Here is a 57,671-nt window from a genome sequence, read left to right as displayed (position 1 = left end):
GAATGATGTCGCCGGTTTCGGCTTGCGCCGACTGCTGTTCCGGCAGCTTGATCTTGAGGTTCTCGGTCATGAACTGCGTGCCGGCCGCGACGACGAGATCGCCAGTTTTCAGGCCGTCAGCGACATGGACGCCGCCGCCGGTGAACTCCGCAACCTTGACCTCGCGGGCATGGACGGTCGACGCATTGCGGTCGACGACCCATACAATCTTCTTGCCGTCCCTCTCGGCAAGTGCACTGAGCGGAATGGCAACGTTGGTCTCGGCATTGCCAATGGCGGCCTCGATCGTCGCCGTCATGCCGAGCAGCACGCGATCGTCGGTCGGAAGGCTGACGCGAACCGAGAAGGTCCGCGACTGTGCATCGGCGCTGCCGGAAACCTCACGCACCTTGCCGTCGAGCACCAGCTTACTGTCGGACCAGAAGCTGGCCTTGACCGTCTTGCCCGGCTTGAACTGCGCAACATCGTTTTCCGGAACGGCGATCTGCACTTCCTTCTCGCCATCGAGCGCGACGGTAACGACAGGCGTCCCCGCAGCAACAACGGCGCCGGTGTCGGCGCTGATCGACGTCACGATGCCGTTCCGGTCCGCCTTCAGTTCGGTGTAGGCGACCTGGTTCTTTGCCTGATCGAGGGACGAAGCCGCGGCATCCCGTGTCGAAACGGCTTGATCGTAGCTGAGGGCAGCCTGCTCCATCTGCGATTTTGCCGTAACGCTCTTGTCGAAGAGCTGCTGGGCGCGCTTGTTGGCAAGGTCGGCGGTTCCCACACCCTTTTCGGCAGCGGCAAGGTTTGCCTCGGCGGTCTTGACCGCCAACTCATAGTCGGTCGGATCGATTTCCGCGAGCAAGTCATCCGGCTTGACGCGATCGCCGATGTTGACGCGACGGTCGGTGATCTTCCCGGCAACGCGGAAGCCAAGGTTCATCTCGACGCGGGCCTTCACCGCACCGGAGTAATCGAGCGAGCGCGTATCGCCAGCCTCAGCGATCTCGACCACCTTGACGGGCCGGATGATCTCCTTCGTCTCTGCTTTCTTCTCCTCGCTGCAGCCGGATACGGCGAGCCCAACGGCGCCAAGAAGCGCGAGGCTGGCAAAGGACGGCAACTGTACTGTCTTCAGCGAAATCATCTTTCGCACTCCTGAAATAGCTTGTCGGTTGATCTGCGGCTTTGGCCGCCTGTTATTTTTTCAGCGCCTTGATCGAGAATTCGACCAGTTCATCGACGGTGGCGCGGTTGGTCTTGGCAAGGCACTGCGCCACCATCTGAGGATGACAGAGACTGATGGTTGCAGCCCCGAAACAGCGGGACGCGACATCCGCATCCTGCTTGGCAAACTCGCCGGCTGCGATCCCTTCGCGGATCACATCGGCGATCAATTCATGAATGCTGTCGACGTGTTTTTCGATGACGTGCCAATCGCGCTCAATGGCAACGATAACCATCTCATGCACTTTTTCCTGGTCGAGCATGGTCTCGACCGTCATCTGGTACTGGCCCTCGACGAAGCGGCGCAGCCGATCGGAAGCGCTGATTGGCAAATGGCAGGCGTCGTAGGCCATCTGGTAGCTAACATTCATCATCCGGCCGCAGATCGCCTGATGGATCTCCACCTTCGATGCAAAAAAGCGATAGACGTTGGCCGGCGACATACCGAGATCGCGGGCGATGTCGGCAACCGTTGTCTTTGAATATCCGTAGTGACGGAAAAGCCGCTCGGCAGCGTCGAGAATGCGCGTCACATTCTCCTGACGGGCTAGTTCGATCGTGTTTTCCGCAGCATCGCTGATCAATTCGGACACCTCGCTTACTACTGACGATTTTCGAATTTCGTCAGTCGTAAAATATCAATCGTAATCTGTCAACATTTTCTCGCTTGTGCCACGCGGTCCCGACGCTGCCTTAACTGCTGCGGTCAGTAAGTTGGGTCGGAATTCGGGATGATGTGGGAAGCGTCAAGGCGCAAGACATCGCTCCGCAAGCCTAAGCTGCAGGGCATAGCGCCGCGACAAAATGGAACTTAAAGGACCAGGCAGACGACAGGTGCCGGCATCAATACCCGGCACTCGGTCTTACCTGATCGCTCAGGCGAGCTTGACGTCCAACGAGATCGGAACAGCCGAGAGCGCTTTCGACACCGGGCATCCAGCCTTGGCCTTGTTGGCGAGTTCGATGAATGTCCTTTCATCGGTGTTCGGAACCGTGCCGGTCAGCGTAAGATGGATCGCCGTGATGGCGAAACCACTCTCCACGCTCTCAAGCGTCACCTTTGCCGTCGTTTCCATATCGGTTGCCCTGAGGCCCGCCTCTTCCAGGATAAGCGAGAGGGCCATCGTGAAGCAGCCGGCATGTGCCGCCCCGATCAGCTCCTCCGGATTCGTACCTGGGATACCTTCGAAGCGGCTCGAAAAACCATAGGGATAGTGTTTGAGCGCGCCACTCTGCGTGGAGATCTGTCCCTTGCCGTCCTTCAGTCCGCCGGACCACTGCGCTGAACCTGTACGATTGATCTGCATGCCGTTCTCCTATCTGGATTAGAGGAAGCTGAAAGAGGCATCGCCTCTTAAACGCGATATAATCCTCTATCGGCAGAAGGCGACAACGCCGTGAAATTTCTTCGAGGCGGGCACCCTGAAGACGATCAGGTCCCCATTCGCGCCGTTTCCAACGTATAGAGTTCCTGCGCGCGCTTGACGCCGCGAAGTGCATAGCGACCGATACAGGCCAGCGCGCCGCGCTCCTCTTCCGGAATCGTTGCCGCAAATTCCGATGACATCAGCACGTTGAGATCAACCGAGCGGCACATCGATGCAATCCGACTGACCTCATTCACGGCAGGCCCGATGACGGTGAAGTCCAGCCGCTCACGGCTGCCGATATTGCCATAGAAGACATCGCCGATGTGCAAGCCGATGTACACCTCGGTTGTCGGGCGGTCCTCAAGCGCACGCTCGTCGTTCAGTGTCTTGAGCTTCTGCCGCAGCAATCTCTCGGCCCGAAGCGTCGCGCAACAGGCATCGGCGGGCTCGTCTGCCTTGAAGATCGCCAGGACCCCGTCGCCGATCAGCTTCAACACGTCGCCGCCGGCTTCGTGGATCGCCGAAATGACAACATCGCTGTAGGCATTCAGCATCGGCAGGATTTCTTCCGGCGGCGCACTGTCGGATATCTTGGTGTAATTCAGAAGATCCGAAAACCAAAGGGCCGCCGAGATCCGCTCCGACTTACCACGCGTGATCTTGCCCTTGAGCACCTGCCGGGCGGCATCGCCGCCAAGGTAGACTTCAGCAATCGTCCTGGCGATACGCGCCAGTGCAATGCACTTGATCGCAAGTGCCAGTACCGGCACCAACTTTCGCAGGATGATGAGGTCGTGATCGGAAAAGCCCTCTGGATGGCGCGTCGCAAAGTGAGAGAAGAAGCAATCCATCTCGCCGATCGTGCCCGCCTTGGCGAAGCGGTGGACCATCGCCACGAAATCGGTATGACCCTGCTCGAGCATCGTGTCGAGCATGACGAAGTCAATCGGATCGCCGAAGCCGATACGCCGTCTAACCTCGTTCTCTTCTCCGGCCCAAAGATAGTAGAAGGCGGAGCGCTGCCAACTTTCCAGCGCAGTACCTTCACTGGAGGGACCATACTCGAATTCGGTTTCGACCTCTTCCCGGCTATCCCAGCGGAATGCCCGTCCCTCGTGGACGGGATGGAGCGTGTCCATCAGCGCCATGCCGCGATCGAGCGGCAGGCCGCGCTCGCGGCAGGTGTTGCAGAACCCGGTCAGCAATTCGGCCTCGGAGGCGCCCTTCAGCCCCTGCTCCGTCAGCCATGCCGCAACTGTCCCTATATCGCTGTATTCCATGCCGTTTCCCTCGCTGGTGCGAAAGCTGTATCGCGATTTTGCCGACAAGGGAAAGGCGAACCTCAACCCGCAGAAGGCATGTTGTAAGGTGTGACAATTTCCACCGACGACAATGCCGAAGGCGCAATTCCGCCTCTGACCGGGTGAGCCATAATGGCGCGAAAGGCCGATCGGGCGTCCGTGCGCAGATCATGATGAAGCACCAAGCCGATCTTGCGGGAGATCATGCGCGACGAACACGCGGACCAGCCGTTGCGCCGCCTCGAAGGCGGCGAGCACCGCCCGGTTTCCGCCGCCGATGGAGTAGACCGCGTTGATTGCCGGATCCGCTTCAATCGCCTGCATCGCCAGCGTTCCCGTCGCCGCGTTCGTGCCGTGCCCTTGCCATGGAGACGGTCAATCGCGAGCGCATGAGCGCCAAGCTGTTCCCGGCATTGAAGTCGCTGAAGGGGAAACTGTCCGAAGCCGAGATCGGCAACGCGGTTGCTGCCTGCGCCGAGGGCTACTCGTTTCCGACCAACCTCGACCGCGACCCGCTGATCGGTGGCCTTGCCCCGAAGACGCAGGCGCAACTGATGCACGAGGCGCTGCAGGAGACTTGGGACGATGCGAGGTTCTCGTCGGCCCTGGCGCAACAGAGCGAGCGGCGACTGAGTTGACGCATCCACATTGACGAATTTTGCTCCCGGCGCCTTGGCGCCGGTTGCAATCGGGCGGGGTCAATATACGTCCACAGATGGAGATTGGCTCGAGAACGGCAGAACGGCAACACTCTGTCCAGCGGAAGCAAAAGATTGAGCCGATCGGCGTCATTGCCGATCAAAACGAAACCGAACCCAAGGAAAAGCCGCCAGTTCAAGGCGTTTTGCCCCTTGTGTTCTTTCATTGGAGGAGTGCATGACCACAGACCACAGCCGCCTCGACGGCAAAATCGCTATCGTAACCGGCGGTACGCAGGGCCTTGGGGCAACGATTGCCCGCCTCTTTGCCGAGCGCGGCGCCAAGGGCCTCGTCATTTGCGGCCGCAACGAGCAGAAAGGGAAGGCGAAGGCCGAAGAGATCGCTGCCGCTACGGGGGCCAAGGTCGTTTATGTCAAGGCCGATCTCGGGCAGGTCGAGGATGCGAAAAACGTCGTTCATGTCTGCGACCAGACGTTTGGCCGCGTCGATACTCTCGTGAATGCGGCCGCCATCACCGACCGCGGAACCATCCTGGATACCAGTCAGGAACTCTTTGACTCCATGTTCGCCGTCAACGTCCGCGCGCCGTTCTTCCTGATGCAGGAAACGGTGAAGGTGATGCGTCGTGAGAAGATCGAGGGCACGATCGTCAATATCGGCTCCATGTCGGCCAAGGCAGGGCAGCCCTTCATTACCGCCTATTGCGCCTCGAAGGGTGCCCTGGAAACGTTGACGAAGAACACGGCCTACGCACTGCTGCGCAACCGCATCCGCGTCAACGGCCTCAACATCGGCTGGATGGCATCCGAGGGCGAGGATCGCATTCAGCGGGAATTTCACGGCGCACCTGCTGACTGGCTGGAAAAGGCGGCCGCCGGCCAGCCGTTCGGCCGCCTCGTGGATCCCGAGGAAGTGGCACGCGCCTGCGCCTATCTCTCCTCGGCGGAATCCGGCCTCATGACCGGGTCCATGATCTGCTTCGACCAGTCGATCTGGGGCGCCTATGACGGCTCTCCGCATCCGGACACAGCCCTCTGAAAAAATGCAGAGCCCGACGCTTTTGCCGGCGCCGGGCTCTGGAACACATCACCGTTTACGTTTACGAAGAGCGTCATATCGCTTTGGGAGGAGCTGACCTGTGTCGGAAGATGCGCTCTATGACATCCGTGACGACCGTTTCCGCGGCCTGATCGCCGGCAGCGCCCGGCTGGAGGAACTCTACAGCGGCTGCCGCTGGGCCGAAGGTCCCGTCTGGTTCTCCGACCTGAATTGCCTGCTCTGGAGCGACATTCCCAACGAGCGGATGATGCGCTGGGTGCCCGACGGCAGTGTTTCGGTTTTCCGCTCTCCCTCGCACTACGTCAACGGCAACACCCGCGACCGCCAGGGCCGGTTGATTTCCTGCGAGCACGGCGGCCGGCGCGTCACCCGCACCGAATTTGACGGCCGCATCACGGTGCTGGCCGACAGCTACAAGGGCAAGCGCCTGAACTCTCCGAACGACGTCGTCGTCAAATCGGACGGCTCGATCTGGTTCACCGATCCGAGCTACGGAATCATGTCCGACTACGAAGGCCACAAGGCGGAACCGGAGCAGGAAACCCGTAACGTCTACCGCATCGACGCTCCGACCGGCGAGATCGAGGCAGTCGCTACCGATTTCATCCAACCGAACGGGCTTGCCTTCTCGCCCGACGAAAAACAGCTCTACATCGCCGATTCCGCCTCTTCCAATCATGAGGTGCCGCGCCATATCCGCGTTTTCGACGTCGTCGACGGCAGGAAGCTGACGAACAGCCGGTATTTCTGCTCGATTGACAGCGGCGTGCCCGATGGTTTCCGTTTCGATGCCAGCGGCAATCTCTGGACCAGCGCAGCCGACGGCGTTCACTGCTTTGCGCCCGACGGCACGCTGCTTGGCAAGATCAAGGTGCCGCAGACGGTCTCCAACATCGCCTTTGGCGGCGTGAAAAAGAACCGGCTCTTCATCACGGCCACGCAATCCCTGTATTCGATCTACACCACGACCAACGGCGCCCAGTACCCATAGGCCCGCCTCAGCGCTGCCTGGGGCTGGGCATTGCATCCAGAAAGAACCACCGATGTTCGAGTTTTCACGCGCCCGCAACCGGCGCCAATCCATCCGCAACGCCTTTTTCATGGGAGCTTGAGATGCGTTCCGTCGTCTCTTTCAACGAAAGCTGGAGTTTTCACGAGGGTTTCGGCAGGCGTCTGCTCGAGGACTTCGATGGCACGGCGACCGTCAGCCTGCCTCATACGGCCGTTGAACTGCCGTTCAACTACTTCGATGAGAAAAGCTATCAGCGGGCATTCACCTATCAGAAGATCCTGCGCTGGATGCCGGAGTTTGAGGGCCGCGAGGTCTCGCTCGTCTTCGACGCAGCCATGGCCGATGCCGTCGTCTACCTGAACGGCGAAGAGGTCATCGCTCACAAGGATGGCTACACGCCGTTCGAAGCACGCCTCACCGACCGGTTGGCCGTGGGCGACAATCTGATCACCGTAAAAATCGACGGTAGCGAAAATCCAGCGATTCCGCCCTTCGGCGGCCGCATCGACTACCTGACCTATGCCGGCATCTACCGTGACGTCTGGCTGAAGGTCACAGACCCGATCTCGGTTGGCAACCTGAAGATCGAAACCCACAACGTGCTGGCAGAGGAAAAGTCGGCAAGTGTGCGCGTCGATCTTGCCAATCCGCAGCAGCTTGCGTTCCTGGGCTCGGTATCCGCGTCGCTGAAGGATGCCGACGGACGCCTGCTTGCCACGGCTTCCGCGGAGACGACCGGTGAAGACCTGACGCTCTCCTTCGGTAGCCTCACCGGAATTTCCCTCTGGGATATCGCCAATCCTGCGCTTTACGAATTGACCGTCGAATTGAAGACAAGCCATGGCTCCGACCGCGTCTCGTCGCATTTCGGCTTCCGCACCGCGGAATTCACGCCCGAAGGCTTTATGCTCAACGGCCGATCGTTGAAGCTGCGCGGCCTCAATCGTCACCAGGCATTCCCCTATGTCGGCTATGCCGCAGGGAGATCGGCCCAGGAGCGCGATGCCGACATCATGAAGTCGGTGCTGAAGTGCAATATCGTCCGCACGTCGCATTATCCGCAATCGAAGTGGTTCCTCGACCGGTGCGATCGCATCGGTCTTTTGGTTTTCGAGGAAATTCCAGGTTGGCAGCATATCGGCGACGAGGAGTGGCAGCAGGAATCGATCCGCAATGTCCGGCGGATGATCGAACGCGACTGGAACCACCCCTCGATCATCATCTGGGGCGTTCGCATCAACGAGTCGCAGGACAGCCATGACTTCTATGTCGAGACCAACCGGCTTGCCCGTGAACTCGATCCGACGCGCCAGACCGGCGGCGTCCGCTACATAACCGACAGCGAGCTGCTCGAAGACGTCTACACGATGAACGACTTCATCCTCGGCAACGAGGAACTGCCCGGCAACAACCGCCCGCGCACGGCGCTTCGCCCACAGCAGGAATCCACCGGCCTGTCGTACAAGGTGCCGTACATGATCACCGAGTTTGGTGGCCACATGTATCCCACCAAGATCTACGACCAGGAAGCCCGGCAGGCCGAGCATGTCCGCCGGCATCTCGAGGTGCTGAACGCCGCCTACGGCGATCCTGACATCGCGGGTGCGATCGGCTGGTGCATGTTCGACTACAACACCCACAAGGACTTCGGCTCCGGCGACCGGATCTGCTACCACGGCGTCATGGACATGTTCCGCGAGCCGAAGTTTGCGGCCTATGTCTATGCAAGCCAATGCGATCCCTCCGAAGAGATCGTCATGAAGCCGGTCACGTTCTGGGCCCGCGGCGAGCGCAACATCGGCGGTGTGCTGCCACTGATCGTCCTGACCAACTGCGACGAGGTCGAGCTGCGCTACGGCTCAGTGACCAAGCGGATCGGTCCCGACCGCGAGAACTACCCGCACCTGCCGCACTCGCCCGTCGTTCTCGACCACCGTCATTTCACGCCGGATGAGCTTGGCACTTGGGGCCTTGAATGGATCGACGGCGAATTCACCGGCTACATTGACGGCGAGCCTGTCGCCAAGTTGACGCTTGTCGCAGATCCGCTGCCGACGACGCTGCAGGTCGTTGCCGACAGCACGACGCTGAAGGCGCGCGAGCGCGACGCGACCCGCGTCGTCATTCGCGCGCTTGATCAACAGGGCCAGCGCTTGCCCTTCATAAATGACAGTGTGACCCTGCACGTCGACGGGCCCGCAAAGATTGTCGGTCCAGTATCGGTTCCGCTGCAGGGCGGCACGGCCGGTTTCTGGTTGGAAGCGATCGGACTGACGGGCGCAATCGGCGTGCAGGTAAGCAGCAGCCGCTTCCCTGACGTCAAGGTCGAACTGACGGCGGTTTGAGCATATTGCAGCCACGCCCAATCCTTCTGGCAGGGCGTGCCCTGTATCCGGACTATGCCGGTTGCACCGATCGCACCGTGCCGTTGTTGTCGACGATGCACGAGAACTTCTTGCCGCCGGCATCGAGGTCGACGCCAAAGGTGCCGTCAGGCAACTGGCGGGAAGCGGTCGGCAATACCTTGGCGTTCGGACCGGCAACTCCAGCCGCCGAATTGGCGCAAAGCAGCTGCAGATCCGCCGGGGCAGTCTGCAGCGTGGTGCGTGCCATGCTTTCAGGCGCTGGCGGCGTCGGCGGCGTGCAGGCGCCAAGGAGCGCCGCGCTTGTTATTGCCGTTATTGCGCGGCCGATTGAATTTCCCCTCACGATGTTCTGCCCCAAAATCCTGTCCCCCGACTAGCGTTATTTACTCCATCTGCGGCGCTGTGCCGGGCCCATTGTCAGACGCCCTTGTAGAGCGCTGCACCCTGCATCAGCACGATCACCTTGGCGCCGATCTTGATCCGCGACTCGAGATCCACGATGTCGTCATTGTTCATGCGGATGCAGCCGGAAGAGACGTCGAGACCGATGGTCCAAGGTTCTGCGGTCCCGTGGATACGATAGATCGTGTCCTGGTCGCCTTCGTAGAGATAGAGCGCCCTGGCACCCAGCGGATTTTCCGGTCCGCCCGGCATTCCGTCCTTCCACTTTGCCGCGTTCGGGTCGCGCGCCACCATCTCGGCCGGCGGCGTCCAGGTCGGCCACTGCGCGGTCCGGCCGACGCGCACGATCCCGGCCCATCCGAAGCCTTCGCGTCCGACGCCGATGCCGTAGCGGATAGCCTGGCCGCCAGGCTGGACGAGATAGAGGAAATGCTGGTTGCCATCGATGATGATTGTTCCCGGCGGCTCGGCCGTTCGGAAGGGAACGGGCTGTCTCCGGAATGCTTCCGGCGGCTGATTGTTGCGCGCGTAGTATTGGCGCGCCTTCTTCTTGTCGTAGTCGACCCAGGTGTGCGTCTTCGAATCGTAGATCTGGGTCTGCGCCCAGGCAGCAAGCGGGCCAACACACACGGCGACCGCGATCAAGGCCAAGGTCAGCTTACGTGCACGTCCGACCTCTCTCACCTTCGCCGGAAGTCTATTGCTTTCCGTCATTTGCTAGCCCACCCATCTACGCGCTTTGCGTTGTCGGCGACCCATTTTGTCGCGTATTCGAGTGGCGGTATACGCTCGACTTCGAGCGCATAGCTCATCGCCGTCGCTTCCTCTGGCGACAGATCGACCTTTTCCAGGAACGCGGCGATATCCGGGTGCTTCTTCTCGAAAGCCGCTGCATATCCGATGCGGAAATTGGCCGCGTCCCAGGCCGTCGATGCCGAGGACTTGGTGATCCAAAGCGGATCGTTGGGACCGACAAGCTTCCACTTGCTGGCATCATGCGCAGGCTCGGCAAGGCGGACGATCTTGTGCAGGTCGAAGATGAAATGTGGTGCGTAGCAGGCAAAGACCAGCGGCTGGTTCGTCGCAATGGCAATGTCCAGCCCGGCCATCGCGACTTCCTCTTCCGACTCGACCAGCGTCAGGTTTTTCGCATAGCCGTAGGTATTCGCCCGGACCCGCTCGATCCCTGTCGAAGACCATGTGGGCGCGCCGAGCCACATCTCGCCTTTACCGTCACCATCGGTATCGAGAATCTTCGTCTTTTCCGGATCGCTAAGATCCGCGATCGTCTTCAGGCCCTTCTCCGCGGCAGCCGGCGTCGTGCAGATGCCCTGCCAAGCCGGCACTCCATGCTTGGCGAGAACGACGACGCCCTTTTCCGTAACGAACCGCTTGATGACATCCTCGAGGTTGGGCTGCCAGACCTCCGGATGGATGTCGACTGTGCCTTTCTCCAGGCCGTTGAAAGCAAGCAGCGTTCCAAGCTCCTGCACATCGGCATTGAGCCCGAACTCCTTGGCGATGCCGACCTTGAGGATATTTGCCGTCGCCTGTCCGGAAGGCCAGTTCGGCATCGCGATTACGAGGTCGGCGGAAAAGGCAGCGCTGCTCATTGCAAGCGTCGCGGCGAAGACGGATGAAAAGAGCCCTGAATATGCTACGCGCTTCGCCATGCCTGTCCCCCAAACATGCGATATGGATCGTAGATATGCACGTCACACTTTGCACGCGAAGATGCATAAAGCTTTCACATCCGTCAAGTCGAGTTGACGTTCCCGGCTGCGCCTACGGGAGGCAGTTTTCGTCTGCCCAAGCCTTGGCGCGCGCAGCCATTGTGGCGAGATGATCAGCGACAGCGAAACCGGAAATCTTCTTCCGCGGCGCAAGATCGTGGTCGCCATCCTCGAGCCAAAAGACTGATATTGCGGAAGAAAGCGGATAGGTCGTCACCTCTTCACGCGTGCCGAATTCGTCGCGCGTCCCCTGGCAGATAAGCGTCGGCGTGCGCAGGTTCGCCAGATGCGCCGTGCGCAACTGTTGCGGCTTGCCGGGTGGATGGAAGGGGTAGCCAAGGCACAATAATCCACGGATCGTCCCCTGATCGTGGAGCTCGTCCGCCACCATGCTTGCCACTCGTCCACCCATGGATTTGCCACCGATAATGAACGGACCCGAACTCGCGAGTGCCTTTACCGCCTCCCTATATTCGGGGATTAGAGTCTCGGCCTTCGGTGGTGGCTTTCGCGCATCGGACGTCCGGCGTGCAGCCATGTAAGCGAACTCAAAACGCGCAACACGGAACCCGGCCGCCGCAAGCGCGTCTGCGGCAGCTGTCATGGATTTCGAGTCCATCGGCGCGCCGGCACCGTGGGCAAGCATGATGGTGGCTGATGGATTGTCCGGGCCGGTGATCAGGAACTTCTCGCTCATTACGATGTCATAGCGCAATGAGCGAATTCCGACCATATCGTACGGGCGGGGCAGATGCGATCAGTGGAACCTCGGCATGTCTGGAAGGGCCGAGAATTCTTCGCTGATCATTTCGCTCAGGGCGACCAATATTTCTTTGCGGGAGAATCCCGAACGCTCGAGCTCATCGATCATTTGCCCGAGATCCAATTCGAGCTGACCGCGACAGCACGCCACCCGATCGGCAGAAACGAGGAGAATTTCTTCAAGAATCAGCATCGCTTCGCTCCTATTTAGGGAAGCAACCTGCGACCTTGCTAAATGTTCCAACCACGCCCAACAACATTTCCCGCCTCACCAACCACGGGATTCATTACCAATACATCAGATATCGACTGAAACTCTGCACAAAAACCCCATAACGGCCAGTGGTTGTCCTTGGGCAGTTGAATCTTTACGCCGTCAGCGGATGCCACTCCCCGTGACGCACCGGCCGCTAGTGCTGCGCTTGCTCGGTGACCCGTGGCCCCACCGCGCAAATTTACTCATGGAAACCTTTGTGCCGCAAATCAAAAAGCCGGCCTCCTAGAGTAGACCAACGATTTATATTGCAACCACCTGAGTTAGGAGATTTAATATATAATTGAATACGCATACAAGACTGAGCAACGGAACAGTCTGAGGGGGCCTGCAATGCAAAGTTCCCGAGCAAGCAGGGATGGGGCTGCCAATCCCACGATCAATGAAATACGTGATCAAATCGAGCGCATCCTTTCTAGTGGCGAGTTTCACGCCCCCGACCGGGGCCGGCGATTTCTCGAATTCATTGTCGAGGAGACCCTTTCGGGTCGTGCAGACTACCTGAAGGCATACACAATTGCACAAGAGGTCTTCGCGCGAGACACATCCTTCGACGCTCAGAATGATCCGGTCGTCAGGATCGAGGCAGGCCGAATCCGTAGGGCGCTCGAACGCTACTATCTGGTCGCCGGTCACGCCGACAGCATCGTCGTTACGATACCCAAAGGCGGATATGTACCATCCTTCGACTACGCCGAAGGCGCCTGCGGGGCTGCTGTTCAAGCGGTATCGACCCCGAGCCCGCCTCTTGAACGGGATCCGACAAAACCAGCGCCGGCCCCTACGCGATCGTCTCCTGCACGCTACCGACGCTGGATCTGGTATGGCATAGCGGTGTCTGCGGCAATTATTGGGATCATAGGTTTCCTCGATGCGCCGCGGCTTTCCGTTACCTCTCCGCGGGCCCTGTCCTCATCTGCTGTTTCAAGCGACGGCAGTCAGCCCAGGATCATGGTCGAGCCGTTCCAGAACGTTCCTGGCAAGGCTGCCTCGGTAGACATCGCACAAGGCCTGACAGACGAAATTGTTGGGCAACTCACGAAGTTCAAGGAGATCGTCGTGATCGCCCCCCGAACACAGCAGGAACTTCAGGCGGCGGAAGGACCATGGTTTGCACTGCAGGGAAGCGTCCGGCTCGAAGCGGATAAAATGCGGCTGATCGCGCGGCTGATCCGCCACGCGGACGGTGCCGTCATCTGGGCGGACGACTATGATGCGGACCTCGGCGAGCGTAACCTGCTTGAGGTGGAGACCGACGTTGCGCGGCGCATTGCCACGACCATTGCCCAACCATACGGTATCGCCTTTCAGCCTTATGTCAGCAAAATCGCCAAGCCGGACAGCGGCGATTGGGAAGCTTATACATGTACGCTGTCTTACTACGCATATCGAGCCGAACTCGATCCGCAGATGCATACGGCGGTAAGAGATTGTCTGAAGGAAGCAATCAGACGGCTTCCAACCAATTCTACCTATTGGGCTTTGCTATCGCTGATCTATCTCGATGAGGTGAGGTTCCAATACCAGCTCAGAGCCCAGCCTTCGCCACGACCACTGGCGCTCGCGGCAGACGCAGCCAAACGGGCGGTGGATCTTGACCCCCAGAACGCACGTGCATTGCAGGCGCTGATGCTCGCCAGCTTCTTCAGCAACGACGTGGACGCTGCGCTGAGAGCGGGAGCTGCCGCCTATGCGATCAACCCCAATGATACGGAGGTTGCGGGCGAATATGGTTTCCATCTCGCGATGTCCGGAAAGTGGGACACAGGCTGCGAATTGATCTCCGGCGCCATCAGCAGAAATCCCGGCCCAAGAGGATACTATGAGGTCGGTATGGCGCTATGTGCCTATATGAGGGGAGACAATCAAGCAGCTGAGCTTTGGGCCCGCATGGCCGACTTGAAATACAATCCCATGCACCATCTCGTTCTGCTAGCCATCCTCGGCTCATCAGGCAAGCTTGATGAAGCGCGTAGCGAGCAGGACTGGCTCCAGACGAACGCCCCGGTGCTTATGGAGAACATCAGCAAGGAAGTAGCATTGCGTCTCCGCCGCGCGGTCGACCAGGAGCGCTTCCTAGACGGCCTGCGCGCCTCCGGCATCGCGATCCCTCCCGCCGATGGCATGATCGGCAGCCAATAGGTCGCGACGTAGCATACCGTATGCTACCCCATTCGACGCGTATTTTACTGCCTTAACGCCCGTACTCACCCTATCCTTTGGAAAACTTTGGAGAACATGGCGATGACTGCAAGCGAGACACCTCAGTCGATGACCAGCGCCGAAGATCTGCGCAAGCGTGCACTTGAACTTCAGCTCGCGGAAATGGAACGCGACGAAAAGATAAAGGCCCGCGAGGCGACGAAACATTCTGAGTTCATCGAGGATTTTTTTCAGAAGCACATTGGCGAGGCAGAACGCGCGGTCATCAAGCGCCTCGTGATGAAGGCCGCAGCAGACGGAAAATACGAGGCAATGGTCTACAGCTTCCCGTCCAGCCTCTGCTCGGACAGCGGTCGAGCCATCAACAACAACCTGCCCGGTTGGCAGAATACCCTGCAGGGCAAGGCGAAGGAACTCTACGATCTCTTCGAAACGCTCGCCAAACCCCAGGGCTACGGCCTGAAAGCGATGATCATCAATTTCCCCGGCGGTATTCCCGGCGACGTCGGCTTCTTCCTGACCTGGGAGCCACCCGTCGAATAAGGGTCGGAAAGGCACCTGATAGCGGATGGGGACACCCGACATGCCCGGGAGGTTTGTCATGAACGGTTCGAGGGACGGCGAGAGCCCTTACCCTCGTTAAGCTGGCAGGAAAATCATCGGCGCACAGCGATGCTCCAGGCTTATAAAGGCCGCGCGTTGACACGCGGCACGTCGGTTGCTGTGCGGGTTATTGAGCGCTAGTCGCGCACGATCGTCCAGTTATCGTCCGGATTAAATTCCTTGATTGTTGTCACCCGCTGCTGTGTTTCGGGTCCCAGATCTCGCTGATAAACGATATTCGCGCCGTTGATGATGAACGTCTGAACCCCCGTCACGCGATACGTCACCGGCCACGCGATCAAGGCAAATCCGCCCGTCATATTGCCATTGACGCTGTAGCTCTGCTTGCCGCCAATGACGTTGGACCCCTGGGCGGTCAGGATGCGGTAGCGATATCCGTAATACCCTTCACCGCGCTTGGCCCTGCCGAAAGCCGCAGTCTCTATCAGATGCCCGGCCGGGCTCTCCTCATCGAACAAACCGGGCTCCCAATACAAGCCATCCCGCTTGCCGGGACTGCTGATCAGCCGCTGAGCGAACTCGTAGACACCATCCTCGTCCTCGTCGATTTGAGCATACTGATACTGGGCATTCACGTAGTCATGCATGGTCTGGATCGTTGCAAGCTCGTTTTGACCGACCCTGCGGTTGACGATCTCCTGCAGCCCGACTTCCGTGTCGAATGCCCATTTTCCGTCCTTGCTTTTGGACAGGGGGAAAGGCAGCGGCCACAGGACATCTCCCACCAGGATCACCTTGCGATCGTCGAGGTCCTGCAATTGCAATTGCCGCCCGGCACCCTCGCGGATCAATCCGTAGCTTATCATCGCCTCGCTGCTGGACCGCAGCTTGACAGCGTTCAGACCGAGTAGGCTTGCCAAGCCATCAACATCATTGGCGCTCAGCACGGTCTTGAGCCGTTCGAGCGCCGCCGAAGGGTCATCAAATGACGGCGGCGTACCAGCCTGGAATTCCTGAAGATCCGTCTGGGTCTGCGACATCGATGGGGCTGCCCACGCCAGGGAGAGAGCCGTTCCGAGCAACAGCGGGATCAATTTCAACTGTGGTCTCATGGTTTATCTCCGGAAATCTGAATAGCTGGACACCCTATCGCCGACCGCCACCACGACCGCCGCCACCCCGACCACCACCGCGGCCACCGCCTCCCTGCGGCATTGGGCGCGAGCGTTGGACGGAGGGACGTGGGCCACCGCGTTGCCCGCCTCCCATACTCTGTCCGCCTCGCTTGGAAGCCACCGCCTCACGTCGCCCCGACTGCACATTGCCGAGGGCGCTGGGCTGGCGCGGACGGTTATCGGCACGCGCCGCCATCTTCGGTGCACTTGGCTTCTTCTTGGCTGCCGGCTTTGATGGACGGTCGGCAGCACTGCCCGGTCGGTTGGCTGCATTCCCTGGACGGGCATCCGCGCGATTGGCCACGTTGCCCGGGCGAGCGTCCGGACGCGATGCACCCGGCCGGTTAGCGGCAGCATCTCCTGCCCTCGATCTCGGATTTGCCTTCAAGCCCTCCATCGTGCCCTTGCGGATGTCGTCGGCGCGGGCGCTGACGTTTCTGGTTCCCTGTCCACGGTTTGCCTGCCGATCGCTGACCTTGTTCTTGAGTTGGTTGCGATTGTCGGACTGCAGGCTGGACTTGATCGCCGAGCGGTCGATATTGGCAAGCTGATCCTTTCCGATGCTCAGCTTGCTCCGGTCCACCTTGGTCCAGTCGATGTCGTTCCACTTGACCTTGCCGTTAAAGTTCCGGTCGTTGAAGCAGTTGTTGCAATCGATATCGAGGTCGCCGTCCCAGTTGCCGCCCCAAACGCCCCAATCGTCCCAGTTGACGATGGCCGCCCACGCGACGCCGGTCACCGCCGCCGCGAAGAACCCGGCCCCTGGATAATAGTAGTTGTCGTAATAGTCGGGATAGTAGGAGATCGGCTCGACCGCATAGCCCGGTTCGTACAGCATCTCAGGAGGGTACTGCGGAATATACACCTTCTCCGGATCGGTCGGTCGAATGACGACGTTCTCATTTTCCGTGACAACAGTGACCTTGTCGTCCGTCTTGATGATGTTCTTCGCCACAGCTTCGTCCCGAAGCTGCTGGATGGCGATCAGCACGTCCTTTTGCTGGTTGGTCAACGCGTCACCCAGCGACTGCGTCCAATCGAGATCCTCACTCATCATCTTGACGATGTCAGGATAATTCAGAAGCGATATGACGCTTCCATCCCAGTCATCCTTCGGCTTGAGATTGGCATCTTTTTTCTTGGCCTCCAGAAAGCGCGCTGCCTCGACGATTTGCAGGGGAAACAAGGACGCTGCCGAGATCGCGGCCACCAGTTCATCCGGATAGAGTGCGATGCGGGCGACAAGGACTTCGAGTTCATCCTCAGAAAGAAGATCCGTTTCCGGCCCAGTCGGCTCCGTCGTCTCTACCGACACAGGCTTCGGTGTGGGGGTCGCGGTCTGTGAATATGCGGGTGGTCCCGGATGCATGGAAATGATTGCCAAGGCAGAGAGCCCCGCCAGCAACCTGAGGGATCCTGCTTCCATCATGCGCCGACCTCCTTGCAAAAAATGGTACGGATGAATACTCACCGCGGCTTGGGCTTTGCCTCGCCCGACCGCCTGAGCATGACGACTTTCGATTGGGACAGCGCCTCGCCGATTTCAGCGACGAGCGCATCGACGAGGCTCGCATACTCCTGCCGCCGCGTTTCTCTGATATTGTCCGGAAGACGCTCCACATGCGCCAAAGTCTCGGCGGCGGCAGCGAGATCTTCGCACATGCTGCGGAACGTTTCGTTCATTTGGAAAAGCTGCCGTACCCTCGCGGCCTGGGCCGGAAACTGCGCCTCAGCAATCTCCAGGGCGGACAAGTGTGTCGAATTGCTTTCTCCCAACGTCATGCCGCCCCCCGCTGTTATACTCGCGTCAAGCAGATTGAAGTATTGTATTACAGCTACTTAGGATGGAGACGTAACATACGCGAACTTACGCGTGACGGCCCGGAAGGGACTAGACCTACGTCCGCGGTGGCCCTGCCTTTCCGCATTGCGCGTGCCGAAGGCAGCCGTATCCGGGAGGACCTAGCTGCCGCCGGCAAGCTGGTCAAACTACTCTCAATCGCGATGACGATGACTTCCCCGGCAGTTGGCACCCGAGGCAGGGAACGCACGCCGTCGCGGACGACCACCCTTAATCTCGAAAATCCGGACTGCCTGTCGAGCCGCGCGACGCTCGATAGATATTACGTGATGCTACGGGCGTTCGAGACCGCACCGGTCTACTATTTCTTCTCGACTACGGCCGGACGGTTCGGCGAGCGGCCGAAAAGGAGTGACCGTGTTTCTCGACTATTTTGCACTGGGAGTGTTGATCTTCGTCGTGGTCACTCTGTTCTACGCAGTGATCGCGATCCATGACATTCCTCATCTGATCGCCAAGGCCAGAAACCATCCGCACCAGGACGCCATCCACGTTGCCGGATGGGTGAGCCTGTTCACGCTGCACGCAATTTGGCCCTTCCTCTTCATCTGGGCCACGCTCTATCGCGAGGATCGCGGCTGGGGCATTCGGCCCGATGGCAAGCTGTCGGCCGAGGCTGAAGCCAATGCCGAAATCGCCCGCCTTCACGCTCGAATAGCAGAACTCGAGGCGCAGTCGCCGGAGAAGGAGAACGCCTGATGGATCTGCTCCTCATACTCACCTACGCCGCAATCTGCTGGGTGGTCTTCAAGATCTTCCGCATTCCGGTGAACCAGTGGACACTTGCAACGGCCGTCCTGGGCGGAATCTTTCTCATCTCCAGCCTTCTGCTGCTCATGAGCTACAACCATCCCTATACCAGCGATGGGCGCATTTACTTTACATCGGCTCCCGTCATCCCAGTCGTCAGTGGACAGGTCGTAGAGGTGCCGGTCACGCCGAACGCTCCGCTGAAAAAGGGCGATGTTCTCTTCCGGATTGATCCCCGCCCCTATCAATATACAGTCGATCAGAAGAAAGCGTCTCTTGCCGAAGCCGTGCAAACCGTCCTGCAATTGAAGGCTGCTCTCGATGCCGCCAACGCGGCCGTAACCGGTGCGGAAGCTTCAAGGGATCGCTCCCTGCAGGCCTTCGAAAAGTTTCAGCAATCGAACGAGAACTCAAAGTCCAGCGGTAGAGGAGCCGTGTACTCGGAACTCGAAGTCGAGAACCGCCGCGGGATCTATCTGACAGCCGAGGCCACCGTCGACACGGCCCGCGCTCAGGCGACGCAGGCAAAACTCGCCTATGAGTCCGAGATCAATGGCACGAATCCAACAGTGGCACGGCTGCAGGCCGAATTGCAAAGCGCCGAGTACGACCTGGAGCAGACGACGGTCCGTGCGCCGAGCGACGGCTACGTGACGCAGGTCTTTCTCCGCCCCGGCATGATGGCAAACCCCCTTCCCTTGCGGCCCGTGATGGTCTTCATGAACAGCGAGGACCGGATGCTGGGTGCAGCCTTCATTCAGAATTCGCTCCAGCGGGTGCGGGCCGGCGACGAAGCCGAGGTAGCCTTCAAAGCCGTGCCCGGCAAGATCTTCAAGGCGCGGGTCCAGGAAGTCATCGATGTCATGGCGCAGGGCCAACTGCAGCCGAGCGGCGCGCTGATCGACCCGCAATCCCCGGAACGGGCATCGCCGGGACAAACGTTGGCGCGCATCGAGTTGCTGGAAAGCACCGCGGAGTATCAGCTGCCCGGTGGTGTGGTGGCCGAGGTAGCCGTCTACACGCATCACTGGCACCACGTCGCAGTCCTGCGCAAGGTCCTGCTGCGCATGAGCAGCTGGATGAACTACGTCTTCCTCGAACACTAGAATGCATCAACCCTTCCGGTGGCCGCTGGAGTGCGGCGGCCGGGCAGACTCGGAGATCAGACAAGAAATAACAAGGGAACCCAAGGTGATAGGCAGCCTACCAATATTGCGGGGTCTGGCCGGCTTCAACAAAGACTGGCTTCGTAGCGATATCCCGGCCGGGCTGTCGATCGCTGCGGTGGGTTTGCCGAGCGCCATCGCCTATCCCGCGATTGCTGGGCTCCCGCCAGAGACAGGCATCTACGCCAGCATCGTTGCTCCGATCGCCTACGCGATCTTCGGTCCTTCAAGGCTCCTGATCGTCGGTCCCGATGCCGCAACAATGACGGTGCTCGCGGCTGCGATGACCGCTATCATCGCGGCCGAACCTGCCGCTGCCAATATCGACCGGGTTGCCATCGCCTCGGCGCTCGCCCTTGGCGTTGGCGTATTCTGCATCGCGGCAAAACTGCTGCGGCTTGGCGTCCTCGCGAGCTTTCTGTCGCGTCCGATCCTGGTGGGCTTCTTTGCCGGCGTGTCGCTTTCCATCCTCGTCGGGCAGATCAGCCGCTTCACAGGCGTGAAGATCGAGTCCGATGGGCTGCTCGCACCAGTCTTGGAAATTCTCGGCAAGGGCTCCTTGATCCATTGGCCGTCGCTTCTCTTCGGCCTTGCCATGTTCGCGTTGCTCTGGATCGTTAGGGCATTCAACGTCAAGGTTCCGGGTCCTGTTCTCGTCGTCGTTGTCTCCGTCATTCTCTCGGCGCTCTTCGATTTCCGGGGGCACGGCATCGCTGTTGTCGGCGATATCCCGAGTGGTTTCCCGAGCCTATCCCTACCGGCGCTCCATCGGATGCCGCTCGATAAGATCATACTCGGCTCGGCCGCCGTGTTTCTCGTCAGCTTCGGCGCCGGCATCGTCGCCGCGCGCAGCTTCGGCTCCCGCACCGGTGAAGAGGTCGATGCCAACCAGGAATTGATCGGTATCGGCGCCGCCAACATCGCACCCGGGCTCTTCGGCTCCTTTCCGATCAGCGTCTCGGATTCCAGAACGGCCATAAACCTGTCGACCGGTGGCGTCTCCCAGGCCGCAGGGCTGGTTTCGGCCGCCACGCTGATTGCCGCTCTTGTGTTCCTTCATAGCGCCCTGCGGATCCTTCCGATCCCCGCGCTCGCCGCGATCCTCGCAACCGCGGCCATCAGTCTCATAGACGTTCAGGAACTCAAGAAGATCTGGCACATCAGCCGCATGGAGTTCGTCTTTGCGCTGATCGCCATGTGGGGCGCAATCAGCTTCGGCGTTCTGAACGGCGTAGTCGTCGCCGTTGCCGCGACGTTCGTGTACCTGTTGCGCAAGACGATGTTTCCACGCGATGGCCTGCTTGGCCATATCGAAGGTCGGCACGGTTTCTTCGACCTCGCCCGCTTCCCGGAAGCTCGCCCTGTCGAAGGCGCTGCCGTCTTCGCGGTCCAGGGCAATATTCTGTTCTACAACGCCGACTATGTCCGCATGCGGCTGACAGCGATCGCTAAGGAACTCGCCCCCGGAACCAACTGTCTTGTGTTGGACGCCAGTGCCATCACGCACATGGACAGCACCGGCGCCGTCGCACTCGACGCCGCGGCGGATGCCTTGGCAAAGCGGGACATCGTCTTTGCCATCGCCGACCTCAGCGAGGAAAGCCGCGGCATCCTCGAGCGTGCCGGGGTCATCAACAAGATCGGCACGCACAATCTTTTCAATGGTCGGGAAGAGGCGTTGCGCGCGCTCATAGGCAATTCCGCAGGGCAATGAATGCGCCCAGCGCGGCGCGACATTAAACAATGGAGGGAGCGATGGACGAAGCATACGATCCGAAACGAGAGGTTCCAACGGAACGCAAAGGCAAGCAGAAGAAGGCCAAATCCTGGGACTACAATAAGGAGATCAAGCGACTGCAGATCGAATTGGCGCATCTGCAGGCCTGGGTAAAGAAATCGGGCGCTCGGATTGTCATCATCTTCGAAGGCCGTGACGCCGCCGGCAAGGGCGGCATGATCAAGAGAATAACGGAGAAGGTCAGTCCACGCGTGTTCCGCGTCGTCGCCTTGCCCGCGCCCACCGATCGCGAGAAATCCCAGATCTACATGCAGCGCTACATCGCCTATTTGCCAGCTGCGGGCGAGATCGTGATCTTCGACCGCAGCTGGTACAACCGAGCAGGCGTTGACCGCGTCATGGGCTTCGCCAGCGAGAAGAAGGCTCAGCGTTTCCTCGAGCTGGCGCCCCGCTTCGAGGCGGCAATCGTCGAAAGCGGCGTCATTTTGCTCAAGTATTTCCTGACTGTCAGCGAGGAAGAACAGGAACGCCGCTTCAAGCGCCGTATCGATGATCCGGTTCGGCAGTGGAAACTCAGCCCCATGGACGTCGAGTCGTACCAGCGCTGGTGGGACTATACACGGGCCTATGACGAGATGCTGCGGATGACGGACAGCAACCACGCACCGTGGTGGATCGTACCTTCCGACGACAAGGAGCGCGCCCGGATCAACTGCATTTCGCATATCCTGCAGTCGATCCCTTACGAGCGCGTGAAGTTTGCGGCCCCAGACCTTGGCAAACGGCAGAAGCGGCCATCGAATTACGTTGAGGATCAGAGCGCCAGAAACGTCGTGCCGGAGACGACGCGATGAGCCCTGATCCGTTCAGGCACGCCCTATGGAAACCCGTGGGATAGGCAATACCGCGATGGAGAAACCACAAAGCGGGACCGCGGCGGAAACCAGTCCCGCGCAGATCTCCGTGGAGGCACGGGTCAGCGACTTGGTGCGGATCGGCATCATTGGGCTGTTCGCCTATTGGAGCCTGCAGCTGGTTGCGCCATTCGCGCTGATCATCATCTGGTCCGCGATCCTTGCGGTGGCGCTCTTCCCGATGTTCGATGCCCTGTCCCGGCTGCTGGGAAGTCGACCAGCTCTTTCGGCTACCGTGATTGTCATAGCATGCCTTGTGCTCATCATCGCGCCGTTGGCGCTTGTCGCCGTCAATTTCGCCGATGCAGCCCAGGCACTCGTCGGGCAGTTGAAGTCCGACAACTTCACGCTGCCCGCAGCGCCCGAGGCAATACGCGGTTGGCCCGTGGTCGGCGAGCGCCTCTATGCCGGCTGGAACCAGGTCGCAAGCAATCTCGCTGCAACGATCATGAAATTCCAGGCGCCTCTTCGCGAAGTCATGGGCGTCATCATCGCCAAGCTTGCATCGATCGGAGGCGGGGTGTTGAGCTTCGTCGCCTCCATCATTCTCTCCGGCATCCTCCTCACTATGTCTCCTCGCCTTGCGGCAACCATCCAGGTATTGGCTGTCCGCATCGGCGGAGAGAGGGGTGTCGGTTTTGCGCGGCTGGCCGGGTCAACGGTTCGCAACGTCTCGCGCGGTGTCATCGGCGTGGCCCTCCTTCAGACGCTCCTTTCCGGCCTGTGTTTCGCCTTTTTCGATATTCCGGCCCGCGGGGCCCTGACCTTTCTCGTGTTCGTTCTTTGTTTGATGCAACTCGGCCCGGGCCTCGTTCTTGTCCCGGTCATCGTCTGGGCATGGTTCTCCTGGCCGACATTGATGGCATTTGCCTTTACTGTCGTGGCGATCCCGATCACCGTCGCGGACAATGTGTTGAAGCCGATCTTGATGTCCCGAGGGCTGTCGACCCCGATGCCGGTGATCCTCATCGGCGTCATCGGCGGAACCCTCTCGCACGGGTTGCTCGGCCTGTTTCTTGGGCCCATCGTCCTCAGCGTCTTTTACGAACTGCTGCGAGCCTGGGCGTGGCCCTCCGCGCCGGCGGCCGCGACCCTGCCGCTCGACGACAGGGACAGGAATGTCGAGGGCGCCGCGCCGGGTTGATTCTGAGGGGCCTCGGCCTCGTGCTCGCTAGCATTGCAATCGCTCTCGGGGGTCAAGTATGGAGCATCGCATCGAGCCATCACCCGCGACGGGAACCACGGAGGCAGCCGACTGGGCTTTTCCGCTGCGATTGCATCTCAGCGTGATCATTGTCGGGCTGCTGGCCTGCACGGCGCTGCCACTCGTGTGGATGGCATATACGCAGGGCAAGGTGACCGCCCTCTCTGCCGGCGAAGCACAGATGCGCCAGCTCGGTTTGCGTACGATCGAGGATTACCGCAATGTGTTCGCCGGCGGACATGCAGCGATCGAGACGACCTCTGCCGTCCCCCAAATGCTTACGCCACCTCCCCAAGACCTATTGGCGAAGCAGAACCTTCTGCTGCACGCGCTGAAGTCGTCCTTACGCATAGACGGAGTCTATGCCGGTTATGCAGACGGGACGTACATACAGGCCACCAACATTGCGACCAATCCGACCTGGCGCGACACCTTGAACGCCCCGGCCGACGCCGCATTCGCCGTTCGTACGATCACCAAAGTCATCGGCATTCCAGTGACGACGTGGATGTTCTTCGACAAGAACACTCGTCCTCTCGCTCGTCGCGCCGACCGCGACGACATCTTCGACCCGCGTTCCCGTCCCTGGTACCACGCCGCGCTCTCGGAGGGACAGACGACTTCAGTCGGCCCCTACATTTCAGCCGCGACCAACTACCTCACCCTGACATTTGCTACACCCGCTGTCGGGGGGAACCAAGTCGTTATCGGCGCCGATGTGATGCTCGTGACCTTGGGGGAGGTTGTCAATGTCGGCACGATCTCGAAAGAGGCGCATGGCTATGTATTCGACAACACCGGGCGCCTGATCGTGCATTCCGACCCCGCAGTCATGGCGAAACTGCGCGATAATATTCGTCGTGGGGGGCTGCTGTCTGTTGCGGACATCGCAAGAGCGGACCCTGCCATCCCGGCCGTCACGAACCTGGCGCAAGGCCGCCGGTTGCCGGATGGTGATGTTGTCCGCTTTCCGGTGAATGGCCGCGAGTACCTAGCCCAGAGCTTCCATGCGGAAGTTGCCGGTATGCTGAAGGACTACACGGTCGTCATCGCCGCACCGCTGGACGACCTAGTTGGGCCTGTCGAGCGAACGCTGCGGCGCAACCTCGCTGCCGCGGCGGCCTTCCTGGCCGCCGGCGCGATCGCCGCGATCATCATCTCCCGATTGATCAGCCGATCGCTCTACGCATTGGCCGACGAGGCGAGACAACTGGGTAATCTGGAATTTAGACAGAGCCGCGTCTCGCATTCCTGGATATCCGAAGTCAACGCGCTCGGGAAAGCACTCGGCGCCGCCCGCGATGCGATCCGAACGTTCTCGCTCTACGTGCCACGTGAGCTGGTTCGCAGGATTGTCATCGCCGGCCAATCGGCCATAGGCTCCGCCTCGCGGCAGGAGATCACCGTCCTCTTCACCGACATCCGCGAGTTCACGACGATCTCCGAGCGGCATTCGCCCGAAGATGTCGTGGCGCTGCTCTCCACTTATTTCGAAGCCCTCAACGTGATTGTGGAGCGCCATGGCGGCACTATCGTGCAATATATCGGCGACTCTATTTTCGCGATGTGGAACGCGCCCGTTCGTGACGAGCAGCATGTCGAAAACGCCTGCCGCTGTGCCTTGTCAATGAAAGCCGCGATCGACGCGATGAACGCTTCCAATCGCGCCGCCGCTCGCCCCGAACTTGTCACTCGCTTCGGCCTGCATACAGGACCGGCCGTCGTCGGCAGCGTCGGCGCCGAGTCCCGGCGGCAATACACCGCCATCGGTGATACTGTAAACATCGGCTCGCGGCTGGAGGGCCTGAACCGCGCCTATGGAACCTCGATCCTCGTCAGCAGCGCGATCCGTGACGCGGTTGAAGAGAACTTCACTTTCATGCCCATCGGAACCGTCAGCGTCAGAGGCCGAACAGGGCAGACAGAGCTTTACGAGCTTCGCGGATGACACCATCGAAGCGTCCTGTACCTCGTTGGTGGAAAGGACACTGAACCGTTACCGCGCACGGCGATGGTCCGGTAGGATACGCTGAGCAGTTGTCCGCCCTCGGAAGAGATCGATCCGGGAAGATGCGCTCGCGTGAATTTCTCCGGTGTGCGGACATCCAGGAGATGGTCGTGCGCACCGGATCGGCATTCCACGTTTCGGCGGTCTGCCGATCGATGAACGTCAGAACGTCCTTTGCCGAAAGGTGCTCGCTCGCGAAGCGGCGAGCTGTTTCTGTCGGCTTCCCGTAGGTTACCGTGCGCCCACCTCCAGATCGAAACCTGCCTCAGTCCAGCCGCGCGCACCGCCATCAAGATAGGCGACGAAATTGGAGCCCGGGAATCGATCAGCGTCTGCGCCCCGAGAATGGCACGCGGCAGGCCTGCGCGGGAGACAACGACCTTCGTCTCCGGTGAGGACACAATGTCCTTGAAGCGCAGCAGGAGCTCGGCGCCGGCACGCCGACGGCGCCTGGCACATGCGCCTTTTCATATTCGCCGAGCGTGCGAGTATCGAGGACGATAACGTCCTCGCCCCGATCATGCCATGCCTTGAGCTCGACGACCGAGACCCCAAGTGTTCTGCAGGCAGATTTGCTGCAAACAGCGGCAAAGCACAGCCAACGCGACCGGCCGGATATCGAGAACTGCCAGTTCGACCCGTCGCCGAGCCAATCGATCAATGTGGCCTTGTCCATCGAACGTCCAGTCGTGGTTCGTGCCCTTTGATCTCAAGCGTTTGGATCGATCCACAGGTCGCCGAAGCTCCAATTGAGCCCCTGCGATCCCGTGACGAAGTTCTTCACCCGCTTGTTGGCAACGATCTGGGCGCCAGCAGCAACCAGGTTCACGGAAGCGACCTCGTCGTGGATGAAGTGCTGGAATTTGCTCCAGGTGTCCCATCGCTTCTTCTCGTCCGGCTCAATAGCAGCCGCCTCGAGCAAAGCGTCCGCCTGCGCGTTGGCGTAGTGGCTGGCATTCGAGAAAGGCAGGCCAATCTTGAAGTTCTTGCTCCAATAGGCGCGCTGGATGCCGAGTGACGGGTCGAACGTGTTCGAAAGCGACTCCACCACGAGATCGAAGGCGCGGTCGGTGTAGACCGTCTTCAGGAACGTCGGCAGGTCATACTTCTTGATCTCGATGCCGATACCGATCTTTTCCAGCTGGCTTTTCAGGACGTCGGCATAGCCTTGCGGCAGATAGGAATTGTAGGTCAGTCGGAGGTCGAAACGCTTGCCGTCCGCCTTGCGCGGATAGCCTGCCTCGTCTAGCAGCTTTTCGGCGGCGGCAGGATCGAAGGCATGCGCAACGACGCTCGGATCGTACCATTTCGGCAATGCCGTACTGACAGGACTCGGCGAAACCTGCGCGTAGCCGTAAAGCGCCACATCGACGATCTCCTGCTGATTGATCGCCTTGGCGATGGCAAGCCTCACCTCACGCTTGGCAAAGAGCGGATTGTCGTAGTTGAAGAACAACTGCTGCTGCGGGCCGGAATAGGCGTAGGTGGTGGTATCCACGATCAGATGAGGATCTTGTTTCAGCCGGTCGAGATCGGCAAGCGGCACGGGATTGTCGCCGATGTCGGCCTCGCCCGTCTCCAAGGCGGCGGACCGCGCCGCCGGATCGGTCACGACGCGCAGGACGATCCGATCCAGATAGGGCTTTCCGGCGTCCCAATAGTCAGGATTTCGCTCGAAGATCAGGTGACTGCCGGCCACCCATTCCGTCAGTTTGAACGGCCCGGTACCGATCGCCGTTTGCAGCGTTTGGCCATCGCCCGGCGCCAGTTTCTCGAAGATATGCTTCGGCACGATTGGCGATTCCGAACTCGATTGCGCCGCCAGCAGGAAGGGAGCGGGCTTCGACAGAACGATGACGGCGGTGAGCGGATCCGGCGTCTCGACCGCGACCACATTCTGGTAGGTGATGCGGCCGCGTGGGTGTGCCTCCTTCAGCCTGAAGATCGAAAAGGCAACGTCGGCGGAGGTGAAGTCCGTCCCGTCATGCCACTTGACGCCCTTGCGGAGCTTGAAAGTGTAGCGAAGATTGTCATCGGAAACCGACCACTCCGTTGCCAGCAGCGGCTGCGGCTTGACGTCGAAGTCGAAGGTCAAAAGGCCCTCGACAATCTTCGGACCGATGGCCTGGCCGGTCCCTGACGACGTGTTGATCGCAAAGAGAGCATTGCCCGGATCCACCCGGTAGAGCCAATTCAAGGTACCGCCTGTTGCCGGCGCCGCCGCCTGCCCAAAGGAGAACGACGGAAGCAATGTGCTCGCCCCGGCAAGCAACATTAGCTGGTTGAAACTGCGACGGTTGATGGACACGCGAAGAGCTCCTCTTGGGTTGGATATTGGTCCGCCGAGTGGAGCTTCAGTGTTGTGTCCCGAAAGGCGAAGTCAAAGTTTCTTCTCGTCCGGAAAAGAATAATTGCATGCCGACGATTCTTCGTAGCCTGCGTGGCGCTAAGGAAAACCAGCGCATTTTCCATGCTTTTCCCGGATGATGTTTGCGTGAATGAACGCCTCGGAAGAAACGCAAGAATCTTCGCATATATCTGTTATCGTTTTGGAACCGAGGTGAAAGCGCATTTGGCTTGCACGCCGGCGCGGTGCGTACAGAACCGACAGACACTCACTCGACGTCAAAGCAGATGTTTGGAAACGGTAATCCGCCTGGACAAATTGTGAATACGCCGAGCAATCGACGCCCGACGTCGCTTGGAGGCCGCGCTCAGGCTCGCCAGCGCAAGAGCCTTGCTTCCGCTGCACCGGCCAATCTGTTGAGTGCAAAGCCGACTAGGCCGAGAATGATGACGCCCACCATGACCAATGCCATGTCAAACCGCTCACGTCCGGCAATGACCAAGCCGCCGATGCCTGGACCAACGGCAAGAAAATACTCCGCCCCGACGGTCGCCAACCACGAGTAGATCAACCCAAGATGAATGCCGGTCGCGATCGTTGGCAGGGCCGAGGGCAGGTAGATTTTTGTAATGCGCTGCCATGGCCGAAACCGCAGTGCGCGACCGACCTCGACCAGTTCGGCCGGCGCATCCTTGATGCCGTCATAGGTGTTGAGGGCGATGGGGATGAAGGCCGCGAGCGCGACGAAGACGACCTTCGCCTGTTCTCCGAACCCGAACCACACCGAAATGAGAGGAATCCAGGCAAGCAGGGAAATCTGCTTCAATCCGTTGAAGGTCGGCATGATCAGCCGATCCCCTAGCCTCGTCACGGCAACGAGCGTACCGAAGCTGACGCCGAGAGCGCAACCGATCAGGAAGCCCGCGATATTGCGCAACAGGCTCGCCCCGAGCTGACCCGCCAGACCGTTGTCGATAATCTCCCGTTTGGCGGTGCGCACGACATCTTCGATAGCCGGCAGAAAGCGGGGATCCATGAGGTCGAGGCGGCCGGAGGCTTCCCATGCGACGAGAAGAAGAAGGGGAAGCGCAAGGCCGCGCCTGATACGGACAAGCCTGGTTGACGTTTCGGCGGCCATCACAATCCTTCTTTTTTCCAGCGCTGGATGAAGACTTCGGAGCCGTTCAGACCCTTGTCCATGGCAAAGCCTATGAGGCCGATCACGATCATCGCGATGATCACGGTATCCAGCCAGAACATCTGCCTTCCCCAGACCAGCAGGTATCCGAGCCCTTCAGAGGACGCCAGGAGCTCTACGCCGACAAGCGATGTCCAGGCATGCGTGAGGCCATAGCGGATGCCAGTGAAGATGGAGGGAATGGCGCCCGGCAGGACAATCAGCCGAAGCGTCTGCCAGCGGCTGAAGCGCAGGGCCTTACCAACTTCCACGTACTTGCCTGGAACGCTGCGGATACCGGAGAAGGTATTGAGCGTGATCGGCACGAGAGCGCCCTTGGCAATGATGACGATCTTCAGCGTCTCCTCAATGCCAACCAGCAGCATCAGCAACGGAATCCAGCCAAGCGTCGGGATCTGCGCAAAGGCGAGGAATGTCGGCTTTGCATAGTCTTCAAAGCGCGCAGACAGGCCCATGGCGATGCCGAGGGCCAAGCCCAATACCGCGCCGATAGCAAAGCCGAAGATCACGCGCCGCAAACTGACGGCGGCGTGGTAGAGCAATTCACCGCTCGCAATCATGTCGCGGCCAGTCTGCAGCACGTAGGTGGGCTCAGGAAGAATTTGCTCCGGTAGCCAGCCTCTTGCGGAAGCCAGCCACCAGAGCGCAATCAGAAACGCTGGAAGAAGCAGGGCCGAGAGCGAAAAGAACCGTCCCCTGAGAAATCTGCGCCAGTTCGTGATGTTTTCGTGGCCAGAGAGCTCAAGATAAGTTGCCATCACCTGCGTCTCCATTTTGGTTTACGAGGTCACCGGCTTGCCGTCGGCGCCGTAGGCCTGCCAGAAGTTCTGCAGGCTGAACCGCTCTATGGCGCTGTTTAGGTAACGCGGCTCGAACCAGCTCTCGAGATCGACATCACGGCGGATGAGGCCGAATTCCTTGCTCTTGGCCGCCTGTTCCTTGTATTGCGAGACGAGAAGGCCATCGATCAGTGGCGAGTTGCGATAGGCGAGCGTGTCGCCCTTGAAGTACTCCTCCAGAATTGGAACGGGTGTCCCCGACTTGTGCCACAGTTCCAGCAGTGCCGGGCGGTTGGGCTCGTCGGACGACCATTGGGCCGCCTTGACGAAAGCATCGACGACCCGCTGGGTTATCTCCGGATGGGCATCGATGAACGCCTGTCGGCCGATGACGCCGGCGTTGCGGCCGAAGCGCGGATCATCGCCCTTGGTCGTGTAGATGACATCGGCTGCACCCTTCGCCGCAAGGTTGATAAGCTGCGTATCGCCGAAGGCGGCGTCGATGTCCTTGCTGGTGAGAGCGGCAACCGTGCCGGCGCTGTCGAGATTGACGACCTGAGCGTCGCGCTCTTTCAACCCATGGGCTTCCAAGACCTTGACGGCAGCCAGATGACCGTTCGTGCCGCGCTGTAGCGCTATCTTGCGGCCCTTCAGATCCGCGATAGACTTGATGCCGCTATCTTTGGCGACGGCAAGGTAGAGCGGCTTTCTCGCCCCACTTGCCAGCAGATACTTGGTCTTCAGCCCGTTGGCGCGGCCGATCAGCGAGGGGAGATCACCCTGATAGGCGAAGTCGAGCTGATCATTCGCGAAGCCTTCATTCACGGCAGGGCCCGCGCCCTTGAAGAAGGTCCATTCGATCTTGATGTTCGGATCCTTGGCGAACTCCTTTTCCAGAAATTCCCCGGCTCGTGCCGTCGCGGCAGACGTGCCTTCCGCGTAAGGGCGGTTGTCGACGCCGATGGCCGCATAGCCGACATGAATGACCAGCGGCTCCTCCGCCCGGACCGTGGCCGACGCGGTAAGCATCAGGGCGAGGCCGGCGGCCACGCGTGACAGAAATGCGCGTTTCATAGTTTTTCTCCGTTCTTGTGAAGCTTATCTGGCCAGCGCGACCGCACGTTCGCCATGACCGCCGTCATCGGATCGTTGCGTCGCTTTGGGCTGCATATTCTCGCCCGTCGCATGAAGGCTCTTCAGGACACGGTCTCGCACATTGGCAATATCGCTGGACGTCCGCCGACGTGGGCGCGCCAGCTTGACCGGTACCACTTCGCGGATGCGGCCCGGACGCGGCGACATGACGACGACGCGATCCCCGAGATAGACAGCCTCTTCCACGTCATGCGTCACCAGCACCATTGTGATGTTTTCCTTTGCCCAGATCTCCTGCAACTCGTCCTGCAGATACGCCTTGGTGATGGCGTCGAGCGCCCCGAAAGGCTCGTCGAGCAGAAGGACGTTCGGCCGGCTGACGAGGCCACGGGCAATACCAGCACGCTGCGCCATGCCGCCGGATAATTGATGCGGGTAGACATTGGCAAAGCGGGAAAGCCCGACAAGCTCTAGATGTTCGCGCACAAGCTCTGCCTTTCGCGCGCTCGTCAGCTTGCTGTTCAAGAGGCCAAGGGAGACGTTTTCCTCGACAGTCAGCCAGGGAAAGAGGCGTGGCTCCTGAAAGACGATGCCCCGATCGAGGCTGGGTTCGACAACTGCCTCGCCCGCATGGCGGATGGTGCCTGATGTCGCGATATCCAGACCGGCGAAGAGACGCAGCAACGTCGATTTTCCGCAACCGCTGGCACCGACGATTGTTACGAACTCGCCCTTCGCAATATCGAGATTGATGTCGTCGAGCGCGATCAGCGGCTCCCGCTCGATCTGGAACTGCCGGGTTATGTGCTCGACTGTGAGATGGGGTCGGTTCATATCGCTCGCCCCTACTCTGCCGCGGCCTGAACGCGCGCCGGATGCCGGGGTGTGCTGAGGCCGAGATTTTCGCGCAGCGTTCTGCCCTGGTATTCGGTGCGGAACAGTCCACGACGCCACAGTTCCGGCAACACGAACTCAGTGAAGTCCCGTAGCCCGACAGGCAGATGCGGCGGCATGACATTGAAGCCATCGGCCGCGCCGGTCGTGAACCAGTGTTCCATCTCGTCCGCGATCCGGCTCGGCGTGCCGACAATCTGCCAATGGCCACGCGCGCCTGCGACCCTCAGATAGAGCTCGCGTATCGTCAGGTTTTCGCGTCTGGCAAGATCGAGAAGGAGCTTCTGCCGGCTCTTGCTTGCGTTCGTCTCCGGCACGTCCGGGATGGGGCCGTCCAGAGGATATTTCGAGAGATCGACACCCCCGGCCATGCCGTTCAAGATGGAAAGGCCGACAACCGGATGAACGAGGTCCTGGATCTCCTGGAATTTCGCTTCTGCCTCCGCCTGAGTACGGCCGACGACCGGGAAGATCCCCGGCATGATCTTCAACTCTTCGGGCCTGCGACCGTACTTGGCAAGTCGGCCCTTCAGATCGCTGTAGAAACCGCGTGCGTCCTCGATTGTCTGATGCGCCGTGAAGACGACCTCCGCAGTGCGCGCGGCAAGTTCCTTACCCGGTTCCGACGATCCTGCCTGTACGAGCACCGGCTGTCCCTGAGGCGCGCGGGCGACGTTCAATGGCCCGCGAACCTTGAAAAACTTGCCCTTGTGATTGAGGACATGCTGCTTGTCCGGATCGAAGTATATGCCGCTTTCCTTGTCACGCAGGAATGCGTCTTCCTCCCAGGTGTCCCACAGTCCGCGCACGACGTCGGCAAACTCTTCGGCGCGCTCGTATCGCTCCGCATGTGCATAATGCTCCTCACGGCCGAAATTGTGCGCCTCGTGTTCGCTGGACGAGGTGACGAGATTCCAACCCGCGCGCCCGCCGCTAATGTGATCGAGCGAGGCAAATTTCCGCGCGATATGGTAGGGCTCGTTGTATGAAGTGGAGGCAGTGGCGACAAAACCGATGTTTTTCGTCACCGCGGCCAGAGCGGACAGCAAGGTGATTGGCTCGAACTGCGCCACGTAGCGGACAGCCGTCCTGCTGAGAGCCTCTATGTCGGTACCGCGCGTGCCGACGCCGTCGGCCATGAAAATGAGATCAAATTTCGCCGCTTCAGCCAGCTGCGCAAGCTCAATATAGTGAGCGAAATTGGAGCCGGCATCCGCTTGCGCCTCCGGGTGCCGCCATCCGGCCACGTGATGGCCCGTCGGGTACAGAAAGGCACCAAGTTTGATCTGTGGTCGCGCGCCACTCATGTCAGTCTCCTCGATCAGGGAGACGATAGCCTAACAGCAGCAATCTTTATCTATAGAAATAGTATTCTATTTAGGTCGACGATGCGGGATTTTTGCAGCCGGCAACGTGGCGTTTCGAACGATGACGTTCTGCCGCCACGCCAATCGGGGACGTCTGGCGATCACAAGGTCGCCGCTTGCCAACCTCACGAAAGAATTTCTTTCGGTAAAATCAATCAGATATTTCTGGACTTGAGCGGTCAGCCAGCCAACCGTTGATGGGAAAAGGTCGGGACGCACCTCCCCTCCACCGTCATCCCGGGAGGCACTATGCCGTTCGAAACAGATGTTGATGACGCGCTCTTGGCAAAAGCGACCGAGCTGCGCAGGACGTTTCATCTCGATGCCATCGAGAGAGACAAACAGGGCGGCAGGCCCGTCGAACAGATCAGGCTCCTGAAGGAAAGCGGCCTTCCCTCCGCGCAGATCGCCAGGGAATATAATGGCCAAGGTGCGTCATGGCTGACGATCCTGCGCATCGTCAGGGAATTTGCCAAGACCGATGGATCGCTCGCCCATCTCTTCGGCTATCACCATCTGCCGCTCAATCTCATTCTGTTTCGCGGCTCCGTTGCACAGAAGGAAAAATGGCTGACCGGCTCGGCGGCCGGCAACTGGATCTGGAGCAATTCCGGAAACGCCATGTCGAAGACGTCGGCGGGTGAGAAGACGCCGACCGGCTGGCGCATCAACGGCAGCCGCCCGTTTTCCTCTGGTTCCCATATCGCCGATTATATCCAGATTTCCTGGGAGAATGCCGATGGCGCTCGGCTGACCGCCGCCGTCCCCGCCGACCGGGAAGGCATTGTCATCGAGAACGACTGGGACGGCATCGGCCAAAGGCAGACCGGAAGCGGTACGGTACGCTTCGTCAACCTTCAGGTTCACGACGATGAACTGATCAGTTCGCCCGACGTGCCCTTGACCCCCTATTCGTCGCTGACATCGCTTCTTCAGCAGAGCGTTCTGCTCAATGTCTTCGTCGGCAGCGCTCAAGGAATATTGGAGGAAGGTCGCTCCTATGCGACGGCGAACTCGCGGCCGTGGATCTATTCCGGCGTCGAACGCCACGTTGATGATCCCTGGATCAAGCGCCAGTACGGCGACCTCTATATCCGCACGCTTGCAGCAACGGAGCTCGCGGACAAGGCGGCCCGCAGCCTCGGCGCGGCTTACGCCCAAGGGCCGTCGCTAAGCGCCGCGGATCGTGGCGCAGCCGCGATCGATATCGCCACCGCCAACGTCTACGCCGGCGAGGTCGGCCTTGCCGTCTCCAGCGAGGTCTTCGAGGTCATGGGCGCGCGCTCGGCGACCAATGCCAACGGCTTCGATCGCTTCTGGCGCAACGTGAGGACCCATACGCTTCACAATCCTGCCGAGTACAAGAAGCGCAGCGTCGGCACCTGGCTGCTGACTGGTGAATTTCCCGTGCCGGCCATGTATCGCTGAAAGGAACTGCAATGGCGAGACGCAAGGACAAGATCAAGCTCGGCGCTTTTCTGCTCTTCACCGGCCACCATGTCGCCGCATGGCGTCATCCGGACGCATCTGTGGGCACCGAGTTCGAAAACTACCTGGAACTGGCCAGGCTTGCCGAGGCGGCGAAATTCGATACGATTTTTTTCGCAGATGGCGTTGCCGCACGCATCAAGGATGTCGAAGCGGCAAGTCGTAAGGCTCATAGCGGCGTCTATCCCTTCGAGCCGATCACTCTGCTCTCTGCGCTTTCATCGGTCACTCGCAATATTGGCCTGATCGCCACCGCCTCCACCAGTTATTCCGATCCTTACAATCTCGCCCGCCAATTTGCCTCGCTCGATCGGCTGAGCGGCGGCCGGGCCGGTTGGAACCTGGTGACGTCGTCCGACCCCGACGCCGCCTACAATTTCGGCCACGAGACGCAGATCCTCCATTCTGACCGCTATGATCGGGCGGAGGAATTTGCCGATGTGGTGCTCGGCCTCTGGGACAGCTGGGAGGACGACGCCTTCCTGCGCGACCGCCAAAGCGGACGGTATTTCGACCCGGCGAAGCTCCATCGCCTCAATCACAGCGGCAGGCACTTCAAGGTGCGCGGGCCGCTCAACATTCCGCGCTCGCCGCAGGGCCGGCCAGTTGTCGTGCAGGCCGGAGCCTCCGAACCCGGCAAGGAGCTTGCCGCCCGCACGGCCGAGGCCATCTTCGCTGCCCAAATCACCCTGGAGGAGGCCACCAGCTTCTATGCCGACGTCAAGGGAAGGCTCGCGAAATATGGCCGATCGACTGGGGATCTGAAGATCCTGCCCGGCATTTTCCCGGTCGTCGGCCGCACGCAATCTGAGGCGCAGGAAAAATTTGAATCCCTTCAGGACCTCATTCAGCCCGAGGTCGGCTTGAATCTGATTTCACAACTGTCCGGCATCGACCTCCGCGACTATCCACTGGATGGGCCGGTGCCCGAAAATCCGCCTTCGACAAATGCTGGCAAGAGCAGGCAGGCGCTGGTTCTGGATCTCGCCCGCCGCGAGAACCTTTCGATCCGTCAGCTCTATCTGCGCATCGCCGGGGCGCGTGGCCACTGGCAGGTCGTCGGCACGCCAACCGAGATCGCCGACGCCCTGGAAGAGCGCTTCGAGAACTATGGCGCCGACGGTTTCAACATCATGGCCCCGGTCATGCCGGGCGGGCTTGTGGACTTCATCGAGCTTGTCGTGCCGGAACTGCGCCGACGCGGTCTCTTCCGCCACGAATACGAGGGCGCGACGCTTCGCGAGAATCTCGGCCTCAAGCGCCCCGAGAAGCGTCTTGCCGCCAACGGCAGCGCGGTCGCGGCCGAATAGGAGAACAGCAATGAGCCGCGACACGCTTTTTCTCATCGCACCCGGATTTTCGGATCCCAAGCACCCTGGCCAGACCTTCGTCTGCCCCCACTGCAATGCGATTGAAGGGTTGCTTTCGAGTTTTCCCGATCTTGCTGCCAGGATCGACGTGGAGAGAGTACTCTTCCCCCGCCCGCGCACACGCGTGATCGATACAGTCGGCGAGGAGAATCAGTCCTTGCCTGTGCTGGTGCTGGCCGCCAACGCGCCGCCGGATGCTGCCGACTGGAAGGGCAAGCATTTTGTCACCAAGACCGGTCGCATTCTTGAGCTGCTTGCCGAGCGACACGGCTTTCCACGACTTCACGACTGATGGAGGAAAGACGATGACCGCGAAACCCTCAGGCTTCGAACCCGCGCTGTTGCCTGCCGTCCTCTTCGAACCGGACCAGACCAATCCCTACCTCGCCAAGGCAGTCGAACTCAGGAACATCTTCGCGGTCGACGCCGTCGAGCGGGATCAACAGGGCGGCCGTCCGACAGAGCAAATCCGGCTCCTCAAGGAAAGCGGTCTCGTCAATCTACTGATTCCCAGAGAGCTCGGCGGCGAGGGTCAGCCCTACTCCACGGCGCTGCGCATCGTACGCGAATTCGCCAAGGTCGATGGCTCACTCGGCCATCTCTTCGGATATCATTTCAGTCCGATCCAGAACGCGCTGACGAGCGGGAGCGATGAACGATCAGCCTCTATCCTTCGGCAATCGGCCGAAGGGCGTTGGTTCTGGGGCAACACCACGAACAGCTTTTCCAAAAGCCTCTTCGGCAAGAAGGTCGAAGGTGGCGTCTTGTTGAACGGCTATCGGCCGTTCGCCTCCGGCTCGCATGTTGCCGACTATCTGATGGTCGCATGGGAAGATGAGGAGACGAACGCTCGCAGCTTTGCCTACATTCCCGCCAACCGTGCTGGCATCACCATCGCTGACGACTGGGACGGCATCGGCCAGCGCCAGACCGGCAGTGGTCGCGTCTTCTACGAGGACGTGACGGTGAAGGATGCGGAGATCCTGCCGGAACGATCGAAGGAGCCGGGCGCCCTTCTCATACCCCAGCAACAGCAGAGCGTTCTTCTCAACGTCTTCATGGGCAGCGCCCAGGGCGCTCTCATTGCCGCACGAGACTACACGGTGACGAAGTCCCGCCCGTGGATCTATTCCAGTGTCGAACGCCATATGGACGATCCCTGGATCAAGCGGCAATACGGCGAACTCTGGACGAAGGTCCAAGCCGCCACGGCGCTCGCCGATCGGGCAGCGGTCGCCATCGACACCGCCTATGCAAAGGGCTCGGCACTCACGGTGGAGGAGCGCGGCGCCACGGCCATTGCAGTAGCCTCCGCCAACGTGCTGGCAGGCAAAGTGGCACTCGACGTCACCAGCGAGATATTCGAGGTTATGGGCGCCCGCTCTGCCGTACGGCCTTACGGCTTTGACCGCTTCTGGCGCAACGTCCGCATCCATACGCTCCACAATCCCGCTGAGTACAAGACCCGCAACGTCGGTTCATGGTTCCTGACCGGCGACTATCCCGAACCGGGGATCTTCCAATGAGCGGCCGGGAACTTCATCTCAACATCAATATACTCCACTCCGGCTTTTCGCCCGCCGCGTGGCGAATGGAAGGCAGCGATCCTCGCGCCTCCTTTGACATCAACCACTACATCAAGGTTGCCAAGATCGCCGAACGAGGCACTTTCGACGCCGTCTTCCTCGCCGATCAGGCGGCGATCTCGGACCGGATCGATTTCCGACCGCTGACGTCGCTGGAGCCGACTATCGTTCTCGCGCTGGTCGCGGCCAATACCGAACGAATAGGCCTGATCGGCACCGCCTCGACGACCTACAACGAGCCGTACAACATCGCCCGGCGCTTTGCGACGCTCGACCATGCCAGTGGCGGGCGCGCGGGCTGGAACATCGTCACCAGCGCGGACCTGGCGCAAAGCAGAAACTTTGGTCTTCAAAAGCCCGTGGCCCACGCAAGCCGCTATGAGCGCGCCAACGAATTTGCAGCGGTGGTCAAGGCGCTCTGGGACAGCTGGGAGGAAGAGGCCTTCATCGGCGACACGGCGACCGGGCGCTTCGTCGATACTGGCCGCGTCCACCCGATCGCCCACAGCGGCAAGCATTTTGCGGTGCATGGGCCGCACAATATTCCGCGCCCGCCGCAGGGCCACCCGGTTCTCGTGCAGGCTGGCGGCTCCGACGACGGGCGCGAACTCGCCGCCGAACATGCCGAAGCAGTCTTCTCCGCATCGCAATCCTTCGAGGAATCCCTGGGCTATGCTAGAGATTTGCGCCGTCGCGCCGCCCGTCATGGCCGCCCGGATGACAGCATTCTTGTACTCGCAGGCCTCGCCACCATCATCGGCAGCACCGAAGCAGAGGCGAGGAGCCGGCAGGAGGAACTGCATGATCTGATTCCCCTTGAGTACAGCCTTGCGCGGCTGGCCGGCGTGTTGCAGGTCGATCAGAAAAGGCTCGAACTCGACGCTCCCTTGCCCCACGACATACCGCTGCCAGCAGACGGCGGGCACACATTCTTCCGCGCGACTTTGGCACTCGCGCGACGGGAAGGATTGACCGTTCGGGGGGTGATCCGTGCGCTCAACGGCGGCACCGGGCATCGCACGATTGTCGGCACGCCTGGTAAGATCGCCGACGACATCGAGACATGGTTCTGTGCTGGTGCGGCGGACGGCTTCAACCTGATGCCGGACGTGTTGCCGCATGGACTTGATGTCTTCGTCGAGGAAGTGGTTCCGCTCCTGCGTCGTCGCGGCTTGTTCAGACACGAGTACACCGGTCGGACACTGCGCGACCACCTCGGCCTCACGCGGCCGCAGAATCCCTACGTTGCCGCAGCAGAATGACGGCCAAAAAAGGACATCTCATGACGCCATCCCTTGCGACAAAGGCAAACGACGCCGATCGACTGGCGGCACTCGCCGCCGAGCGTTATCGCGAGTCGCAACACCTCGGCGAACAATGGAACGAGACCATTGAAACACTTCTCTCTCACCGCAGCGTGCGCAGCTACTTGCCAAAGCCGGTCCCACATGCCGCTGTCGAACTTGCGGTTGCCGCAGCGCAGTCGGCACCGAGTTCGTCTAATCTGCAAGCATGGAGCGTCGTAGCCGTTGAAGACCCAGAACGGCAAAACCGGCTGAATGCCGTTGCCGGCAACCAGCGTCAAATCGCCCAGGCGCCTCTCCTGCTCGTCTGGCTCGCTGACCTTGCGCGACCCCGTGCGATCGCCGCAAAGGGTGGCTCTGCGGCAGAGGGTCTCGACTATATCGAGAGCTTTTTGCTTGGCGTGATTGATGCTGCGCTTGCAGCGCAGAACGCCGTCGTGGCCCTTGAATCACTGGGGTTTGGAACCTGCTACATCGGTGCGATACGAAACGATCCGGAGACGGTGGCGCGAGAACTCGCCTTGCCGGAAGGGGTTTTCCCGGCTTTCGGTTTGACCGTCGGTTTTCCCGATCCAGCGCAGCCCGCCGGGGTGAAGCCGCGTCTGCCGCAGTCGACAGTCTTGCATCGCGAACAATATGCAAACGAAGCGCGTGCACGCGATCTTGCCACCTACAACAAGGTGCTGAGACGCTTCCAGGCGGAGCAAGCCATGCCATCGATCGACTGGACAGACCAGGTCCGAAACCGCATCGGTACAGTCGAGGCGCTGAAGGGCAGGCACATGCTTGCGGCATTCGCGCGCCGACTCGGTTTCCAGCTCAAATAGAGCTGGCGGAGCTCCCATGACGGACTCACTCGGCGGCAATCATGTCCGCCGCCGGACGAATGCGCCGCGCGATGATCTCGTCCATCGTCTGCAGAGTACGGGCTTCGGCCAGCAGCCACTCTCGAAACAGATCGACGCGCATCAGCCGCGCCGTGTGCGCGGTCGTGGCGAAAAAATAGGAGGAGCTGACCGGCTGGGGCACACCGAAGGGGCTGACCAACCGTCCGGATCGAATCTCAGCTTCCGCAAGCCTGATCTTGCCGAGTCCCAATCCCTGTCCGGCCAGCGCAGCATCAAGTACCAGAGAGGACTGGTTGAGCCGGAACCCGCCTTGCGATGGACGATAAGAAAGTCCGGCGGCACGCAACCATCTGCTCCAGTCCGGGCAGGATTGATCATGCTCGGCTCCCTCTTCATGCAACAGCGGCACGCCTTCGATTGCCTGAGCTCCGTCCCATAGCGCATGGGTATCGGCAAATTCCGGGCTGCAGACCGGCAGCACGGCTTCGGAGAAGAGGTGGTCGACGATGAGTCCCGGATATGGACCGCTTCCGTAGCGGATAACGCAATCGGCATCGCCGGCATCGAGGTTCGCTAACTGTGTCGAAGCGTCGACGAGAACCTGCAGCCCGGGAGCCGCTCGCCGCAGCGCATCGAGACGCGGGATCAGCCACTTGCTGGCAAAGGACGGAGCAACCGAGACGCGGATCGGCTGTTCATGGTCGCACTGTACGAACTGAGCCATGGCCGCCAGCACAGCGTCAAAGGCGCCCGTCAATCCTGGAACCAGCGCCGACCCCGCTGGCGTCAGCTGGAGCTGGCCGCGGATGCGATTAAAAAGAGGCTGACCGAGATAGTCCTCCAACAGGCGGATCTGCTGCCCGACAGCTGCGGAAGTGACATGCAATTCCTCGGCAGCGCGCACGAAGTTCAGGTGCCGCGCCGTCGCGACGAAGGCCCGCAGCGATGTCAGCGGAGGAAGCCGCGCAAGCGTGGGCTGGAGCGCCCTTCTGGTGGAGTTTGCAAGTGTGCTCATGAAGCGATTGCACCACAATCATCCCCTTCAAGACGAGAACCTGCGTTTCCTGTAGCCTGGTTCATAGAACATTTTCTTGCGTCGCAGGCGGTTATCGGAGATGCAAAAACTCAATTTTGTAAATTGTCTATATTTTTAGTAGAATAATGCGGGTAGTATCCCAACGCCACCGCTGTCGGTGCGAAGTTTTCCTTTCCCCAGCGAGGAGAAAAACATTCTTCCGGTTTGCATCCGGGCGGACCGATGATGCGCGCGACGACGCTGCACGCTGGGCGTCTCTCGCAACTCAGGGGGTATTGATGGACATTCGCAGACGCCACCTCAACAAACTGCTTGCCTTGACAAGCCTTACGGCTCTCGTGCCGCTCAGGGCATTCGCCGAGACGACGGCTGCAACGACGGGTGGCACTCTGAACTTTATCGTCGAGCCCGAGCCGCCTACCGTTCTCACACTGGCCCACACAGCAGGCGGCACGCAGAAAATCAGCCCAAAGATCACCGAAGGCCTGCTGACCTACGATTTCGATCTGACGCCCAAACCGCAGCTCGCGACGGAATGGTCAGTAAGCGAAGACGGCTTGAGCTACACGTTCAAGCTGCGTCAGAATGTGAAATGGCACGACGGCAAGCCATTTACATCCGATGACGTCGCCTATTCGATCGAGCTTTTGAAGCAGGTACACCCGCGCGGGCGGGGCACATTCGCCAACGTAACCAAGGTCGACACGCCGGATCCGTCGACCGCCGTGATCAGGCTTTCAAAGCCTGCACCTTACCTTCTGAGCGCGCTCTATGCCGCGGAGTCGCCGATCGTACCAAAGCACATTTATGATGGCGTCAAGATTGCCGACGTCCCAACTAACCCGAACGGCGGCGCGCCGATCGGAACAGGACCTTTCGTCTTCAAGGAATGGGTACGCGGCTCCCACGTTATCCTGGAACGCAATCCGGACTACTGGGACGCCGGAAAACCCTATCTCGACCGAGTCGTCGTGCGCTTCGTGCCGGATGGCGCGGCCCGCGCTGCCGGCTTCGAGACCGGCGAATTCGACATTGGCGGCGACAATCCAATCCCCCTGAGCGACCTTGAACGCGTTAAAGCGCTTCCGAACATCGGCATCGATTCGCGCGGCTACGAGACGAAGGGAGATCAGACCCAGCTGATCTTCAATCTCGACAACGAATACCTGAAAAATGTTGCTGTTCGCCGGGCGATTGCTCATGCGATCGACCTCAATGTCGTCCTCAACACCGTGTGGTACGGCTACGGTCATGTCTCGCCGAGCCCGATCAGCACCTTCCTTCCGCGCTATCTGGATGCCTCGATCAAGCCCTACGCCTTCGATCTCAAGGCGGCCGAACAGCTGCTTGACGAAGCCGGCTACACGCGTGGCGCCGACGGGGTCCGTTTCAATCTGCGCCTTACGCACAATTCCTACAATGAAGGCTTCAAGCGGGTCGCCGAATATCTCAAGCAGAACCTGACGCGCATCGGCATTACCGCGACGATCGATTCCTATGATTTCTCGACTTACATCAAGAAGGTCTACACTGACCGCGCTTTCGACGTGACGGCGGAATACCTTGGCAATCAGTTCGATCCGACACTCGGCGTGCAGCGCATTTACTGGTCGAAAAACTTCAAACTTGGCTTGCCGTTCTCGAACGCCAGCCACTACGCCAACCCCGAGGTCGACAAGCTGCTGGAAGCGGCTTCCGTCGAGATCGACGACGAGAAGCGCAAGCAGCAGTTCTATGCCTTCCAGAAAATCATTGCCGATGAGGTGCCGGTGGTGAACCTAATTGCGTTGGAGAACGTCACCGTCTTCAACAAGCGCGTGAAAAATCACACGATCGGGGCCGAGGGCGTGCAGTCCAATTTCGCGGAGGTCTATATTAAGGACGGCGAAGGCTGACCGGGCGGCGGCCTTCACAAGAAAGGGGTGCATCGGCGATGCGCCCCTTTCTGCTTCAAGAACACGTCAGGCGATGCGGATCGGCGTAAATTTCGCAAGGATGCGATCGGCGAGCGCGATTGCCTGCGCGCGCTGCTCGGTAATCGAACTCGATTCCCATGCGACGCCACGCAGCGGATGCCCTATCGCGCTGAGATTGCGATGAACACGACCTTCCTCATTGACGAGGTCCCCCTCGGATGTCGCATCGATACCATAGCCCGTGCTGTGGGGCCGGACCTCGCCATTTGCAAGCAGGCTCTTGACGAAGGGATCTGCAATCTGCCGCCAATCGTGTAACTGATGACCGCGGCAGTCGATGACACCATCAAACCTCGCGTTCTCGATGCCCGTTCTTGTCCCCAGTTGGGCGACGATTTGGTCTCCCTCGACGGCAAAGCCAAGCAGACGAGCGCGACCGTACGCCAGACGGTCTTCGGCGATCACGGTCTCGATCGTCGTATGGCTCTCCGGCGCCGATCGGTGCGCCGTAACATCCCAGAAGGCCCGTAGATGCCTGGTAAAGCGCAATCGCTCACGATCACTCGCGCCCTGCCACAGGGACGGGATATGGGGTCGGATCGCGAGCGGTAGGCCCTGCCAGTCGGCACCGGCTGCCGAAATGGCACGCCGTTCCGCCTTCACGCGCGACAGCAGTTCTCGAGCAGTTGCGGGCAACGGGCCATCGGCGAGAAAATCGCGCGCTGCATCGACAGTCCTACGGCCTTCCACGAATTGACCTCGGCGCGATATCACCCGATAGCGGCCGCGATAACCCCTCGCCTCCATGCTGGCAACGGCGTCGACCATCGACAGGCTGGAACCGATAAGGAGAATCTCTTCGCAGCCAGTCAGGCGCTCCAGGGCATCTCCATCCCACGGATTGGCGGCAAAGCGTGCATGACGAGCAAGGGCACTCTCAGCGGCCGGGAGCCGCGGCTGGAAGACGCCAAGTGCCAGGACCGCTTCATCGGCTTCGACGGTGGTACCGTCAGCCGTTGTGATACGGATCCGGTGCGGTGTTGCAACCAGTGCGGATGCCGATGCCCTGATATGCCGAAGCGTAGAACCGAGCCGCGCGGTGGCACCGGCGCGGGCAAGCTCGTCGCGGACATAAGTTCCGTAGAGATGACGCGGCGGGCTGCTTGAGCCCACCTCGGCAGGAGGCACCCAGCCGTTGGCCGGACCGTTCTCGACAAGCCAGCGCGACAGATGGCCGGGGTCTTCGGGATAGAGGGAGAAGATTTCCGCCGGCCCGTTGACCAGATGGACAGGGTCGGTGGTGCTGTAGGCGACGCCCCGGCCGAGCTCCTCTCGCCGCTCGACGATCGTGATCGCCAGGGGCACTTCGGTTCGCTCCAACAATTTCAGCGCAATCAGCGCCCCGGCAAAACCGCCGCCGACGATGGCAACCGAATGGTGCGGAATACGATCAATGCGCAATGAACCTCCTCCCCGATCGTGACGATAGGGCTTGGTGTATCGTGGGGTGAAATCGGCCTGCTGACGCAAGCCGGGAAAACGTCGCTACGCGATCAAGCGGTTACCACCGAGGCGGCGGAGATTTCAGAAGACCTTGCCTTCCTCCAGATGCGTCGTGATTCCGTTGATGTAATAGTCGCCGACCACCCTCGCCTTGTGCAGCAGCGGGTTGTGATTGAGCACCGTGCGGATGTTGCGCCAGTGCCGGTCGAGATTGAGATGGCGCGACGTCGCAGAGCCGCCGCCGAGCTCGAAGACATTGGTGGCCGCCGCCAGCGCAATCTGCGAGGTGACGATCTGGCTGCGCGCGGTCGTCAGCGCACTTTCGACCAATGCGGCTTCGATACTCTCGGCATCGCCGACTGAAAAGGCCGCCGCCGTGCGGTCCAATGCGCGAGCAGCTTCGCGGATCAACGTGTCTACGGCAAAGGAGCCGGCTGCGATCTCGCCCAGCACCTTCTGCACGAAGGGATCCGCATTCGCCGTCTCGGCTGCGCTGTGGGCCGCTGACCGCGCTTGCCGGCGCACGTACTCGGTGCCCTCCTCAAGCGCGCCGCGCACCGCGCCCGCCATCGAGGCGGCCAGATGGAGCTGGCGCAACGTTGATGTGTGGCGGCCGACGAGTGTATTGAGACCCCGCTTCGAAATTTCGTGCGGCAGCACCTCGACGTCTTCCAGCAGGACACCGCCACTCGCCGTCAGGCGCTGGCCCATGCCCTCCCAGTCGTCGAGAATGGCGATGCCCTTGCGGTCAACCGGCAGGAGCACGCTGACAAGATCGCCTTCGTCGTTTTTGGCACTGAAGGAGGCAAAGTCAGAAAAGGCGGTTCCAGTCGCGTACCACTTGCGGCCGTTCAGACGATAGCCATCGCCTGCCCTTGTCAAACGTGTCGTCACTTCACCTGGCCGCTTGGTGCCCTGCTCGGTATGAGCCCCACCGAAAAGCTTGCCGGAGAGAACGCGGCCGAGCTGTGTGCGGTCGATTGCGGTATTGGGGCTGAGGATAAGGCTCTCGGTGAAATTGAAATGGCTGCGCAGCGCGTGGGCGACATTCGAATCTGCCGCTCCAATCGCCATGATCGTTTCGATGTAGTCGGCAACGGATCCACCGGGACCGCCGAGCGCCACGGGAATACGCAGTGCACCCAGCCCGGCTTCCTTGAACAGGCGAAAGGCATCAAATGGAAGCTCCCTTTCCAGATCGCGTCTTGCCGCCTCTTTGGAAATTTCAGCTGCCAGTGCCGGAATTTTTGCCAATAGCTTCGAGAGATCGTTCACCTCCTCCGCAGGCGTCGGAGTGGTAGACGGTGCTGAAGGAGCGGTATTCGGCATGCAGGAACCTTCTCGGCCAAAGGAAAGAGATGGAGGGATCCACCGGCAAGGCGGATCCCTCGTGTCATGCTCAGGCAACAGCGCGCGTCAGCGGCACCACATTATCCGCACCTCCCGCGGCACTACGCGGCACGCGACCTTCGACCGGATGGCTTGGATCGTTGAAGCCGGGCGTCGAGGGATGGCCCGTCGTGACCAATCGGTCGACCAGCGCCTCATCTTCGGCATCGAGCTTGACGTCGAGCGCGCGGATGTAGCTGTCCCAATGATCTTCCGTGCGCGGGCCAGTGATGGCCGCCGAGATCAGCTGATTGTTCAGCACCCAGGCGAGCGCGAACTCCGTCGGCGAAATCCCCTTGCGAGTAGCATGAGCGGCGATCTCAGAAGCAATGGCAATCGATTCAGGACGCCATTCCGTCTCCAGGATGCGCTTGTCTCCGCGACCGGCACGTGTGTCGGCCGCCGGCTCCTTGCCCGGTTCGTACTTGCCGGTCAGGACACCACGAGCAAGCGGCGAATAGGAAACGACGCCCAGACCGTAGTGATGAGCTGCCGGCAATTGCTCGGCTTCGGCCGTACGGTTGACGATGTTGTAAAGCGGCTGGCTTGCCACCGGACGATCGATGCCGAGTTGATCGGCCAGATGTGCGATCTCGGCGATGCGCCAGCCCCGGAAGTTCGAGACACCGAAATAACGCAGCTTGCCGGCGCGGATCAGATCGGCGATCGCGCGCACCGGCTCTTCTAGCGGCGCGTCGAAGACGGCCCGGTGGAAGTAGAGGATGTCGATATAGTCGGTGTTGAGGCGGCGTAGCGAATTCTCGACGGTCTCGATCACCCACTTGCGGGAGTGGCCACCAAGGTTCGGGCCCTTCTTGTGCGAGTTGACGAACTTCGTCGCCAGAACCCAGTGATCGCGGTGCGCCTTGATGCCTTTGCCGACGACCTCTTCCGACTTGCCATCGTGATAGACATCAGCCGTATCGATGAAGTTGATCCCCTGCTCGCGCGCTTTGTCGATGATGCGGAACGCGACGTCATCCGGCGTCGGCCCACCGAACATCATGGTTCCGAGGCTGAGCGGTGATATCTTTAGCGCGCTGCGCCCGAGATAACGATAATCGACCATTTCATTCTCCTGTTACTGAGCGTGGTGGCAGGCGGCGGCATGGCCGCTGCCGAACTGGCGCAATGCCGGGTCTTCGGCCCGGCAGATATCGGTGGCGAGCAGACAGCGCGTATGGAAATGGCAGCCGGCAGGCGGATTGTGCGGGCTCGGCAGATCACCTGTGATGGGGGCGGCCTGCTTGCGCCGCGACGGGTCGGGAACGGCGGCAAGCAGCGCTTGCGTGTAAGGATGCTTCGCATTGTTCCAGAGCTCACTTGTCGAGGCACTCTCGACGATGCGGCCGAGATACATGACGAGCACGCGATCGGCGAAATAGCGAACCACCGAAAGATCGTGGGAGATGAAGAGGTAGGACAGCGATAGCTCCATCTTCATTTCCACCAGCAGGTTGAGGATCTGCGCCTGAATGGAAAGATCGAGCGCCGAGACCGGCTCATCGCAGATGACGAGCTTCGGCCGCAGGATCAGGGCGCGAGCAATCCCGATACGCTGCCGCTGGCCTCCGGAGAATTCGTGGGGATAACGGTCGAGCGCATCAGGCGGCAGGCCGACATGGGCGACCATCTCAGCCGCGATCGCTTCGCGACGCTTACGCTCGCCAATCCCATGGACAGCGAGAGGCGCTGTGAGGATGGTGCGGATCGTCTGCCTGGGATTGAGGGAGGCGAACGGATCCTGGAAGATCATCTGGATGCTGCGGCGGACGGATCGCAGCTCCCTTTCTGACATGGCGGTGACGTCTCTGCCTTTGAAGGTGACGCTACCTGAGGATGGGTCGACGAGCCGCACCAGCGATTTGCCGAGCGTGGACTTGCCGCAGCCGGACTCACCGACCAGCGCAACTGTCTCGCCTTCGGCGATCTCCAGCGAGACACCATCTACGGCGCGCACGGTGCCGCCGGTTCCGGAATAGTGGGTCGCAAGCCGATCAACCGACAGGAGCGACATGAGCGACCTCCGCAATTGCTGCAACATAGGGGCACGCAACCTGCCGTCCGGCGGGAAGTGCAATGAGTTGAGGCACAGTCAAGCTGCAGGCCGGCCGGGCGGCGGGACACCGCGGGCGGAACGAACAGCCCTTCTCGCCCGCCGCCGAAACAATCGAGCCCGGGATCTCCGAAAGCGGCCCGTCGCGATAGTGGTAGTCCGCCTTCAGGCGCGGCGAGGCCGAAAGCAGACCATGTGTGTAGGGGTGGTAGGGCGTCTCGAACACCTGATCGGGCAACCCCTCCTCGATCTTGCGTCCGGCATACATGACAACGACGCGGTCAGCCCATTGCGCGACGATGCCGAGATCATGCGTAATCAGGATGACAGCCATGTTCAGCTGGGCGCGGAGGTTGTCGAGCAACTGCAACACCTGCGCCTGTATAGTCACGTCGAGGGCGGTCGTCGCCTCATCAGCGATCAGCAGTTTCGGATTGCAGGCAACGGCAATCGCGATCATCACGCGCTGGCGCATGCCGCCGGAGAGCTGATGTGGATATTCGTCGATACGACGGGCCGCTTCCGGAATACTGACAAGGTCCAATAGCGCGATAGCACGCTCCCGAGCCTGACGCCGAGTGAGATTTTCATGAATGCGCAGCACCTCGATGATCTGGTCGCCGATCGTCAGCACCGGATTGAGCGACGTCATCGGCTCCTGAAAGATCATCGCGATGTCGCGGCCGCGGACGCGGCGCAGTTCCCACTCGGAAAGGCCGACAAGATCGCGACCACCGAAGAGGATCTGTCCGCCGACGCGAGCCTGCCGCGGCAGCAATCCCATCAGACCGAGTGCTGTGAGCGACTTGCCTGAGCCCGATTCCCCGACGATCGCCAGCATCTCACCCGGATTGGCCGAAAAGCTGACGCCCTTCACAGGCTCGGCGGACGCAAAGCGCACCGAGAAGTCGGAAACCTCCAGAAGCTTCGCCATCAGCGATCCTCCGAAAAGCGCGGATTGAGCGCGTCGTTGAGACCATCGCCAATCAGATTGAGCGCAAGCACGGTGAAGACGATCGCAAGCCCAGGCAGCGCCGTCAGATACCAGGCGGTGCGGATGACGTCGCGGCCGGCACCGATCATCGAGCCCCAGGAAACGCGGTTGGGGTCGCCAAGCCCCATGAAGGAGAGCGCCGACTCCATCAGAATGGCGCTAGCCACCATGACAGAGGAGGTGACGATCAGCGGCGGCAGCGCATTGGGGAGGATCTCGCGGAAAATGATACGGGCGTGACCGAAGCCGAGGCTGCGGGCGGCAAGCACATAGTCCTTCTCGCGGATGGTCCTGAATTCGGCGCGTGTCAGCCGTGCGACCGTCGGCCAGCTGACGATTGCGATCGCAACGGTAACCGTCGCAGTGGTCGGCTGGGCAATGGCCACGAGGACCACAAGCAGCACGAAACTTGGAATGGTCTGGAAGATCTCGATGAACTTGACGAGGACATCATCGACCAGACCGCCGAAGTATCCCGCGACGGCGCCGATGGCGATCCCCGCCGTCAGCCCGAGTGCTGTGGCCGCAAGCCCGACAGTCAGCGATATCCGCGCCCCGTGCACGATGCCGGCCAGCACATCGCGCCCCATGGAATCGGTGCCGAGCGGATAGGCGGGATTCTGGCCGGGCCAGAGGAACGGTCGCGCCACCATTTCCAACGGGTCGCCCGGGTAGAGAAGCGGTGCGAACAGCGCTGACAGAGCAACGAGGAGAAGGATAGCCGTGCCAAAGAGCGCATTGTAGTTGGCGAGGAAGACCTTCAGCTCCCGGCGCATGCCGCGCCAGGCCGGGCCCGACACCGAGGCGCGCACGTCAGGGGCGTGAATATGTGTCCAGCGCGGCTGCTTGGGCGTTTCCGAGGCTGGTTGGCTAGCCTCGATCTTTGCCTGCGGCGCAAAATCGATCGCCTGGCCGGCCAGTGTTCCAAGTTTTCGACTGTTCATCGACTTGCTCCAATTCGGGGATCGATCCACGCCTGCAAGAGGTCGACGGCTGCGTTCGCGACAATCACGAGGAAGGATGAAAGAAGCAGGATGCCGAGCAGCACGCTGAAATCGCGCGCCATGACGGCCTCGAACGCCAGGCGTCCGAGCCCCGGCCAGCTATAGACGGTCTCGACCACGACCGCGCCGCCAAGCATGCCGCCAAAGTGCATTCCGGCCATCGTGGTGATCGGGATGAGAGCATTGCGCAGGACGTGTCGTGTAGTCAGCACGAACGGCGAGACACCCTTGGCGCGCGCGGTGCGCACGAAGTCCTGCGACTTGACCTCCAGCATCGAGGCTCGTGTCAGGCGAGCATAGATCGCGAGATAGAAGAGTGCGAGGGAGGTCGCCGGCAATACCATGTAGCGCGCCCTGTCCAGCAACTCCGGCAATCCCGTCAGTCGCGAGCCGATCGTGCTGTCGCCCCCGCTCGGCAACCAGCCGAGCTTGACCGAGAAGAGAAGGATCAGCATCAGGCCGATCCAGAAGCCGGGGATCGAATAGAAGAGCAGCGAGATGACGGAAATGATGCGATCCGGCAGGCGCCCGGAAAACGCCGCCATCAGCGAACCGAGCAGCAGTCCGACGGCAATTGCAATCGCCAGCGCTGCCAGCATGAGCACGAGAGTGCCGGGTAGCCGCTGACCGATCAGATCGGCGACGGGCATGCCGTAGCGCGGCGAAAAGCCAAGGCTGAAATGCGCGAGGTTGTTCAGATAGTTGGCGAGCTGAACAAGGATCGGGTTATCGAGCCCGAAGCGCTCGCGCAGTGCGGCCATGGTCTCGACTGTCGCCGACCCCGATTCCGCCGCCATGACATCTGCCGCATCGCCGGGTGCCAGCTTCAGCAGGAAGAAATTCAGGATGACGATCCCGAGCATGGTCGGGACAGCCTGAATGATCGTCCTGCTGATCGTTCTGGCGATCCGCCTGTAAGCCGACATGTGCCCCACCTCGCGATATGAAAATATTCCACCTCGACCCGTTGCTTAGTAGTTGACTAATTCTGTGTGTTTTGTCAAATACATATTGGTAAATAATTCCAACATCATCGAAATATTGATGACTTTTAGAAAAACTGTACCGAGCATGGCTTACGTATGGAATTTTATGTCCCTTCTCCGCCAAGGGCTGGCAAAAATCTCTACGCCGGAAGCGATCTGCGGAATAGCACCGACGCGGCCCACAGCGGCCTAAAGATCATGAGGGTTGAACACATGTCACTATTCCCGGCACCCACGCGCCGCAACTTTCTTCTTGCCTCGGTCGCAATTGGCGTCACGGCGGCAGCACGGCTTCCGGCCTTTGCAGCTGCGACGCGAGGAGGCACGGCAACGCTGCTGCTTTCGGCAGAACCGCCTGTCCTGACGACGATCGCGCATACTGCGTTCAACGCCGTCTACGTCTCGCCGAAGACGACGGAAGGACTTCTGACTTACGACTTCGAACTCAATCCGAAGCCGTTGCTGGCCAAAGAATGGAGCGTCAGCCCCGATGGACTGACCTACACGTTCAAGCTGCGCGAGAGTGTGAAATGGCACGACGGACAGCCCTTCACCTCAGCCGATGTCGCCTTCTCGATCAAAACCCTGAAGGAGGTGCATCCGCGTGGGCGCAACACTTTCCTCAATCTCGTCGACATCGAAACGCCCGACGCGCAGACCGCCATCTTGAAGCTGTCCAAGCCGGCACCCTACCTGATCACGGCTCTTGCAGCGTCGGAAACGCCGATCGTGCCGCGCCATATCTATGAGGGAACCAAGGTCGCGGAGAACCCGGCCAATCTGGCGCCGATCGGAACCGGTCCTTTCAAGTTCAAGGAGTGGGTGCGCGGCAGCCACATTGTGTATGAACGCAACCCCGACTATTGGGACCAGCCCCGCCCCTATCTTGATCAGCTGATCGTTCGCTTCATTCCGGATGCGGCCGCTCGTTCGATCGCGATCGAGACCGGCGAAATCGACCTCGCGCCCTCAACACCGGTACCACTCAGCGACCTCGAGCGGCTGAAGAGTGTCGAAGCGCTCGCCTTCGAGACCAATGGCTATCAATATCAAAACGGCGTCAGCCGCATCGAATTCAACCTCGAGCGGCCCTTCTTCAAGGATGTGCGGGTGCGCCGCGCCTTCGCCCATGTGATCGATCGCAACGTCATCCTCAATACCATCAACTACGGCTATGGCGCCGCCATCCCAGGCCCGATCAATCCCAACCTTGCAAAATGGTATGTGCCGGATCTCAAGACATTTCCGATCAATCTCGCCGCGGCCGAGAAACTTCTTGATGAGGCCGGCTACCCACGCGGCGCCGATGGCATACGCGCCCGCATCAATCTCGACTATGTGCCAAGTGGCGAGACCTATCCGCGTGGCTCAGAGTATATTCGCCAGGCGCTCGCCAAGGTCGGTATCGATGCCACCGTTCGCAGCCAGGATTTCGCAACATACACGAAGCGCATCTACACCGACCGCGATTTCGACTTCGCGTTCGAGGGCATGAGCAACCTCTTCGATCCTACGGTTGGCGTGCAACGCCTCTACTGGAGCAAGAACTTCAAGCCGGGCGTCCCCTTCTCAAACGGAGCAGCCTACAGCAACCCCAAGGTCGACCAACTGCTCGAAGCGGCGGCCATCGAGGTCGATCCGGCGAAGCGCGTCGAGCAATGGCGCGAGATACAGCAGATCCTGGTCGAGGACGTGCCGGCGATCGACATCGTCAGCCAGCCGGAACTGACGATCTACAACAAGCGCATCTCCGATCACACGGTCGGCGGCGAAGGCGTCGCAGGCAGTCTCGCCTACGCCTACGTCGCAGCATCCTGATCCCCAGACAAACGGGAGCACATTCATGTCCATTCAACACCGTCCCGGATCGATCGTCGGCCTGCCGAAATTTACGGCCCCGACCGACTTTCCGCAAAGCCCCCTGTCGCAGGCGCTCAAGCAGCCGGTTCTTCTCGGCCTCTTCCTGCCGATCCAGGCCGGCGGCTGGACGCAATCAACGCTGGAAAGATCGACCGACTGGCGTTTCGACTACAACAAGGCCCTGACGCTGAAGGCTGAGGAACTCGGTTTCGATCTCGTCTTTGCGTTGTCGCAATGGCTGCCGAAAGGCGGCTATGGCGGCGTCTTCGACGGCCAGGCACTGGACAGCTTCGTATCGATTGCAGCGTTGGCGGGCCTTACCAGGAAGATCATGCTGATCTCGACCATGCATGTGCTTTACGGCCCGTGGCATCCCCTGCATCTGGCAAAATTCGGGGCAACGCTGGACCACATCACCGGCGGGCGCTGGGGCATCAACGTGGTAACGGGCCACCGGGCCGTCGAGCACGAGATGTTCGGCTGGCCCCGTATCGAACACGACAAACGTTACGAGCTGGCAGCCGAATTCCTTGAAGTTGTTCAGCGCCTCTGGAGCGACAGCGAGAACTTCTCCTTCGAAGGCGAAAGCAGCTGGAAGCTCGGTGGTGGTTTCGTCACGCCGAAGCCCAATTTCGGCCGTCCGATCCTCGTAAACGCAACCGGCTCCGACGCCGGGATCGCTTTTGCCGGCCGCTATTCGGACATCGTCTTCATCACCAGCCCGACCGGCGCCGATATCGACAGCGCATTGCAGTCACTGCCAGCGCATACGAAGCGGGTCAAGGACGCGGCAATTGGAGTCGGGCGCACCGTCCGCACGCTGCTCAATCCGATGGTGATCTGCCGGCCAACGGAGAAAGAGGCCTGGGAGCTGGCCGACCGCATCGTTGCGCATGCGGATCAGCGCTCGCCCCAGGGATTCCAGTCTCTGAACTCGGATGCGCATGCCTGGAAGGGACGCGATCCGCAGGATCCCTATCGCGCCATCGGCGGCAACATCCGTGTTATCGGCTCACCCGAACAGGTGGTCGATCAGTTCGTCAAGCTGAAGGAAGCCGGCGTGGACGGCCTGCAGCTCAGCTTTTTCGACTTCCGCGACGATCTCGAATTCTTCGGCTCGGACGTCCTGCCCCTGATGAAGCAAGCCGGCCTGCGTTACTGAGGAGAGCATCATGACAAGCAATGCCATTTCCGAAATCTGGTACACGCGCTGCCCCGTGCCGACACCTGTCGGCCTTGCCGCTCAGCTCGGCTATCTCGAGGAAAACTTCCGCAAGGAAGGCGTGACGCTGAAATCGATCATCGATTCGCCCGACCGCAGTATCCGCCAGAGCCATTTCAATCACACGCTCGACTGGTCGTTCCGCCATGGTGGCAACGTCCCGCCGATCCGCGCGCGCTCGGAGGGGCGCAAGATACGCCTCGTCGGCATCACTTGGACCGATGAGTTTCAGGCGATCATCACGCTGCCGGAGACCGGCATAAAGACGACAAAGGATCTGAAGGGACGCCGCTTTGGCATTGCCCGTCGGCCGGAGGGGATCGTTGATTTCATGCGCGCCACCGCACTGAAGGGGCTCCTTTCGGCACTTTCGCTCGAAAGCCTGGCGCTTAGCGATGTCGAGATCATCGATATCGCGCTTTCAGATTCCGTGCTTTCGACGCAGGAAGGCCCATCGCTCTTCGGGCTGAAGCGCCGGCAGGCCTATGGCGAGGAGGTTGCGGCGCTTATCCGCGGCGAGGTAGATGCTATCTATGTAAAGGGAACGGCGGGCATCAATGTCGCCAACCTGATCGGTGCCGTCCAGGTGAGCGAGTTCGGCTTTCATCCCGATCCGAAGATCCGCATCAACTCCGGTTCGCCGCGCGTCCTGACAGTGGACGAACTGCTGGCCGACGAGCGCCCCGATCTCGTTGCTCGCCTGCTGGAATCGATCGTCAAGGCAAGCGCATGGGCCGAAGCCCATCCTGACGAAACGAGACGCTTCGTCGCTCGCGAAGCTGGCGCCACCGAGGAGCAGGTGCTAGCCGCCAACGGTCCCGACATCCACAAGCACCTTGGCCTTGGTCTTCAGCCCGAGCTGGTGGATGCGATCGGCCACTACAAGGACTTCCTGCGCGATTTCGGCTTTCTCGCCGCCGACTTCGATATCGCCGACTGGGTCGACCGCAGCCACATCGACGGCCTCGACCGGCGCGCTGTAGCCTGAACCAAAGGACGTTCGATATCATGCTTCAGGAAATGATCGACCCCGTCGGCAAGGCACGGCGGCTTGCCGTTGATTTTGCCGAGCGCGCCGCCCATCATGACGCGACAGGAGAATTTCCATTTGAAAATTTCAACCGTCTGTTCGAGGCTGGGCTGCTCGGCCTTGTGACCGCACGCGAACATGGTGGCCAAGGCGGCGGACTTACCGAAGCACAGGCGGTGGTGAGCGAAATCGCGCGCGGCGAACCCTCGACCGCGCTCGTTCTCGCGATGCATTACAACAACCACTACAGCCTTCGCCGCTACGGCAAATGGCCGCCCCATCTTGCCGAACGAGTGCTGACCGCAAACCAACTTGGCCCGGCGCTGATCAACGCCGCCCAGGCCGAGCCGCGCATCGGCTCGCCCGCACACGGGTCACTGCCCGAGACGATCGCGCGCCGTGACGGTGACACTTGGCGCATTACCGGCCACAAGAGCTACGTCACCGGCATACCGGTCCTCAAATGGGTGTCACTACTGGCACTCACCGATGAGAAGGAGCCACGCCTGGCTTCCTTCCTCGTCCCCACGGACAGTCCAGGCCTGCGCGTTGAAAAGACGTGGAATGCCGCAGGTATGCATGCAACGGCTAGCGACGATGTGGTTCTCGATGACGTCGTCGTTCCGCTGGACGACATGATCGAATCGCAACCCGCATCCGAGCCGCTGCGCCGCGAAGAGCACGCGACAGCCTTCTTCTTCTCGCTGCTCGGCGCCGTATACCACGGCGTGGCACTTTCTGCCCGCGACCGCGTCCTCGCCTTCGCCGCCCACCATACGCCGGCCAGCCTCGGTTCACCGATCGCGACCCTGCCTCGGATCCAGGATGGACTGGGCGAGATCGAAGTCCGGCTTGCAACCAATGCCAGATTACTGCGCTCCCTCGGTGAAGACGTCGATGCCGGCAAATCGGTGGGAATGGACGGCATGAATGTCCGCCACGTTGTGATCGACAACGCCGTTACAATTACCAGCCTCGCCCTGGAGCTCGCTGGAAACCCCGGCCTGAATCGCGATTTTCAACTCGAGCGCCATCATCGCGACGCCATCACCGCCCGTTCGCACGCGCCGCAAAACCATATGATCAGAACGATTGCCGCCCGCAATGCGCTCAGCCGTGTTGCGTCGCCATAGAAGGCCGATCAGCGGCCGGCATCACGGCCACGGCCTTACGTTTCACTTTCACAAGTGCAGGCAGAACATGAGCAAAGACAGCGAATTTCTCTGGTACATACCAAATGACGTCAGGGCGGGCCACCGCGGCGACACAGCGGTCGAAAACCACAACAGCCTGGCGACGTTGACGGAACAGGCCAGGGCACTCGAAGAGCATGGCTGGAAAGGCGCGCTTATAGGAACCGGTTGGGGCAGGCCAGACACCTTCACCGTTGCGGCCTCGCTTACCGCCCGCACCACGAGTTTTGAACCGCTTATCGCGATCCGCCCGGGTTACTGGCGGCCGGCGAACTTCGCCTCGGCCGCCGCCACACTTGATCACCTGACCGGCGGGCGTGTGCGCGTCAATATCGTGTCCGGTCTCGACAATCTCCCCGCCTATGGCGATCAGGAGGGAGATCAAGCACAGCGCTACGCCCGCACCAGGGAATTTATGCGACTGGTTCGCAAGCTCTGGACCGAAGAGAATGTCACCTTTGATGGCGAGCACTTTCGCGTTGGCGAGTCGACCGTCGTGCCACGCATCGAGATCCGCGGAGATCGCCGTCATCCGAAGATGTATTTCGGCGGCGCCTCGCAAGCGGCCGAAAGAGTGTCGGCGACCGAGGCCGATGTTCAGCTTTTCTGGGGAGAGCCGTTGGACGGCGTCCGCGAGCGGATCGAGCGTCTGAAGGTGTTAAGCCGGGAACTGGACCGCGACCTTCCTCCCCTGGAGTTCGGCCTGCGGATCACCACGCTGGTGCGCGATACCACCGAGCAGGCCTGGGCCGATGCCGAGGCCAAGGTTGCGCAAATGGCCAAAAGCAGCGGCGCCGGCTGGAGCGATCACCGCAGGGCAGTCGCGGTCGGTCAGCAGCGACTACTCGATCTGCATCAGGCCGGCGATGTCCTTGACGACAACCTCTATACCGCGCCCGGCAAATTCGGCGGCGGTGGCGCCGGCACGACCTGGCTGGTCGGCTCGGCAGCAGACGTCGCCCGCTCCCTACGCAAGTATCAGGATCTGGGCATCACGCACTTCGTGCTTTCCGACACGCCTTACCTGCCGGAAATCAGGCGACAGGGAAACCAGTTGCTGCCGCTTCTACGCAGTTGAGGGGCGGAGTGGTTAAAGAGTGTGGGGAACGCTCGATGTCGATCCTTGGCCGTTCCGAAAGTGTCTGGTCGGAATAGTCTTCTATCATCAGCCGGTTCTGCAGCTATATGACTGCCTTTCATCGCCGGGTTGAAGTAGGGCTTTAAGAAAAGCTGAACTGGAAGACGTCACGCGGTGTCGGATCGGCTATGCTTGGCGAAAAGTCCGCTTAAGGACATCAAGAAGAACCCGGCGTTCCTTGAGCAGAAGGCTTGCTTAAGGAACTCATGGGAGGGCCTGCGGCAACCGAAGCGGAGAAAGGGCAAAAGCCCCGACCGGGGCTTTTTTGGATTGGCGGGATTGGTTGCGGGGGCAGGATTTGAACCTGCGGCCTTCAGGTTATGAGCCTGACGAGCTACCGGGCTGCTCCACCCCGCGCCATCCGGGTGACGATT

The 57,671-nt window shown here is 60.6% G+C and carries 49 protein-coding genes, 1 tRNA gene and 3 pseudogenes (1 of these 53 running past the window's edge); 24 read left to right on the top strand and 29 right to left on the bottom strand.

Annotated features, from left to right (window positions below):
* The 5 genes and pseudogenes from FHT71_RS25165 to FHT71_RS25145 all read right to left on the bottom strand — a co-directional run.
* Nucleotides 1-1,132, bottom strand: the 5' portion of a protein-coding gene (locus FHT71_RS25165) for an efflux RND transporter periplasmic adaptor subunit (RefSeq protein WP_183722511.1). It extends 5 nt beyond the left edge of the window; the window shows 1,132 of its 1,137 coding nt (coding positions 1-1,132); the start codon lies at nt 1,130-1,132; the stop codon falls past the left edge of the window.
* A 52-nt stretch (nt 1,133-1,184) separates the two neighbouring features.
* Nucleotides 1,185-1,793, bottom strand: coding sequence for a TetR family transcriptional regulator (locus FHT71_RS25160; protein WP_132591643.1), 609 nt, complete (start codon nt 1,791-1,793; stop codon nt 1,185-1,187).
* Nucleotides 1,794-2,087: 294 nt separating this feature from the next.
* Entirely contained in the window at nt 2,088-2,519 is a 432-nt protein-coding gene (locus FHT71_RS25155) for an OsmC family protein (protein WP_007793984.1), read from the bottom strand.
* Nucleotides 2,520-2,644: 125 nt separating this feature from the next.
* Complete coding sequence (locus tag FHT71_RS25150) at nt 2,645-3,862, bottom strand: adenylate/guanylate cyclase domain-containing protein (protein WP_183722508.1); 1,218 nt, start codon at nt 3,860-3,862, stop codon at nt 2,645-2,647.
* A gap of 62 nt (nt 3,863-3,924) precedes the next feature.
* Nucleotides 3,925-4,246, bottom strand: a pseudogene (locus FHT71_RS25145) (LacI family transcriptional regulator); the annotation flags it as partial.
* Between FHT71_RS25145 and FHT71_RS25140 the strand changes: the two are divergent.
* The 4 genes and pseudogenes from FHT71_RS25140 to FHT71_RS25125 form a co-directional block, all read left to right on the top strand.
* Nucleotides 4,246-4,521: pseudogene (locus FHT71_RS25140) on the top strand (phytanoyl-CoA dioxygenase); the annotation flags it as partial. The pseudogenes FHT71_RS25145 and FHT71_RS25140 overlap by 1 nt on opposite strands.
* 238 nt (nt 4,522-4,759) lie before the next feature.
* Complete coding sequence (locus FHT71_RS25135; RefSeq protein WP_183722505.1) at nt 4,760-5,581, top strand: SDR family oxidoreductase; 822 nt, start codon at nt 4,760-4,762, stop codon at nt 5,579-5,581.
* A gap of 100 nt (nt 5,582-5,681) precedes the next feature.
* A complete protein-coding gene (locus FHT71_RS25130) occupies nt 5,682-6,593 on the top strand; it encodes an SMP-30/gluconolactonase/LRE family protein (protein ID WP_132591595.1) in 912 nt (303 codons plus the stop codon).
* The gene (locus FHT71_RS25125; RefSeq protein ID WP_348632827.1) at nt 6,545-8,959 is read left to right on the top strand and encodes a glycoside hydrolase family 2 TIM barrel-domain containing protein; all 2,415 of its coding nucleotides are present in this window, start codon (nt 6,545-6,547) and stop codon (nt 8,957-8,959) included. Before FHT71_RS25130 ends, FHT71_RS25125 begins: the two co-directional genes overlap by 49 nt.
* 52 nt (nt 8,960-9,011) lie before the next feature.
* On the opposite strand, the gene FHT71_RS25120 is transcribed toward FHT71_RS25125, so the two are convergent.
* From FHT71_RS25120 to FHT71_RS25100, 5 genes are all read right to left on the bottom strand, one after another.
* Nucleotides 9,012-9,323, bottom strand: coding sequence for a hypothetical protein (locus FHT71_RS25120; RefSeq protein WP_245505503.1), 312 nt, complete (start codon nt 9,321-9,323; stop codon nt 9,012-9,014).
* A 74-nt stretch (nt 9,324-9,397) separates the two neighbouring features.
* Nucleotides 9,398-10,096 carry a L,D-transpeptidase gene (locus tag FHT71_RS25115; RefSeq protein ID WP_132591589.1) on the bottom strand — a complete coding sequence of 233 codons (699 nt, stop codon included), beginning with the start codon at nt 10,094-10,096 and terminating at the stop codon, nt 9,398-9,400.
* Nucleotides 10,093-11,055 (bottom strand): glycine betaine ABC transporter substrate-binding protein, encoded by a 963-nt coding sequence (locus FHT71_RS25110; protein ID WP_183722502.1) that lies wholly within the window; start codon nt 11,053-11,055, stop codon nt 10,093-10,095. Before FHT71_RS25110 ends, FHT71_RS25115 begins: the two co-directional genes overlap by 4 nt.
* 112 nt (nt 11,056-11,167) lie before the next feature.
* Nucleotides 11,168-11,812 carry an alpha/beta family hydrolase gene (locus FHT71_RS25105; protein WP_183722499.1) on the bottom strand — a complete coding sequence of 215 codons (645 nt, stop codon included), beginning with the start codon at nt 11,810-11,812 and terminating at the stop codon, nt 11,168-11,170.
* A gap of 60 nt (nt 11,813-11,872) precedes the next feature.
* Nucleotides 11,873-12,070, bottom strand: a complete 198-nt coding sequence (locus FHT71_RS25100) for a hypothetical protein (RefSeq protein WP_007794020.1) — start codon at nt 12,068-12,070, stop codon at nt 11,873-11,875.
* Nucleotides 12,071-12,484: 414 nt separating this feature from the next.
* Here FHT71_RS25100 and FHT71_RS25095 point away from each other — a divergent pair, with 414 nt between their 5' ends.
* Both FHT71_RS25095 and FHT71_RS25090 read left to right on the top strand, forming a co-directional pair.
* Nucleotides 12,485-14,293, top strand: coding sequence for a hypothetical protein (locus FHT71_RS25095; RefSeq protein ID WP_183722496.1), 1,809 nt, complete (start codon nt 12,485-12,487; stop codon nt 14,291-14,293).
* A 102-nt stretch (nt 14,294-14,395) separates the two neighbouring features.
* On the top strand, nt 14,396-14,857 hold the full coding sequence (locus FHT71_RS25090) for a hypothetical protein (protein ID WP_183722493.1): 462 nt from the start codon (nt 14,396-14,398) through the stop codon (nt 14,855-14,857).
* A gap of 197 nt (nt 14,858-15,054) precedes the next feature.
* Here FHT71_RS25090 and FHT71_RS25085 read toward each other — a convergent pair whose 3' ends face one another.
* The 3 genes from FHT71_RS25085 to FHT71_RS25075 are packed head-to-tail and all read right to left on the bottom strand — an operon-like array spanning nt 15,055 to nt 17,835.
* Complete coding sequence (locus FHT71_RS25085) at nt 15,055-15,990, bottom strand: DUF2950 family protein (RefSeq protein ID WP_132591583.1); 936 nt, start codon at nt 15,988-15,990, stop codon at nt 15,055-15,057.
* A gap of 34 nt (nt 15,991-16,024) precedes the next feature.
* Nucleotides 16,025-17,479 carry a DUF3300 domain-containing protein gene (locus FHT71_RS25080; RefSeq protein WP_132591641.1) on the bottom strand — a complete coding sequence of 485 codons (1,455 nt, stop codon included), beginning with the start codon at nt 17,477-17,479 and terminating at the stop codon, nt 16,025-16,027.
* A gap of 41 nt (nt 17,480-17,520) precedes the next feature.
* A complete protein-coding gene (locus FHT71_RS25075) occupies nt 17,521-17,835 on the bottom strand; it encodes a hypothetical protein (protein WP_132591581.1) in 315 nt (104 codons plus the stop codon).
* Between the two features lie 436 nt (nt 17,836-18,271).
* Here FHT71_RS25075 and FHT71_RS25070 point away from each other — a divergent pair, with 436 nt between their 5' ends.
* From FHT71_RS25070 to FHT71_RS25045, 6 genes are all read left to right on the top strand, one after another.
* The gene (locus tag FHT71_RS25070) at nt 18,272-18,613 is read left to right on the top strand and encodes a DUF3302 domain-containing protein (RefSeq protein ID WP_007794042.1); all 342 of its coding nucleotides are present in this window, start codon (nt 18,272-18,274) and stop codon (nt 18,611-18,613) included.
* Nucleotides 18,613-19,770, top strand: coding sequence for an HlyD family secretion protein (locus tag FHT71_RS25065; RefSeq protein WP_132591579.1), 1,158 nt, complete (start codon nt 18,613-18,615; stop codon nt 19,768-19,770). Before FHT71_RS25070 ends, FHT71_RS25065 begins: the two co-directional genes overlap by 1 nt.
* Nucleotides 19,771-19,855: 85 nt before the next feature.
* Nucleotides 19,856-21,544: a SulP family inorganic anion transporter gene (locus tag FHT71_RS25060; RefSeq protein WP_183722490.1), complete on the top strand. Its 1,689-nt coding sequence runs from the start codon at nt 19,856-19,858 to the stop codon at nt 21,542-21,544.
* Between the two features lie 41 nt (nt 21,545-21,585).
* Nucleotides 21,586-22,422: a polyphosphate kinase 2 gene (gene ppk2, locus FHT71_RS25055; protein ID WP_132591575.1), complete on the top strand. Its 837-nt coding sequence runs from the start codon at nt 21,586-21,588 to the stop codon at nt 22,420-22,422.
* 55 nt (nt 22,423-22,477) lie between these two features.
* Entirely contained in the window at nt 22,478-23,626 is a 1,149-nt protein-coding gene (locus FHT71_RS25050) for an AI-2E family transporter (RefSeq protein WP_132591573.1), read from the top strand.
* A 58-nt stretch (nt 23,627-23,684) separates the two neighbouring features.
* Nucleotides 23,685-25,634 carry an adenylate/guanylate cyclase domain-containing protein gene (locus FHT71_RS25045; protein WP_183722487.1) on the top strand — a complete coding sequence of 650 codons (1,950 nt, stop codon included), beginning with the start codon at nt 23,685-23,687 and terminating at the stop codon, nt 25,632-25,634.
* Between the two features lie 50 nt (nt 25,635-25,684).
* Here the strand turns inward: FHT71_RS25045 and FHT71_RS32375 are convergent.
* The 7 genes and pseudogenes from FHT71_RS32375 to FHT71_RS25015 all read right to left on the bottom strand — a co-directional run.
* Nucleotides 25,685-26,370, bottom strand: a pseudogene (locus FHT71_RS32375) (rhodanese-like domain-containing protein); the annotation flags it as partial.
* A 33-nt stretch (nt 26,371-26,403) separates the two neighbouring features.
* Nucleotides 26,404-28,002, bottom strand: coding sequence for an ABC transporter substrate-binding protein (locus FHT71_RS25040; protein WP_132591569.1), 1,599 nt, complete (start codon nt 28,000-28,002; stop codon nt 26,404-26,406).
* A 406-nt stretch (nt 28,003-28,408) separates the two neighbouring features.
* Entirely contained in the window at nt 28,409-29,179 is a 771-nt protein-coding gene (locus tag FHT71_RS25035; RefSeq protein WP_132591567.1) for an ABC transporter permease, read from the bottom strand.
* Entirely contained in the window at nt 29,179-29,997 is an 819-nt protein-coding gene (locus FHT71_RS25030; protein ID WP_132591565.1) for an ABC transporter permease, read from the bottom strand. The genes FHT71_RS25035 and FHT71_RS25030 overlap by 1 nt, the downstream gene beginning before the upstream one ends.
* 21 nt (nt 29,998-30,018) lie before the next feature.
* Complete coding sequence (locus FHT71_RS25025) at nt 30,019-31,092, bottom strand: ABC transporter substrate-binding protein (RefSeq protein ID WP_132591563.1); 1,074 nt, start codon at nt 31,090-31,092, stop codon at nt 30,019-30,021.
* 24 nt (nt 31,093-31,116) lie between these two features.
* Complete coding sequence (locus FHT71_RS25020) at nt 31,117-31,947, bottom strand: ABC transporter ATP-binding protein (protein WP_132591561.1); 831 nt, start codon at nt 31,945-31,947, stop codon at nt 31,117-31,119.
* An 11-nt stretch (nt 31,948-31,958) separates the two neighbouring features.
* Complete coding sequence (locus FHT71_RS25015; RefSeq protein ID WP_183722484.1) at nt 31,959-33,314, bottom strand: LLM class flavin-dependent oxidoreductase; 1,356 nt, start codon at nt 33,312-33,314, stop codon at nt 31,959-31,961.
* Between the two features lie 309 nt (nt 33,315-33,623).
* On the opposite strand from FHT71_RS25015, the gene FHT71_RS25010 reads away from it, so the two are divergent.
* From FHT71_RS25010 to FHT71_RS24985, 6 genes are read left to right on the top strand one after another with little or no spacing between them, the layout of a single operon-like run.
* Nucleotides 33,624-34,802, top strand: a complete 1,179-nt coding sequence (locus FHT71_RS25010) for an acyl-CoA dehydrogenase family protein (protein WP_183722480.1) — start codon at nt 33,624-33,626, stop codon at nt 34,800-34,802.
* An 11-nt stretch (nt 34,803-34,813) separates the two neighbouring features.
* Nucleotides 34,814-36,172 (top strand): LLM class flavin-dependent oxidoreductase, encoded by a 1,359-nt coding sequence (locus tag FHT71_RS25005; RefSeq protein ID WP_132591557.1) that lies wholly within the window; start codon nt 34,814-34,816, stop codon nt 36,170-36,172.
* Between the two features lie 10 nt (nt 36,173-36,182).
* Nucleotides 36,183-36,524, top strand: a complete 342-nt coding sequence (locus FHT71_RS25000) for a DUF3088 domain-containing protein (RefSeq protein ID WP_132591555.1) — start codon at nt 36,183-36,185, stop codon at nt 36,522-36,524.
* Between the two features lie 13 nt (nt 36,525-36,537).
* Nucleotides 36,538-37,758, top strand: a complete 1,221-nt coding sequence (locus tag FHT71_RS24995; RefSeq protein WP_183722477.1) for an acyl-CoA dehydrogenase family protein — start codon at nt 36,538-36,540, stop codon at nt 37,756-37,758.
* The gene (locus tag FHT71_RS24990; protein ID WP_132591551.1) at nt 37,755-39,080 is read left to right on the top strand and encodes an LLM class flavin-dependent oxidoreductase; all 1,326 of its coding nucleotides are present in this window, start codon (nt 37,755-37,757) and stop codon (nt 39,078-39,080) included. The genes FHT71_RS24995 and FHT71_RS24990 overlap by 4 nt, the downstream gene beginning before the upstream one ends.
* Before the next feature lie 20 nt (nt 39,081-39,100).
* Nucleotides 39,101-39,949, top strand: coding sequence for an NADPH-dependent oxidoreductase (locus FHT71_RS24985; RefSeq protein WP_183722474.1), 849 nt, complete (start codon nt 39,101-39,103; stop codon nt 39,947-39,949).
* Between the two features lie 25 nt (nt 39,950-39,974).
* On the opposite strand, the gene FHT71_RS24980 is transcribed toward FHT71_RS24985, so the two are convergent.
* Nucleotides 39,975-40,985: a LysR substrate-binding domain-containing protein gene (locus FHT71_RS24980; RefSeq protein ID WP_132591547.1), complete on the bottom strand. Its 1,011-nt coding sequence runs from the start codon at nt 40,983-40,985 to the stop codon at nt 39,975-39,977.
* Between the two features lie 299 nt (nt 40,986-41,284).
* Between FHT71_RS24980 and FHT71_RS24975 the strand changes: the two genes are divergently transcribed.
* A complete protein-coding gene (locus FHT71_RS24975; RefSeq protein WP_132591545.1) occupies nt 41,285-42,901 on the top strand; it encodes an ABC transporter substrate-binding protein in 1,617 nt (538 codons plus the stop codon).
* Nucleotides 42,902-42,967: 66 nt separating this feature from the next.
* Here FHT71_RS24975 and FHT71_RS24970 read toward each other — a convergent pair whose 3' ends face one another.
* The 7 genes from FHT71_RS24970 to FHT71_RS24940 all read right to left on the bottom strand — a co-directional run bounded on the left by FHT71_RS24970 (nt 42,968) and on the right by FHT71_RS24940 (nt 50,794).
* A complete protein-coding gene (locus tag FHT71_RS24970) occupies nt 42,968-44,383 on the bottom strand; it encodes an FAD/NAD(P)-binding protein (protein WP_132591543.1) in 1,416 nt (471 codons plus the stop codon).
* 123 nt (nt 44,384-44,506) lie between these two features.
* On the bottom strand, nt 44,507-45,754 hold the full coding sequence (locus FHT71_RS24965) for an acyl-CoA dehydrogenase family protein (RefSeq protein ID WP_132591541.1): 1,248 nt from the start codon (nt 45,752-45,754) through the stop codon (nt 44,507-44,509).
* A gap of 70 nt (nt 45,755-45,824) precedes the next feature.
* Nucleotides 45,825-46,883, bottom strand: a complete 1,059-nt coding sequence (locus FHT71_RS24960; RefSeq protein WP_132591539.1) for an aldo/keto reductase — start codon at nt 46,881-46,883, stop codon at nt 45,825-45,827.
* 12 nt (nt 46,884-46,895) lie between these two features.
* Entirely contained in the window at nt 46,896-47,831 is a 936-nt protein-coding gene (locus tag FHT71_RS24955) for an oligopeptide/dipeptide ABC transporter ATP-binding protein (protein ID WP_183722471.1), read from the bottom strand.
* Entirely contained in the window at nt 47,812-48,804 is a 993-nt protein-coding gene (locus tag FHT71_RS24950; RefSeq protein WP_007794118.1) for an ABC transporter ATP-binding protein, read from the bottom strand. The genes FHT71_RS24955 and FHT71_RS24950 overlap by 20 nt, the downstream gene beginning before the upstream one ends.
* Complete coding sequence (locus FHT71_RS24945) at nt 48,804-49,808, bottom strand: ABC transporter permease (RefSeq protein ID WP_132591535.1); 1,005 nt, start codon at nt 49,806-49,808, stop codon at nt 48,804-48,806. Before FHT71_RS24945 ends, FHT71_RS24950 begins: the two co-directional genes overlap by 1 nt.
* On the bottom strand, nt 49,805-50,794 hold the full coding sequence (locus FHT71_RS24940; RefSeq protein ID WP_183722468.1) for an ABC transporter permease: 990 nt from the start codon (nt 50,792-50,794) through the stop codon (nt 49,805-49,807). The genes FHT71_RS24945 and FHT71_RS24940 overlap by 4 nt, the downstream gene beginning before the upstream one ends.
* Before the next feature lie 273 nt (nt 50,795-51,067).
* On the opposite strand from FHT71_RS24940, the gene FHT71_RS24935 reads away from it, so the two are divergent.
* From FHT71_RS24935 to FHT71_RS24915, 5 genes are all read left to right on the top strand, one after another.
* Complete coding sequence (locus FHT71_RS24935; protein WP_183722465.1) at nt 51,068-52,672, top strand: ABC transporter substrate-binding protein; 1,605 nt, start codon at nt 51,068-51,070, stop codon at nt 52,670-52,672.
* Between the two features lie 25 nt (nt 52,673-52,697).
* Entirely contained in the window at nt 52,698-53,876 is a 1,179-nt protein-coding gene (locus tag FHT71_RS24930; protein ID WP_132591529.1) for an LLM class flavin-dependent oxidoreductase, read from the top strand.
* A 10-nt stretch (nt 53,877-53,886) separates the two neighbouring features.
* Nucleotides 53,887-54,924 carry an ABC transporter substrate-binding protein gene (locus FHT71_RS24925; protein ID WP_183722462.1) on the top strand — a complete coding sequence of 346 codons (1,038 nt, stop codon included), beginning with the start codon at nt 53,887-53,889 and terminating at the stop codon, nt 54,922-54,924.
* A gap of 20 nt (nt 54,925-54,944) precedes the next feature.
* Nucleotides 54,945-56,099, top strand: a complete 1,155-nt coding sequence (locus FHT71_RS24920) for an acyl-CoA dehydrogenase family protein (RefSeq protein WP_132591525.1) — start codon at nt 54,945-54,947, stop codon at nt 56,097-56,099.
* Between the two features lie 67 nt (nt 56,100-56,166).
* On the top strand, nt 56,167-57,237 hold the full coding sequence (locus tag FHT71_RS24915) for an LLM class flavin-dependent oxidoreductase (RefSeq protein WP_132591523.1): 1,071 nt from the start codon (nt 56,167-56,169) through the stop codon (nt 57,235-57,237).
* 340 nt (nt 57,238-57,577) lie between these two features.
* On the opposite strand, the gene FHT71_RS24910 is transcribed toward FHT71_RS24915, so the two are convergent.
* A tRNA-Met gene (locus FHT71_RS24910) sits at nt 57,578-57,654 on the bottom strand.
* Nucleotides 57,655-57,671 lie beyond the last annotated feature (17 nt).

It is taken from the genome of Rhizobium sp. BK060 (genome assembly GCF_014193145.1).
GTDB lineage: Bacteria > Pseudomonadota > Alphaproteobacteria > Rhizobiales > Rhizobiaceae > Rhizobium.
This window is presented reverse-complemented; position numbering and strand designations above follow the sequence as displayed.

What these genes read in the sequence shown, in the direction of transcription:
- FHT71_RS25155 (WP_007793984.1), bottom strand. Translation starts at nt 2,519, where the DNA reads ATGCAGATCAATCGTACAGGTTCAGCGCAGTGGTCCGGCGGACTGAAG.
- FHT71_RS25150 (WP_183722508.1), bottom strand. Translation starts at nt 3,862, where the DNA reads ATGGAATACAGCGATATAGGGACAGTTGCGGCATGGCTGACGGAGCAG.
- FHT71_RS25135 (WP_183722505.1), top strand. Translation starts at nt 4,760, where the DNA reads ATGACCACAGACCACAGCCGCCTCGACGGCAAAATCGCTATCGTAACC.
- FHT71_RS25115 (WP_132591589.1), bottom strand. Translation starts at nt 10,096, where the DNA reads ATGACGGAAAGCAATAGACTTCCGGCGAAGGTGAGAGAGGTCGGACGT.
- FHT71_RS25110 (WP_183722502.1), bottom strand. Translation starts at nt 11,055, where the DNA reads ATGGCGAAGCGCGTAGCATATTCAGGGCTCTTTTCATCCGTCTTCGCC.
- FHT71_RS25105 (WP_183722499.1), bottom strand. Translation starts at nt 11,812, where the DNA reads ATGAGCGAGAAGTTCCTGATCACCGGCCCGGACAATCCATCAGCCACC.
- FHT71_RS25100 (WP_007794020.1), bottom strand. Translation starts at nt 12,070, where the DNA reads ATGCTGATTCTTGAAGAAATTCTCCTCGTTTCTGCCGATCGGGTGGCG.
- FHT71_RS25095 (WP_183722496.1), top strand. Translation starts at nt 12,485, where the DNA reads ATGCAAAGTTCCCGAGCAAGCAGGGATGGGGCTGCCAATCCCACGATC.
- FHT71_RS25090 (WP_183722493.1), top strand. Translation starts at nt 14,396, where the DNA reads ATGACTGCAAGCGAGACACCTCAGTCGATGACCAGCGCCGAAGATCTG.
- FHT71_RS25085 (WP_132591583.1), bottom strand. Translation starts at nt 15,990, where the DNA reads ATGAGACCACAGTTGAAATTGATCCCGCTGTTGCTCGGAACGGCTCTC.
- FHT71_RS25080 (WP_132591641.1), bottom strand. Translation starts at nt 17,479, where the DNA reads ATGGAAGCAGGATCCCTCAGGTTGCTGGCGGGGCTCTCTGCCTTGGCA.
- FHT71_RS25075 (WP_132591581.1), bottom strand. Translation starts at nt 17,835, where the DNA reads ATGACGTTGGGAGAAAGCAATTCGACACACTTGTCCGCCCTGGAGATT.
- FHT71_RS25065 (WP_132591579.1), top strand. Translation starts at nt 18,613, where the DNA reads ATGGATCTGCTCCTCATACTCACCTACGCCGCAATCTGCTGGGTGGTC.
- ppk2 (WP_132591575.1), top strand. Translation starts at nt 21,586, where the DNA reads ATGGACGAAGCATACGATCCGAAACGAGAGGTTCCAACGGAACGCAAA.
- FHT71_RS25050 (WP_132591573.1), top strand. Translation starts at nt 22,478, where the DNA reads ATGGAGAAACCACAAAGCGGGACCGCGGCGGAAACCAGTCCCGCGCAG.
- FHT71_RS25045 (WP_183722487.1), top strand. Translation starts at nt 23,685, where the DNA reads ATGGAGCATCGCATCGAGCCATCACCCGCGACGGGAACCACGGAGGCA.
- FHT71_RS25035 (WP_132591567.1), bottom strand. Translation starts at nt 29,179, where the DNA reads ATGGCCGCCGAAACGTCAACCAGGCTTGTCCGTATCAGGCGCGGCCTT.
- FHT71_RS25030 (WP_132591565.1), bottom strand. Translation starts at nt 29,997, where the DNA reads ATGGCAACTTATCTTGAGCTCTCTGGCCACGAAAACATCACGAACTGG.
- FHT71_RS25025 (WP_132591563.1), bottom strand. Translation starts at nt 31,092, where the DNA reads ATGAAACGCGCATTTCTGTCACGCGTGGCCGCCGGCCTCGCCCTGATG.
- FHT71_RS25020 (WP_132591561.1), bottom strand. Translation starts at nt 31,947, where the DNA reads ATGAACCGACCCCATCTCACAGTCGAGCACATAACCCGGCAGTTCCAG.
- FHT71_RS25015 (WP_183722484.1), bottom strand. Translation starts at nt 33,314, where the DNA reads ATGAGTGGCGCGCGACCACAGATCAAACTTGGTGCCTTTCTGTACCCG.
- FHT71_RS25010 (WP_183722480.1), top strand. Translation starts at nt 33,624, where the DNA reads ATGCCGTTCGAAACAGATGTTGATGACGCGCTCTTGGCAAAAGCGACC.
- FHT71_RS25005 (WP_132591557.1), top strand. Translation starts at nt 34,814, where the DNA reads ATGGCGAGACGCAAGGACAAGATCAAGCTCGGCGCTTTTCTGCTCTTC.
- FHT71_RS25000 (WP_132591555.1), top strand. Translation starts at nt 36,183, where the DNA reads ATGAGCCGCGACACGCTTTTTCTCATCGCACCCGGATTTTCGGATCCC.
- FHT71_RS24995 (WP_183722477.1), top strand. Translation starts at nt 36,538, where the DNA reads ATGACCGCGAAACCCTCAGGCTTCGAACCCGCGCTGTTGCCTGCCGTC.
- FHT71_RS24990 (WP_132591551.1), top strand. Translation starts at nt 37,755, where the DNA reads ATGAGCGGCCGGGAACTTCATCTCAACATCAATATACTCCACTCCGGC.
- FHT71_RS24985 (WP_183722474.1), top strand. Translation starts at nt 39,101, where the DNA reads ATGACGCCATCCCTTGCGACAAAGGCAAACGACGCCGATCGACTGGCG.
- FHT71_RS24980 (WP_132591547.1), bottom strand. Translation starts at nt 40,985, where the DNA reads ATGAGCACACTTGCAAACTCCACCAGAAGGGCGCTCCAGCCCACGCTT.
- FHT71_RS24975 (WP_132591545.1), top strand. Translation starts at nt 41,285, where the DNA reads ATGGACATTCGCAGACGCCACCTCAACAAACTGCTTGCCTTGACAAGC.
- FHT71_RS24965 (WP_132591541.1), bottom strand. Translation starts at nt 45,754, where the DNA reads ATGCCGAATACCGCTCCTTCAGCACCGTCTACCACTCCGACGCCTGCG.
- FHT71_RS24960 (WP_132591539.1), bottom strand. Translation starts at nt 46,883, where the DNA reads ATGGTCGATTATCGTTATCTCGGGCGCAGCGCGCTAAAGATATCACCG.
- FHT71_RS24955 (WP_183722471.1), bottom strand. Translation starts at nt 47,831, where the DNA reads ATGTCGCTCCTGTCGGTTGATCGGCTTGCGACCCACTATTCCGGAACC.
- FHT71_RS24950 (WP_007794118.1), bottom strand. Translation starts at nt 48,804, where the DNA reads ATGGCGAAGCTTCTGGAGGTTTCCGACTTCTCGGTGCGCTTTGCGTCC.
- FHT71_RS24945 (WP_132591535.1), bottom strand. Translation starts at nt 49,808, where the DNA reads ATGAACAGTCGAAAACTTGGAACACTGGCCGGCCAGGCGATCGATTTT.
- FHT71_RS24940 (WP_183722468.1), bottom strand. Translation starts at nt 50,794, where the DNA reads ATGTCGGCTTACAGGCGGATCGCCAGAACGATCAGCAGGACGATCATT.
- FHT71_RS24935 (WP_183722465.1), top strand. Translation starts at nt 51,068, where the DNA reads ATGTCACTATTCCCGGCACCCACGCGCCGCAACTTTCTTCTTGCCTCG.
- FHT71_RS24930 (WP_132591529.1), top strand. Translation starts at nt 52,698, where the DNA reads ATGTCCATTCAACACCGTCCCGGATCGATCGTCGGCCTGCCGAAATTT.
- FHT71_RS24925 (WP_183722462.1), top strand. Translation starts at nt 53,887, where the DNA reads ATGACAAGCAATGCCATTTCCGAAATCTGGTACACGCGCTGCCCCGTG.
- FHT71_RS24920 (WP_132591525.1), top strand. Translation starts at nt 54,945, where the DNA reads ATGCTTCAGGAAATGATCGACCCCGTCGGCAAGGCACGGCGGCTTGCC.
- FHT71_RS24915 (WP_132591523.1), top strand. Translation starts at nt 56,167, where the DNA reads ATGAGCAAAGACAGCGAATTTCTCTGGTACATACCAAATGACGTCAGG.